Annotated in this window: 28 protein-coding genes, 9 tRNA genes, 3 pseudogenes and 1 riboswitch; of the genes and pseudogenes, 18 read left to right on the top strand and 22 right to left on the bottom strand. The window is 72.2% G+C overall.

From position 1 onward, the window contains the following. The first annotated feature begins 325 nt into the window (after positions 1-325). The 3 genes from lhgD to GV126_RS18795 all read left to right on the top strand — a co-directional run bounded on the left by lhgD (position 326) and on the right by GV126_RS18795 (position 4,144). Positions 326-1,510 (top strand): L-2-hydroxyglutarate dehydrogenase, encoded by a 1,185-nt coding sequence (gene lhgD / locus GV126_RS18805; protein ID WP_159668184.1) that lies wholly within the window; start codon positions 326-328, stop codon positions 1,508-1,510. A gap of 109 nt (positions 1,511-1,619) precedes the next feature. Further along, positions 1,620-2,465 carry a tRNA (guanosine(46)-N7)-methyltransferase TrmB gene (gene trmB, locus GV126_RS18800; protein ID WP_159668181.1) on the top strand — a complete coding sequence of 282 codons (846 nt, stop codon included), beginning with the start codon at positions 1,620-1,622 and terminating at the stop codon, positions 2,463-2,465. A 179-nt stretch (positions 2,466-2,644) separates the two neighbouring features. After that, on the top strand, positions 2,645-4,144 hold the full coding sequence (locus GV126_RS18795; protein WP_159668178.1) for a PrsW family intramembrane metalloprotease: 1,500 nt from the start codon (positions 2,645-2,647) through the stop codon (positions 4,142-4,144). Positions 4,145-4,376: 232 nt separating this feature from the next. Here GV126_RS18795 and GV126_RS18790 read toward each other — a convergent pair whose 3' ends face one another. The 9 genes from GV126_RS18790 to GV126_RS18750 all read right to left on the bottom strand — a co-directional run bounded on the left by GV126_RS18790 (position 4,377) and on the right by GV126_RS18750 (position 14,586). Beyond that, entirely contained in the window at positions 4,377-5,321 is a 945-nt protein-coding gene (locus GV126_RS18790) for an aldo/keto reductase (RefSeq protein ID WP_159668175.1), read from the bottom strand. A gap of 106 nt (positions 5,322-5,427) precedes the next feature. Continuing rightward, positions 5,428-6,486: a M23 family metallopeptidase gene (locus GV126_RS18785; protein WP_159668172.1), complete on the bottom strand. Its 1,059-nt coding sequence runs from the start codon at positions 6,484-6,486 to the stop codon at positions 5,428-5,430. Positions 6,487-6,497: 11 nt separating this feature from the next. Next, positions 6,498-6,654, bottom strand: a riboswitch (cyclic di-AMP (ydaO/yuaA leader). 418 nt (positions 6,655-7,072) lie between these two features. Further along, positions 7,073-7,146: transfer RNA gene (locus GV126_RS18780), tRNA-Met, on the bottom strand. A 121-nt stretch (positions 7,147-7,267) separates the two neighbouring features. Continuing rightward, positions 7,268-8,398 (bottom strand): dihydrofolate reductase family protein, encoded by a 1,131-nt coding sequence (locus GV126_RS18775; RefSeq protein ID WP_159668169.1) that lies wholly within the window; start codon positions 8,396-8,398, stop codon positions 7,268-7,270. Between the two features lie 561 nt (positions 8,399-8,959). Beyond that, a tRNA-Lys gene (locus GV126_RS18770) sits at positions 8,960-9,032 on the bottom strand. A 79-nt stretch (positions 9,033-9,111) separates the two neighbouring features. Beyond that, a complete protein-coding gene (locus GV126_RS18765) occupies positions 9,112-10,656 on the bottom strand; it encodes an amino acid permease (RefSeq protein WP_159668166.1) in 1,545 nt (514 codons plus the stop codon). Between the two features lie 147 nt (positions 10,657-10,803). After that, positions 10,804-13,038, bottom strand: a complete 2,235-nt coding sequence (locus tag GV126_RS18760; protein ID WP_159668163.1) for a DEAD/DEAH box helicase — start codon at positions 13,036-13,038, stop codon at positions 10,804-10,806. A gap of 606 nt (positions 13,039-13,644) precedes the next feature. Further along, positions 13,645-14,007 (bottom strand): hypothetical protein, encoded by a 363-nt coding sequence (locus GV126_RS18755; protein ID WP_159668160.1) that lies wholly within the window; start codon positions 14,005-14,007, stop codon positions 13,645-13,647. Between the two features lie 228 nt (positions 14,008-14,235). Then, complete coding sequence (locus tag GV126_RS18750; RefSeq protein WP_028421383.1) at positions 14,236-14,586, bottom strand: metallopeptidase family protein; 351 nt, start codon at positions 14,584-14,586, stop codon at positions 14,236-14,238. Positions 14,587-14,692: 106 nt separating this feature from the next. On the opposite strand from GV126_RS18750, the gene GV126_RS18745 reads away from it, so the two are divergent. The 7 genes from GV126_RS18745 to GV126_RS18715 all read left to right on the top strand — a co-directional run bounded on the left by GV126_RS18745 (position 14,693) and on the right by GV126_RS18715 (position 21,681). Further along, on the top strand, positions 14,693-16,387 hold the full coding sequence (locus tag GV126_RS18745; protein ID WP_236570047.1) for a metallophosphoesterase family protein: 1,695 nt from the start codon (positions 14,693-14,695) through the stop codon (positions 16,385-16,387). An 80-nt stretch (positions 16,388-16,467) separates the two neighbouring features. Continuing rightward, positions 16,468-16,540, top strand: a tRNA-Glu gene (locus GV126_RS18740). Positions 16,541-16,590: 50 nt separating this feature from the next. Further along, positions 16,591-16,665, top strand: a tRNA-Asp gene (locus GV126_RS18735). A gap of 24 nt (positions 16,666-16,689) precedes the next feature. After that, a tRNA-Phe gene (locus GV126_RS18730) sits at positions 16,690-16,766 on the top strand. 216 nt (positions 16,767-16,982) lie between these two features. Further along, complete coding sequence (gene hrpA, locus GV126_RS18725) at positions 16,983-20,960, top strand: ATP-dependent RNA helicase HrpA (protein WP_159668157.1); 3,978 nt, start codon at positions 16,983-16,985, stop codon at positions 20,958-20,960. A 93-nt stretch (positions 20,961-21,053) separates the two neighbouring features. Then, positions 21,054-21,128 (top strand) — tRNA-Asp (locus GV126_RS18720). A gap of 298 nt (positions 21,129-21,426) precedes the next feature. Further along, positions 21,427-21,681, top strand: a complete 255-nt coding sequence (locus tag GV126_RS18715) for a DUF6274 family protein (RefSeq protein ID WP_159668154.1) — start codon at positions 21,427-21,429, stop codon at positions 21,679-21,681. 569 nt (positions 21,682-22,250) lie between these two features. Here GV126_RS18715 and bldC read toward each other — a convergent pair. Together bldC and GV126_RS18705 are read right to left on the bottom strand one after the other, a co-directional pair. Beyond that, positions 22,251-22,457, bottom strand: coding sequence for a developmental transcriptional regulator BldC (bldC, locus tag GV126_RS18710; RefSeq protein ID WP_003949541.1), 207 nt, complete (start codon positions 22,455-22,457; stop codon positions 22,251-22,253). Between the two features lie 531 nt (positions 22,458-22,988). Then, positions 22,989-23,858 carry a DUF8083 family protein gene (locus tag GV126_RS18705; protein ID WP_159668151.1) on the bottom strand — a complete coding sequence of 290 codons (870 nt, stop codon included), beginning with the start codon at positions 23,856-23,858 and terminating at the stop codon, positions 22,989-22,991. Positions 23,859-24,088: 230 nt separating this feature from the next. Here GV126_RS18705 and GV126_RS18700 point away from each other — a divergent pair, with 230 nt between their 5' ends. Together GV126_RS18700 and GV126_RS18695 are read left to right on the top strand one after the other, a co-directional pair. Next, positions 24,089-25,177 carry a Leu/Phe/Val dehydrogenase gene (locus GV126_RS18700; RefSeq protein ID WP_159668148.1) on the top strand — a complete coding sequence of 363 codons (1,089 nt, stop codon included), beginning with the start codon at positions 24,089-24,091 and terminating at the stop codon, positions 25,175-25,177. A gap of 817 nt (positions 25,178-25,994) precedes the next feature. After that, positions 25,995-26,252 (top strand): DUF3073 domain-containing protein, encoded by a 258-nt coding sequence (locus GV126_RS18695; protein WP_028421378.1) that lies wholly within the window; start codon positions 25,995-25,997, stop codon positions 26,250-26,252. Positions 26,253-26,381: 129 nt separating this feature from the next. Here GV126_RS18695 and purM read toward each other — a convergent pair whose 3' ends face one another. The 6 genes from purM to purS all read right to left on the bottom strand — a co-directional run bounded on the left by purM (position 26,382) and on the right by purS (position 33,591). Beyond that, on the bottom strand, positions 26,382-27,470 hold the full coding sequence (gene purM / locus GV126_RS18690) for a phosphoribosylformylglycinamidine cyclo-ligase (RefSeq protein WP_159668145.1): 1,089 nt from the start codon (positions 27,468-27,470) through the stop codon (positions 26,382-26,384). A gap of 43 nt (positions 27,471-27,513) precedes the next feature. After that, complete coding sequence (gene purF, locus GV126_RS18685; RefSeq protein WP_028421376.1) at positions 27,514-29,043, bottom strand: amidophosphoribosyltransferase; 1,530 nt, start codon at positions 29,041-29,043, stop codon at positions 27,514-27,516. A 407-nt stretch (positions 29,044-29,450) separates the two neighbouring features. Beyond that, entirely contained in the window at positions 29,451-30,245 is a 795-nt protein-coding gene (locus GV126_RS18680; RefSeq protein WP_159668142.1) for a maleylpyruvate isomerase family mycothiol-dependent enzyme, read from the bottom strand. 141 nt (positions 30,246-30,386) lie between these two features. Next, on the bottom strand, positions 30,387-32,645 hold the full coding sequence (gene purL, locus GV126_RS18675) for a phosphoribosylformylglycinamidine synthase subunit PurL (RefSeq protein ID WP_159668139.1): 2,259 nt from the start codon (positions 32,643-32,645) through the stop codon (positions 30,387-30,389). Next, on the bottom strand, positions 32,642-33,322 hold the full coding sequence (gene purQ / locus GV126_RS18670; protein ID WP_159668136.1) for a phosphoribosylformylglycinamidine synthase subunit PurQ: 681 nt from the start codon (positions 33,320-33,322) through the stop codon (positions 32,642-32,644). Before purQ ends, purL begins: the two co-directional genes overlap by 4 nt. Further along, complete coding sequence (gene purS / locus GV126_RS18665) at positions 33,319-33,591, bottom strand: phosphoribosylformylglycinamidine synthase subunit PurS (protein ID WP_159668133.1); 273 nt, start codon at positions 33,589-33,591, stop codon at positions 33,319-33,321. Before purS ends, purQ begins: the two co-directional genes overlap by 4 nt. Positions 33,592-33,944: 353 nt before the next feature. Between purS and GV126_RS18660 the strand changes: the two genes are divergently transcribed. From GV126_RS18660 to GV126_RS36565, 4 genes and pseudogenes are all read left to right on the top strand, one after another. Further along, complete coding sequence (locus GV126_RS18660; protein WP_028421372.1) at positions 33,945-34,262, top strand: histone-like nucleoid-structuring protein Lsr2; 318 nt, start codon at positions 33,945-33,947, stop codon at positions 34,260-34,262. Positions 34,263-34,558: 296 nt separating this feature from the next. Next, positions 34,559-34,630, top strand: a tRNA-Gly gene (locus GV126_RS18655). An 81-nt stretch (positions 34,631-34,711) separates the two neighbouring features. Next, a tRNA-Gly gene (locus GV126_RS18650) sits at positions 34,712-34,784 on the top strand. Positions 34,785-34,939: 155 nt separating this feature from the next. Beyond that, a pseudogene (locus tag GV126_RS36565) lies at positions 34,940-35,085 on the top strand (ABC transporter ATP-binding protein); the annotation flags it as partial. A 142-nt stretch (positions 35,086-35,227) separates the two neighbouring features. Here GV126_RS36565 and GV126_RS36560 read toward each other — a convergent pair. Next, positions 35,228-35,326 (bottom strand): annotated as a pseudogene (locus tag GV126_RS36560) (ABC transporter permease); the annotation flags it as partial. Between the two features lie 114 nt (positions 35,327-35,440). Here GV126_RS36560 and GV126_RS18635 point away from each other — a divergent pair. Further along, a pseudogene (locus tag GV126_RS18635) lies at positions 35,441-35,933 on the top strand (response regulator); the annotation flags it as partial. A gap of 23 nt (positions 35,934-35,956) precedes the next feature. Beyond that, positions 35,957-36,032: transfer RNA gene (locus tag GV126_RS18630), tRNA-Gly, on the top strand. Positions 36,033-36,084: 52 nt separating this feature from the next. Here the strand turns inward: GV126_RS18630 and GV126_RS18625 are convergent. The 4 genes from GV126_RS18625 to purD all read right to left on the bottom strand — a co-directional run bounded on the left by GV126_RS18625 (position 36,085) and on the right by purD (position 42,213). Then, on the bottom strand, positions 36,085-36,984 hold the full coding sequence (locus tag GV126_RS18625) for a phosphoribosylaminoimidazolesuccinocarboxamide synthase (RefSeq protein WP_159668130.1): 900 nt from the start codon (positions 36,982-36,984) through the stop codon (positions 36,085-36,087). A gap of 102 nt (positions 36,985-37,086) precedes the next feature. Continuing rightward, on the bottom strand, positions 37,087-38,607 hold the full coding sequence (locus GV126_RS18620) for a N,N-dimethylformamidase beta subunit family domain-containing protein (RefSeq protein ID WP_159668127.1): 1,521 nt from the start codon (positions 38,605-38,607) through the stop codon (positions 37,087-37,089). A gap of 186 nt (positions 38,608-38,793) precedes the next feature. Then, positions 38,794-40,638 (bottom strand): hypothetical protein, encoded by a 1,845-nt coding sequence (locus GV126_RS18615; RefSeq protein WP_159668124.1) that lies wholly within the window; start codon positions 40,636-40,638, stop codon positions 38,794-38,796. 321 nt (positions 40,639-40,959) lie between these two features. Continuing rightward, a complete protein-coding gene (purD, locus tag GV126_RS18610; RefSeq protein ID WP_159668121.1) occupies positions 40,960-42,213 on the bottom strand; it encodes a phosphoribosylamine--glycine ligase in 1,254 nt (417 codons plus the stop codon). Positions 42,214-42,580 lie beyond the last annotated feature (367 nt).

Genomic DNA, 42,580 nt, shown 5'->3' with positions numbered 1-42,580 from the left:
GGGCTGCGCGAGCGGGCCCGCCCGCTGCGGATGACGCCGGCCTGGGCGGGGCGGGGGGGGCGGGTTCGGCGGGGGCGCTCCGCGTCCGGCAGGGCACGGCAGGGCGCTCCGCGTCCGGCACGGCACTACGCGCCCGCGGGTCCGGCAGGGCACGGCAGGGGCGCTCCGCTGCGGCGGGTCCGGGCGGCCCCCCCTTCCGTGGGCCCGTCGGGGCGTCGGGCCGCTCGCGCCGCGGGCCCCGGTTGGAGGGATTGTCAGTGGCGCAGGGCACTATCGAAACCGGGGGGGGGGGCAGGGGCGGGGCAGAAGCACTCATGACGGTGACGTGCTGGTGATCGGCGGCGGGATCGTCGGCCTGTCGACGGCCTACGCGATCACGCGCGCCGCGCCGGGCACGCGCGTGACCGTGCTGGAGAAGGAGCCCGGTCCCGCACGGCACCAGACGGGACGCAACAGCGGGGTGATCCACAGCGGGATCTACTACCGCCCCGGCTCGCTCAAGGCGCGGTACGCGGTGCGCGGCGCCGCCGAGATGATCAAGTTCTGCGCGGAGTACGGCATCCCGCACGCCGTCACCGGCAAGCTGATCGTCGCCACCGAGCGGGAGGAGCTGCCCCGCCTGCACGCGCTCGTCCAGCGCGGCCGGGAGAACGGCATCCCGGTGCGTGAGCTGGGCGCCGCCCAGATCGCGGAGTACGAGCCCGAGGTGCGCGGACTGGCCGCGATCCACGTGGGCACGACAGGGATCTGCGACTACGGGGCCGTGGCCCGGCAGCTGGCCGACGCCTCGGGCGCGCAGATCCGCTACGGGGCCCGGGTGGTCCAGGTGGACCGGCGTCCCGAGCTGGGGGTGGCGGTCCGCACGGCGGGCGGTGACGTGGTCCGCGCGCACGTGCTGGTGAACTGCGCGGGGCTGTACTGCGACGAGGTGGCCCGGCTGACCGGGGACGAGCCGGGCGTGCGGATCGTGCCGTTCCGGGGGGAGTACTACGAGCTGGCGCGCCCCGAGCTGGTGCGGGGGCTGGTGTATCCGGTGCCGGATCCGGCGTTCCCGTTCCTCGGGGTGCATCTGACCCGGGGGATCGACGGGGGCGTGCACATCGGGCCCAACGCGGTGCCGGCGCTGGCCCGGGAGGGCTACGGCTGGACGGTCGTCCGGCCCCGGGAGCTGGCGTCCACACTGAGCTGGCCCGGCGCGTGGCGGATCGCGCGGCGGCACTGGCGGTACGGGGCCGGGGAGCTGCGCCGGTCGGTGTCCAAGGCGGCGTTCACGCAGGCGGTGCGGCGACTGCTGCCCGAGGTCCGCGAGACGGACCTGGTGCCCGCGCCGGCGGGGGTGCGGGCGCAGGCGGTGCTGCGGGACGGCACGCTGGTGGACGACTTCCTGATCCGGCAGGGGCCTCGGGCGGTGCACGTGCTCAACGCGCCGTCCCCGGCGGCGACGGCCTCGCTGCCGATCGGGAGGGAGGTGGCGCGCAGGGTGCTGGAGGTGCTGGGAGACGTTAGGTGAGGTGAGAGCTGGGCCGAAAGCGGGTCCGGTGGGCCGGGAGCAGGGCCGGAGCGGGTCCGGTGGCCGTAAGAGCGGGCGGGGTCCTGTGGGCCGTAAAATCGGTCTCACTGTGTCTGAATCTCTGCATCCCCACCTTTCCGAAGCCCCCGGGGCCGACCACGCCGGTGCCGGTGCGTCCGTGCCGCGCGGCCGGGCCAAGGGGGAGCCCCGGTTTCCGGACGGGCCCAAGGCCGATCCGGCCGGGTCGCACTTCGAGCGGCGGATCCGGAGCTTCCAGCCGCGGCGCAGCCGGGTCACCGCCGGGCAGGCGGAAGCCCTGCAGCGGCTGTGGCCCACATGGGGGCTGGACATCGACGGACAGCGGGTGATCGACCTCGCCGAGCTGTTCGGGAACACCCGTCCGGTGGTGCTGGAGATCGGGTTCGGCATGGGTGAGGCCACCGCGCAGATGGCGGCCGCGGACCCGGACACCAACATCCTCGCCGTCGACGTGCACACCCCCGGCCAGGGCAACCTGCTGAACCTCGCCGACCGGGGCGGGCTGACCAACGTCCGGGTCGGCAACGGCGACGCGATCATCCTGCTGCGCGAGATGCTCACCCCCGACTCCCTCGACGGGCTGCGCGTCTACTTCCCCGACCCCTGGCCGAAGAAGCGGCACCACAAGCGGCGGCTGATCCAGCCGGAGTTCCTGACCCTGGCCGCCACCCGGCTCAGGCCGGGCGCGCTCGTGCACTGCGCGACCGACTGGGAGCCGTACGCCGAGCAGATGCTCGAGGTGCTGACGGCGCACCCCGACTTCGAGAACACCGTGCCCGACGGCGGCTTCGCGCCCCGCCCCGGCTTCCGGCCGCTGACCCGGTTCGAGGGCCAGGGACTGCAGAAGGGCCATGTGGTGCGCGACCTGCTCTTCCGTCGCGTGCCGCACGGACAGGCACGCCCCGGCCGAGGCTGATCACCACTCCCACACGCCCCCGAACGGGAACGAACACCACCCCGACACACACTCCGGCCGAGGCTGAACGCCACCCCCACACACTCCGACCGGGGCTGAGCGCCACCCCGTCACGCCCCCGCTCGGGAGCGGGCAACACCCCGTCGCGGCTGGCGCGTTCCCTCGTTAGGGTCAATGGCGTGGCCATCTGTCCCCCGTACCCGACCCAGCCCAGCGGCCCCGCCCCCTATGGCGGCCGGCCCGCACGCCCGCACTGGTGGCAGCGACGCCGGGTGCGTTACGGGGCCCTCGCCGCCCTGCTGGCCCTGTCCGGGCTGGTCATCCTCGCTCTGGTGCGCCGGCAGACCGGCACCGAGGGGTTCCTGGTGGGGCTCGGGCTGGCCGTGCTGCCCGTACCGCTGCTGACCGCCGCGTTCCGCTGGCTGGACCGGGTCGATCCCGGCCCCTGGCGGAACATGCTGTTCGCCTTCGCCTGGGGGGCCTGCGCGGCGGCGCTCATCGCGATCGTCGCCAACAGCTTCGCAACGCGCTGGATCGCGACGGCCACCGCCGACCCGTCGAGCGCGGACACCCTCGGCGCGACCGTGATAGCGCCGGTGGTGGAGGAGTCCGCGAAGGCCGCCGCCGTCCTGCTGATCTTCCTCTTCCGCAGACGCGACTTCACCGGCATCGTCGACGGAGTGGTGATCGCCGGGGTGACCGCCACGGGTTTCGCGTTCACCGAGAACATCCTGTACCTGGGGACCGCGTTCGGCACCGACCAGCTGACCGGCGACCGGGGCATCGCCTCCGTCACCCTGGCGACCTTCGTGGTCCGCGTGATCATGTCACCGTTCGCGCACCCGCTGTTCACCGTCCTGACCGGCATCGGCTTCGGCATGGCGGCCGCCCTGACCGGGGAGCGCGGCCCCTCCGGTGAGCAGCGGCGCCTGCGGCGGTACCTGCTGCCGCCGGCCGGGCTGCTGCTCGCGATGGGCATGCACGCCCTGTGGAACGGCTCGTCGACCTTCGGCCGGGTCGGGGTCTTCGCCGTCTACGCCGCCTTCATGCTGCCCGCGCTCGCGCTGCTGACCTGGCTGGTCATCTGGTCCCGGCAGCGGGAGCTGCGCACCGTGCGCGAGGAGCTGCCCGGGTACGCCGCCGCCGGGTGGCTGACCCCGGCGGAACCGTTCGCCCTGGGCTCCATGCGAGCCCGGCGGCTGGCCCGCGACTACGCCGGGCGCCACCTGGGCAAGTCCGCAGCGCGGGTCGTGGCCGAGTACGAGGCGTACGCCACGTCGCTGGCGTTCCTGCGCAGGCGGGGACGCCTGGGCCGGGCCGGGGCCGACTTCACCGTACGGGAGCGGGCCCTGCTGCACGAGCTGTGGCTGCGCCGCGAGGTCGCGCAGCCCGCCTTGGACCACGCGGCCCGCATGACCGCGCCGCCGGTGCGGGTGGTCCAGCCGCCCTGGCCGGTGTACGGGGTGTACGGGCACTCCCAGCGGTACCCGCAGAGGGCGCCGGGAGCCGGGCACGCGCGAGGGCAGGACCCACAGGGCCGGCAGGGCTTCCACCGTCCGGTGGTGCCCCACGGCCCGGTGGAGTCCTACGGGCACGTGGTGCCGTACCCGTCCCGCGGGCCGCAGGCCCCCTCCCGCGACGCGTATCCGACGTACGACCCGTACCGGACCCAGCCCTGAGGGGGTCAGGACGGACGGTGCGGCTGAGCGGTTCCGGGGGGTCCGCGACCAGCGAGAGCAGTGGGACCGACGGGGCCAGCGGGACCGGCGGGACCGCGGGGCCAGCAGGACCGTCGGATCCCATGGGACCGATGGACCGCTGGGACCGATGGACCGCTGGGACCGATGGGACCGATGGGAGCCGCGGGACCTAGGAGACCCGCGGCACAGGCTGAGCGGCCGGCCGGTCGGCTCAGGCGGAGGCCTCGGTGAGCCGCGCGAGTTCGTCGTCGGTCAGGCGCAGGTCCGCGACGGCCAGCAGCGCCGGGAGCTGCTCCACCGTCCGCGCCGAGGCGATCGGGGCCACCACGGTGGGCTGGGCGGCCAGCCAGGCGAGCGCCACCGTGGCGACCTCGGCGTCGTGCGCCCGGGCGACCTCGTCGAGGGCGGCGAGGACCTTGCGGCCGCGCTCGGTGTCCAGGTGCTTGGCGGCGCCCTCGGCCCGCGCGCTGTCGACGCTCGCGCCGGGCCGGTACTTGCCGGTCAGGAAGCCGGCGGCCAGCGCGAAGTACGGCACGGCGGCCAGGCCCGACCGCTCGGCGAGGTCCCGCAGCTCGCCTTCGTAGGTGTCGCGCGAGACGAGGTTGTAGTGCGGCTGGATCGCCACGTAGCGGGCCAGGCCCTCGCGCTCGGAGAAGTCCAGGGAGGCCGTCAGGCGCCCGGCGGAGATGTTGGAGGCGGCGATGTGCCGCACCTTGCCCGCCTTCACCAGCTCGTCGAGCGCGCCGATGATCTCCTCGACCGGCACCTCGGGCTTGTCGAAGTGGGTGTAGTACAGGTCGATGTAGTCGGTGCCCAGCCGCTTGAGGGAGGCGTCGGCCGCGGCCTTGATGTTGGCGGCGGACAGGCCCTGGTACTCCGGGTGCTGGCTGACCTTGGTGGCGATGACGACGTCGGAGCGGTTGCCGCGCTCCTTGAGCCACCTGCCGATGATCGTCTCGGACTCGCCGCCCTTGTTGCCCTCGACCCACGCCGAGTAGGAGTCGGCGGTGTCGATGAAGTTGCCGCCGGCGGCCGTGTAGGCGTCGAGGACGGCGAAGGACCGGTCCTGATCGGCGGTCCAGCCGAAGACGTTGCCGCCGAGGGCGAGCGGGAAGACCTCGAGGTCAGAGCGGCCGAGTGTGTGTCGAACAGTCATGTACGTCATCAACGGCCAGGCGGAAGCGGGCCATTCCGCGCCCCGCCGCACCGGGTCGCAAAGATCGCGCGAACGGGCTCGGCCGACCCTGGGGCCGGCGCGAGGCTCAGGGGGTGAGCCCCTTGGCCTGCAGCCACGCCATCGGGTCGATGCCGGAGGCCTGGCCGTCCGGGTGGACCTCCAGGTGCAGGTGCGGTCCGGTGACGTTGCCGGTGGCGCCCACGCGGCCGATGACGTCGCCCGTGCTCACCTTTTGACCGGCGGAGACGCTGATCGACGACTGGTGGCAGAACCACAGCTCGGTGCCGTCGTCGAGCGTGAGGATCGTGCGGTAGCCGTAGGCCCCGGCCCAGCCGGCCTCGGTGACGGTGCCGCTGTGGACGGCCTTGATCAGGGTGCCGGTGGGCGCGGCGAAGTCCAGGCCGGTGTGGTGACCGGAGGACCACATGGAGCCGGCCTGCCCGAAGGTGGAGGTGATGGTGTAGGACGAGGTCGGCAGCGTGTACTGCCGGGCCAGCTCCGCCAGCCGGGCCTCCTCGGCCTTCTTCCTGGCCTCCTCCTCCGCCTTCTGCTTCGCGGCGGCGGCCTTGGCGGCGGCCTCCTTCTGCGCCTTGGCGGCGGCCTCCTCGGCCTGCCGGGCGGCGGCGGCCTCGGCCGCCTCCTGGGCCTTGGTCTCGACCTGGGCCTGCTGCTGTTCGGCCTGGGCCATGATGCGGTTGCGCAGCGCCTCGCCCGCGTCGGTGCTGCCCGCGGCGGTGCCGCCGGCGGCGTCGGCCCGGACGGGGACCGCCCCCACGTCGCTGAGCGCGGTCGCGGAGCCCTGCTCGGCGTCGGCGTCCTGGTCGGAGTGGCCGAGCAGGGAGCCGACGGAGGGCAGATCGGGCAGGGAGACGGACACCGGCGGCTTGCCGGCGTTGGCGCTGGCCATGCCGCCCGCCCCGACGGCGGCGATGACGCCCACGCCGAGCACGGTGGAACTGCGCGCGAGTCCGCCGCCGCGCTGCTTGGTGACCCGGTGCCGGCCACGTGCCGGGCGGAGGGAGTCCTCGGTGGGGTTCCACTCCTCCCAGGGGCCCTGGTCGGGCTGCCGGCCGCCGTAGCCGAACGTCTCGGTGCGCTGGTCGGGCACGTACGGGGCTTCGGGGGCAGGCCGGTTGGACGCCACTGGGGCGCGCTCCTTTCCTTCCGTCTCGCCTACCGGGTTAGCTGACGGGTTCGGAGCGGGAAGGTCTCCTACGCGCGTCAACCGGCCGTGGGACACGGCGGATGAGGCCCGATTCACCCCTGAGTGGTGGTTCCCCGGTTCCCTCGCGGGATTCGGCGCGTGCGCACGGAGCCGCCTCTTGTGACGGCTGGGACGACCGCGCTGCGTTATCGAACGTTAATAGACGCGAGGCTTCGTTTCCAAGCCGTACGGCTTGATCGTTAAACCTTTTTGGCCAGGACATGTGTTCCATGAGCGGCCAAACCTGGGCGAGTTGATCCGACCACTCGGCCACCGGAGGATGATCTGTCAAACCTCCCGCGCCGAGATGATGTGTGATCGTGTGTCAGTTGTTATGCGGACGGGGACGACCTGATCACAGCTTGTGACGGCTCTGCCGTCCGACGGAAATCCGAGGCAGGGGCGAGCACGACAGGACAGACAGGAGTCGGCAGTGCGGAGAACCGGGCCACCGGGCGGCCGGGCGGCCGGGCGGAAAACACTCAGGGCCGGAATCCGTGATCGGATTCCGGCCCCGAGCCTTCAGTAGCGGGGACAGGATTTGAACCTGCGACCTCTGGGTTATGAGCCCAGCGAGCTACCGAGCTGCTCCACCCCGCGTCGGTATGTCACTAGTGTACGCCATGCGCGGGACTGCTTGCACACGCATCCGTGTGGCGCCCGTCTCACGCCTCCCGCCGCCCGTCTCACAGCCCGCGCGGCCCGCCTCCCGGCCCGCCGCTCAGCCCAGCAGATGCCGGTTCGGCGCCGTGGCCGCCGGCTCGAACTCCGGCAGTACGACGACGTCGGCGCCCTCGCTCCTCAGCAGCCCGGTGCCGTCGGCGGCCCGCACGAACGTGTCCGGCTCCCGCCAGGCCGTGACCACCCGCCGTACCCCCGCGTCCAGAATCAGCCGGGCGCACGGGCGCGGCCGGGAGGCGCGTCGGGTGCATGGTTCCAGGCTGCTGTAGACCGTGGCGCCCGGCAGCCGCGGGTCCGCCGGGTCGATCTTGGCCAGCGCCGCCTCCTCCGCGTGCACGACCGGGTCACCGGCCTCGCGGGAGTGGGCGCGGGCCAGCTCGGTGCCGTCGGCGGCGACCACCACGGCCCCGACGCTGAACGCGGTCCGCGACGGCGGGCACTGCGCCGCCAGCTCGCACGCGAGGCGCAGCCAGTGCCGGTCGGCGGGGACGGCGAGGGCTCCGGTGCCCGGCGCGGTCGGCTCGTAGCGCATCAGGACGACGTCCCCGACGGCACGCGTCTCCAGCAGGCGCAGCCGCCCGCCCTGGTACGCGCCCGGCCCGAACAGCCGTGGCGCGCGCGGGTCCCCGACCAGCAGGGGAGCCAGCACCAGGTGGATCTCGTCGACGAGCCGGCGCTGGAGGAGCTGGGTGTGCACGGTGCCGCCGCCCTCGACCATGAGCCGGCGCACCCCGCGCACGTCGTGCAGGTGTTCCAGCAGCAGCCGCCAGTCCGGCTCGGCACCCAGCGGCACGATGTCGGCGGCGACCCCGGCGTCGCGCAGCCGCCGGGCGCCCTTGTCGCTCGTGTAGACGACCTTCTCGCCGCCCGTGTGCCAGAAGCGTGCCCGCGGATCGAGGTCGCCGGAGGCGGTGACGGTGACCTTCAGCGGGTACTCCGGCCGCCCACCGGCGACCCGCGCGGCGCGCCGCTCGGGCGAGTTGACCAGCAGCCGCGGGTTGTCGGCGCGCAGGGTGCCCGCTCCTACCAGGATCGCGTCGACCGACGCCCGCACCTCGTCGACCCGGTCGAAGTCGGCCGGCGAGGACAGCAGGAGGCGGTCGGGGCCGGCGTCGTCCAGACAACCGTCGAGGGAGACGGCGGCGGACAGCAGGACGTGGGGCAGGGGCATCGACGCACTCTCTCTCGGGGACGGGGGCCACCCTCGTGGCGGCGGCGAGGGAGGCGGGCAGGCTGGGGCGTGCCGCGGACCGGACTCGGGGCAGGGTGCCGTGGACCGGCACGTTCCAGTGTGGCCCAGCGACGCTCACCGGCGCGGTGCACGGTGTCCGGGCGGGCGGGGTGCAGACCGCGTGGCGTGGCGCAGGACGGTCGGGTCCCGGTTACGGGTCTCGCCGGGGGGTGGCGCCAGGAGGGGCAGGACGCGTTCTTCGCAGAAGACGTCGACCGCCGACGACGCGGTGACGGAGCGTCGGGACCGGCTCCGTACGTCGGGACCTGAACCGGGCATCGGGGACCGGCTCCGTACGTCGGGACCTGAACCGTATGTCGCCCGCAGCCGTGGACGTGTTGCCGGCTCGCCCGCGCCCGGTCCCGCCCGCTCGTGCCCGGCCGCACCCGCCTGGCCCACGTGCCCCCCGCGGGGCCGGAAAACAAGCGGCGTCCGAGCCGACCTGAGCCGGCCCGGACGCTGCGCAGCAGGTCAGAGGGGATGACCCCTCCCCCGCGTCCGTAGGCCCTGTGGGACTCGAACCCACAACCAATGGATTAAAAGTCCACTGCTCTGCCAATTGAGCTAAGGGCCCGGGGCGATGGTGCCTCCCCGAGCATAGCCCGAGGAGGCCGCGTCGCAGATCGGGTATCGGCGAGCCGGGCGCGTGCGGGTCACGGATCGGCCGGTTCGGGGGAGTCCGCGCGGGCCGCCCGGCGGGCGCGGGTGCGCGCGTGGGCGGGGTCGAGGAACCAGTGGCGGGCCGAGGCGAACCACCAGCCGGCGGCGAAGCCGAGGACGACCAGGACGGCGACCGGGGCGTAGTTGAACGTCTCCCAGGTCACCGGGGAGACCTGCGGGAGCATGAAGAGGACCGTGATCACGCAGACCCAGATCACCGCCGTGATCCCGACCGGCTGCGACCAGCGGCCCAGGTGCCAGGGTCCGCGCTCGAAGGTCTCGCCCTTGCGGACTCTCAGCAGGGTCGGGACGGCGTAGGCGATGTAGAGGCCGATCACCGCGATCGACGTCACGGCGGCGTAGGCGGTCACGTTGATCAGATAGGGCAGGCCCAGGGCGAGCGCGGCGAGCGCCGCGAGCCAGACCGCCGCCACGGGGGTGCGCGTGCGCGGGCTGACCGTGTGCCACACGCGCGAGAAGGGCAGCGCCCCGTCGCGGGAAAAGGCGTAGATCATACGGCTGTTGGCGGTGACCGAGGCCATGCCGCAGAACAGCTGGGCGCCGATCACCACGAGCAGCAGCAGCTTGCCGGCGCTCGCGCCGAGTGCGTCGAGCAGGATCTGGGCGGGCGGTGCGCCGGTCGGGGAGGCCAGCTCCTTGCCGTAGTCCTGGATGGCGTAGGTGAAGCCGAGCAGCAGGACGAAACCGGCCACCCAGGACGTCCAGATGGAGCGGACGATGCCCTTCGGACCCGCCGTGGCGGCGTCGTGGGTCTCCTCGGTCATGTGGGCGGAGGCGTCGTAGCCGGTGAAGGTGTACTGCGCCATCAGCAGCCCGAGCAGGACGACGTACGGCCCGCTGTGCCAGCCCGTGTTGTTCACGAACGTGGTGAAGACGAACGACGTCGACCGGTGCCGGTCCGGTACGAAGGCCAGCGCGGCCACGATCAGCGCCACGCCGAGCACGTGCCACCACACGCTGACGCTGTTGAGGAAGGCGACGATGCGCACCCCGAACGTGTTCAGCAGGCCGTGCAGGAGCAGGATCGCCGAGAAGAGCAGGATCGTGCGGCCGGGGGTGACCCGGAAGCCGAACTGGAGGTTCAGGTAGGCGCCCAGGAAGGAGGCGGCGCCGAAGTCGATGCCGGCCGTCACCGCCACCTGGCCCAGCACGTTGAACCAGCCCGTGAACCAGGCCCAGGCCGCGGCCGACCGCGGCGGCGCCAGCCGGTGCGCCCAGAAGTACAGGCCCGCGGACGTCGGGTACGCCGAGCAGATCTCGGCCATCGACAGCCCGACGAACAGCGTCATCAGGCCGACGCCCACCCAGCCCCAGGTGATCACGGCGGGGCCGCCGGTGTTCATCCCGAAGAGGTAGAGCGTCAGACAGCCGGAGAGAACGGAGATGATCGTGAAGGAGACCGCGTAGTTGGCGAACGCCGACATGCGGCGGGCGAGAACCTGCGTGTAACCGAGCTGGGCCAGCCGCTCCTCGTCCGAGGACCGGCCCTCGCTGCGCGCTCTGGCGTCATCTGTCATGCCCGCAGCAATTCCCTGGCTGCGGGTGTGACATGCGTCACTGGGCGGCCGAAACCCGCCGGGCGGCGGCCGGTACGGCCGGACGGTACGGAAAGGGCCCGCACGACCTCGGTCGTACGGGCCCCCGGCAGGTCACCTCAAGCGGTGTCAGCCGTTGCGCTTCCAGCGCGGCTTGTCCTCGCGGCGGCCGAAGGAGCCGCCGCCGCGGTGGTCGTCACGGCGGCCGTAGGGGCGCTCGTGGCCGCCCGACCGGAAGCCGGGACGGTCGTCACGGCGGTCGCGGTTGAACGGGCGGTCGCTGCCGCGGTGCCCGCCCCGCTCGTCGCGCCGCGCCGGACGCTCGTCACGGCGGAAACCGCCGCGCTCGTCCCTGCGGTCGAAGGAGCGGGGGGCGCGGTCACGGTCGAAGCCGCGGTCCCGGTCGCGGTTGAAGCCGCCCCGGTCGTCCCGCCGATCGTCACGCCGGTCGTCCCTGCGGTCGAAGGAACGCCCGCCACGGTCACGGTCGAAGCCGCGGTCGCGGTCGCGGTCGCGGTCCCGGTCGTCGCGGCGGAAGCCGCGGTCGTTGTCCCGGCGCTCGAAGCCGCGCTCCCGGTCACGGTCACGGTCGAACGGGCGCCCGGGCCGGTCGTCCCGGCGGAAGCCGCCCCGGTCGCCGCGCTCGCCGCGCTCAGCGCGCTCACCGCGGTCGCGGTGGAAGCCGCCCCGGTCGTCCCGCCGGTCGTCCCTGCGGTCGAAGGAACGCCCGCCACGGTCACGGTCACGGTCGAAACCACGGCCGCGATCACGGTCACGGTCACGGTCGTCGCGGCGGAAGCCGCGCTCCGCACGGTCCACGTCCTGCGCCGCCGGCTGCTCCGGCACCGATGCCTCGGCCACCCGCGCGGCCTCGGCCTGCGCCTCGGCCACCGCCGTCTCGGGGTCCTCGCCGCGCTCGCGGGCGACCCTGGCGACCAGCCGGTCGGCCTCCTCGCGCAGCTCCGTCGCACGCCGCTGGGCGCGCTCCAGCTGCTTGGTCAGGTGGGCGACCTCGCGCTCGGCCTGCTGCGCGGCGTTGGCCGCGGACTCGGCCTGCACCTCGGTCATCGACCGGGCCCCGGTGATCTCGGCGACCTCCGGGTCGAAGGCCGCGCCGCCCTGGATGACGTGGCGCGTGGCGTCCACGCCCGCGTCCTCCATCAAGCGGAAGATCTGGCGCCGCTGGTGCGGCAGGGACAGGGAGACCACGGTTCCCGTGCGGCCGGCGCGGGCGGTGCGGCCGGCGCGGTGCAGGTAGTCCTTGTGGTCGCCGGCCGGGTCGACGTTCAGGACGAGGTCGATGCCGTCGACGTGGATGCCGCGCGCGGCGACGTCGGTGGCGACCAGGACGTTGACGTACCCGTCCTTGAAGTCCGCCAGGGTGCGGGTGCGGGCGCCCTGCGTCATGCCGCCGTGGAGGGCCTCGGCCTTCACGCCGGCGTCGCGCAGCTGCTCGGCGACGCGGTCGGCGCCGAGCTGGGTGCGCACGAAGATGATGGTGCGGCCCTTGCGGGAGGCGATCGCGGCCGTGACCGGCGCCTTGTCCTTGGGCTTCACGATCAGGATGTGGTGCGACATGGTCGTCACCGCGCCCTGGGCGGCGTCCACCTCGTGGCTGACCGGGTCGGTCAGGTAGCGGTCGACGAGGGTCTTGATCTCGTTCTCCATCGTCGCGGAGAACAGCATCCGCTGACCGCCCGCCGGGACCTGGTCCAGCAGCTCGGTGACCTCGGGCAGGAAGCCCAGGTCGGACATCTGGTCGGCCTCGTCGAGCACGGCGATCCGCACGTCCTCGAGCGAGCAGGCACCGCGGTTGATGATGTCGCGCAGGCGGCCGGGGGTGGCGACCAGGACGTCGACGCCCTTCTCCAGGGCGTAGATCTGGTTGCCCATGGAGGTGCCGCCGCAGACGACCTTCATCTTCAGCCCGAGCACGTCGCCGTAGGGCTGGAGCGCGTCCGCCACCTGCATGGCGAGTTCACGGGTGGGGGTGAGGATGACGGCCCGCGGCCGCTTCTTCTCGGTGCGGCCGCCGGCCAGCGTGGCCAGGGTCGGCAGACCGAAGGAGAGGGTCTTGCCGGAGCCGGTGCGGCCCCGGCCGAGGATGTCCTTGCCGGCCAGGGCGTCCGGGATGGTCGCGGCCTGGATCGGGAAGGGGGTGGTCACGCCGTTCTGCGCGAGCTTGCGCACGACGCCCTCGGGCAGGCCGAGGTCGGCGAAGGTGATCTCGGGGGCGTCGTGGCCCTCGGAGGTCGTTCCGTCGGCCTCGACGGCCTGGACGGGGTTCTCGGGGGCCTCGTGGCTCCCGGCGGCGTCCTCGATGCTCTCGGGCACGACGACGTGATCAGTACTGGCAAGGGACATGCGAATGCGAAACCTTCCGGAGTCTCGTCGGCACGCGCCCGTCAACTCCGTGTTTCGCACACGACCGCCTCGATGCGGTCCGCCACGGCAAAGGAGAGTACGCGCCACACGGCGCGCTCTGCGTGGGCGCCGGGCAAATGGGATCAAACGATCTGCCACCATACGCACCCGAAGCCCCTGAAGGCAAACCGGCAGGCAAACCGGTACGCACACCGGTAGCCGAAGCCGGGCCGCGCACCAGTACGCACACGGGCAGCCGAGCCTTGGCCGCACACGGGCAGCCGAGCCGGGGCCGCACACCGGCAACCGAATCGGGGACGCACGCCGGCAGGCAACAACCAGGCCCCACACCGGCAGGCGACAACCGGGACGGACGCACACCGACAGGCAAGCCGACGCCGTGGGCAGCCGGCCGGCCCTCGATCGAGCCCCCGTCGGTCCGGACCGGACCGGGTCGGCCTCTGCCCGGCGCCGGCTACGTGCCGGTCCCCTGCCCGTCGCGCCCCGAGGGCGTCGGATCGGCGTGCTCGACGAGGCCGACCAGATGTCCGACCTGGGCTTCCTGCCCGAGGTCACCGAGCTGCTGGACCAGGTCCCGGCGGGCGGTCAGCGGATGCTGGTGGGGGTGGGAGCGCCGGGCTCGGGGGGCGCCCCGTGCCTGCCGGGCGGCGCCGCCGACGCGCTCGCCGCGGCCGACGGGGACGCCGAGGCGGACGGCTCCTCGCCGTCCTTCTTGCCGTGCCGGCCGTCCCCGTGCCCGTGTGTGCCGCCGCTGTCGCCGCCGGCGCGTTCGGCGCTCCCGCCGGAGACCTCCGTCCCGCCGTCGGGGGCGGCTCCGACCCGCCGTGCCGCCGAGTGCGACGGCCGGGCCGCACCACCGGAGTCCTCTGCCACGCTCACGCAGCCGGTGACGGCGGTGACGGCGATCATCGTGGCGGCGAGACGGACGGATGCGTACACGGGGCGCACGGCAGCCACCTTTCGGGATGACGAAGTCTCCGTGCCCAACTCCCCGTGCCCACAGGAGGACACGCCGGAGGACGCCCCGAGGACAACCGAAGGGCACACGCGAGGAACCGCCGAAGGACCCGCCCGCGGACACCCCCGGGGGCACCCGGAGCACCGGGAGCCCCCGGACCACCGGGAGCATCCGGCAACCGGCAACCGGGGCAAGCCCCACCGCCGCCCCAGGCGCCGTCAGCCGTAACCCAGGGCGTGCAGCCGGGCGTCGTCGATGCCGAAGTGGTGGGCGATCTCGTGCACCACGGTGACCTCCGCCTCGGCGACGACCTCCTCCCTGGTCTCGCAGATCCGCAGCGTCGGCCCGCGGTAGATCGTGATCCGGTCGGGCAGCACGCCCGCGTACCACTCCCCGCGCTCGGTCAGCGGAATGCCCTCGTAGATCCCGAGCAGCTCGGGGTCGTCGGCGGGCGGCTCGTCCTCGACGAACACCGCGACGTTGTCCATCAGCCGCGTCAACTCCGGAGGGATCCGGTCGAGGGCCTCGGCGACCAGTTCCTCGAACTCCTCGCGCGTCATCTCCAGCACAGGGCCATTGTCCGGTACGCCGCCCGGCCCGCGCCCGGACGCGCGCACCCCGTCCGACGGGCCACCCGCGGGCATATCCGGCGTCGCGGACGGGCATACGCGACCAATGGCCCGCGTCGTCGTCGCAGCCCTGAACCGCATCGTGAACCGCAGCTCGAACCGCATGTCCCGCCACCACCGCACCCCCGACCGACCCGACAGCAACCGCACCCCCGACCGACCCGACAGCAGCCACACGCCCGGCCGCAACCGCGCGCCCGGCCGGACCGCTACGGACAGCCCGAAGCGAACGCGCCGCACGCGCCGCACGCGCCTGGCGGCGCGCACCCTCACCCTGACCCCGCAGCGGCACCCCTGGCTCGGTGCGCTGGGCCTGGTGGCCGTGGTGCTCGCCGGGGCCTGGCTGGGTCTGCTGATCGTGGGCACCGTCCGCACGCCGGTCGGTCCCGTGAACACGACGATGGCCCTGCGCCCCTCCCTCAGCGGCGGCACGAAGATCAACATCTCCCCCTTGGGCGCCCTGCGGCTGGACAGCCACGTGGCGCCGGTCCGCCTGGACGTCGACGTCGACCAGCTCGACCCGGAGCGTGCCCAGGCCCTGGTGGACCACCCCGAGCGGATCTCCGGCCTGCAGGACGAGGTGGTGCACGACGTCGAGCACGGCACGCTCGACCTGGCCGTGCGCTCCTGCGCGGCCGTGGTCCTCGGGGCGACCGCGCTGGGCCTGGCCGTCTACCGCCGCCCGCGCCGCGCCCTGGCGGCCGGCGGCCTGGCACTGGCCCTGCTCGGCGCGTCCGGGGCGACGGCGTACGCGACCTGGAACCCGAAGTCGGTGCTGGAGCCGAAGTTCTCCGGCCTGCTGTCCTCGGCGCCCTCGCTCGTCGGCAACGCGCGCAGCATCGTCACCGAGTTCGACGTCTACCAGAAGGAGCTGGCGCGCCTGGTGACGAACGTGACGAAGCTCTACGACGTCACCTCCACGCTGCCCGCCTACCAGCCGGACCCCACGACCATCCGGGTCCTGCACGTGTCCGACATCCACCTCAACCCGGCGAGCTGGAAGATCATCGCCTCGCTGGTGCAGCAGTACAAGGTCGACGTGATCGTCGACTCCGGCGACACGATGGACCACGGCACAGCCGCGGAGAACGGCTTCCTGGACCCGATCAAGGACCTGGGCGTCCCGTACGTCTGGGTGCGCGGCAACCACGACTCGGCGACCACCCAGCGCTACCTGGAGCACATGAAGAACGTGCACGTACTGGACGACGGCCGCGCCGAGACCGTCGCCGGCCTGCGCTTCGCCGGCATCGGCGACCCCCAGTTCACCCCCGACCGCTCGGTGGCGCCCGGCGGTGACGCGGCCGAGCGGCTGGCCGGCGACCGCCTGGCCTCCGCGCTGCGCGACCAGCGGACCAAGGGCACCCCGGTGGACATCGCCGTCGCCCATGAGCCAGCGGCGGCCCGGGAGACGGACGGCACGGTGCCGCTGGTGCTGTGCGGCCACCTGCACCACGAGGGCACGGAGATCCTGAAGTACGGCACCCGGTTGCGCATGGAGGGCTCGACGGGCGGCAGCGGGCTGCGCGCGGTCGAACACGAATATCCCGCTCCGGTGGAGGCCTCGATCCTGTACGTGGCCCGCGACAGCCACCGCCTGCAGGCCTGGGACGAGATCAAGCTGGGTGGCCTGGGCCGGACGACGGCCGAGGTCAGCCGCCACCTCCCGGAGGAGAACCAGCCGGGCGCCTCCCCGGCCCCGACGTCCTCTTCCCCCACGGCTTCCCCCGCGGCGCGGTAAACGGTTTTGGCGATCCCCCCCGCCATCCCATATGCTTCTCACGTCCCCGACGCGCTGAGAAGCGCCCAGGCGGGCCGATAGCCCTCATCGTCTAGCGGCCTAGGACGCCGCCCTTTCAAGGCGGTAGCACGGGTTCGAATCCCGTTGGGGGCACGCAGTACGGTGTGCGACACTTAGCTTGATCGGTCAGCACACAACCACATGGTCCTGTGGAGCAGTTTGGAGTGCTCGCCACCCTGTCAAGGTGGAGGCCGCGGGTTCAAATCCCGTCAGGACCGCTGAGGTTTCACGTGAAACCTCGTGGCTGGGTAGCTCAGTTGGTACGAGCGTCCGCCTGAAAAGCGGAAGGTCGCCGGTTCGACCCCGGCCCCAGCCACCACTCGAAGGCCCCGTCCCCAGGACGGGGCCTTCGGCGTGTCGCTCCTTCCTCCGGCCTCTCCCTCGCCGCGCCCTCCGGTCTTCCCTCTCTCCCCGGCCTCCCTCGCCTCCTCGCCGCCTCCTCCGCTCTCTGCCGGCTCCCGCGCCGCACCGGCTCGCCCGCCCTCCGGCAGATGGTTCGCGCGCAATTTCTCCGAGGTGAGATCCTGGATCGCGTATGTCTACGCACCCTGCCCCCGCCCTGGGCGCCCTCGCCTCCCGTCTGGCCGAGCTGTCGCTGCGCGATGCGCACCGGCTCGGGCGGCGGCTCGAAGGCGCGCGCAAGATCCGCAAGCCGGAGGCCCGCGCCACCGTCCTCGCCGAGATCGAGGGGGAGATCGAGAAGGCCGAGCAGCGCATCGCCGCCCGGCGCTCGCGTGTGCCCGCCGTCACCTACCCCGAGCAGCTGCCGGTCAGCCAGAAGAAGGACGCGATCGCGGAGGCCATCCGCGACCACCAGGTCGTCATCGTCGCCGGTGAGACCGGGTCCGGGAAGACCACGCAGATCCCGAAGATCTGCATGGAGCTGGGCCGCGGGGTGCGCGGGATGATCGGGCACACCCAGCCGCGCCGTATCGCCGCCCGTACGGTGGCCGAGCGGGTGGCCGAGGAGCTGGACACGCCGCTGGGCGAGGCCGTCGGCTGGAAGGTGCGGTTCACCGACCAGGTGGACCCGGACGCCACCTTCGTCAAGCTGATGACGGACGGCATCCTGCTCGCCGAGATCCAGACCGACCGCGAGCTGCGCGCCTACGACACGATCATCATCGACGAGGCCCACGAGCGGTCCCTGAACATCGACTTCCTGCTGGGCTACCTCGCCCAGCTGCTGCCGAAGCGGCCGGATCTGAAGGTCGTCATCACCTCGGCGACCATCGACCCCGAGCGGTTCTCCCGGCACTTCGACGACGCGCCGATCATCGAGGTCAGCGGGCGCACGTATCCGGTGGAGGTGCGCTACCGGCCGCTGCTGGAGGAGGACTCCGAGGACGCCGACCGGGACCAGATCACCGCGATCACCGACGCCGTCGAGGAGCTGATGGCGGAAGGCCCCGGCGACATCCTCGTCTTCCTCTCCGGTGAGCGCGAGATCCGGGACACCGCCGACGCGCTCAACAAGAAGCAGTACCGGTTCACGGAAGTGCTGCCGCTGTACGCGCGGCTGTCGCACGCCGAGCAGCACCGCGTCTTCCAGCCGCACACCGGCCGCCGGATCGTGCTGGCCACCAACGTCGCCGAGACGTCGCTGACGGTCCCCGGCATCAAGTACGTCATCGACCCCGGCTTCGCCCGGATCTCCCGCTACAGCCACCGCACGAAGGTGCAGCGGCTGCCCATCGAGCCGATCTCGCAGGCCAGCGCCAACCAGCGCAAGGGCCGCTGCGGACGTACCTCCGACGGCATCTGCATCCGGCTGTACTCCGAGGAGGACTTCCTCTCCCGGCCGGAGTTCACCGACGCGGAGATCCTGCGCACCAACCTCGCTTCCGTCATCCTGCAGATGACCGCGGCCGGCCTCGGCGACATCGAGAAGTTCCCGTTCATCGATCCGCCGGACCACCGCAACATCCGCGACGGCGTGCAGCTGCTGCAGGAGCTGGGCGCGCTCGACCCGGCGCAGAAGGACCCGCGCAAGCGGCTCACCCCGATCGGCCGCAAGCTCGCCCAGCTGCCCGTCGACCCGCGGCTGGCCCGGATGGTCCTGGAGGCCGACAAGAACGGCTGCGCCCGCGAGGTCATGGTCATCGCCGCCGCGCTGTCCATCCAGGACCCGCGCGAGCGCCCCGCCGACAAGCAGACCCAGGCCGACCAGCAGCACGCCCGCTTCCGCGACGAGACGAGCGACTTCCTCGCCTTCCTCAACCTGTGGCGGTACCTGCGCGAGCAGCAGAAGGAACGGGGCTCCAGCTCCTTCCGTCGGATGTGCAAGCAGGAGTACCTGAACTTCCTGCGCATCCGCGAATGGCAGGACATCTACAGCCAGCTGCGCACGGTCGCCAAGCAGATGGGCATCCACCTCAACGAGGAGGACGCCCCCGCCGACCGCATCCACATCTCGCTGCTGGCCGGCCTGCTCTCCCACATCGGCATGAAGGACGTGAAGGAGTCCAAGGACTCCGGTCCCGGTGCGCGCCGGGACGGCGGGCGGGGCGAGTACCTGGGTGCCCGCAACGCCAAGTTCGCGATCTTCCCGGGTTCGGCGCTGTTCAAGAAGCAGCCGAAGTTCGTGATGTCGGCCGAACTGGTGGAGACCTCGCGGCTGTGGGCCCGCGTCAACGCGAAGATCGAGCCGGAGTGGGTCGAGCCGCTGGCCGGTCACCTGGTGAAGCGCACGTACAGCGAGCCGCACTGGGAGAAGGACCAGGCGGCGGTGATGGCGTACGAGAAGGTCACGCTGTACGGCGTGCCGATCGTCGCCCAGCGGAAGGTGAACTACGGCCGGATCGACCCCGAGGTCAGCCGGGAGCTGTTCATCCGCAACGCCCTGGTGGAGGGCGACTGGCGCACCCACCACAAGTTCTTCGCCGACAACCGCAAGCTGCTCAGCGAGGTCGAGGAGCTGGAGCACCGCGCCCGGCGCCGGGACATCGTCGTCGACGACGAGACGCTGTTCGACTTCTACGACCAGCGGGTGCCCGACCACGTGGTCTCCGGCGCCCACTTCGACTCCTGGTGGAAGCGCAAGCGGCAGGAGCAGCCCGACTTCCTGGACTTCGAGCGGGAGATGCTCGTCCGGGAGTCCGCGCAGGAGGTCACCAAGGCCGACTACCCGGACACCTGGCGGCAGGGGAACCTGAAGTTCCGGGTGACGTACCAGTTCGAGCCGGGCGCGGACGCGGACGGCGTGACCGTGCACATCCCGCTCCAGGTGCTCAACCAGGTCACCGACGAGGGGTTCGACTGGCAGATCCCGGGCCTGCGCGAGGAACTGGTCACCGAGCTGATCCGCTCGCTGCCCAAGCCGATCCGCCGCAACTACGTGCCCGCGCCCAACTACGCGAAGGCGTTCCTGGAAAAGGCGGCGCCGTCGGCGGAGCCGCTGACGGCCGCCATGGCCCGGGAGCTGAAGCGCATGGTCGGCGTCCCCTTCGAGGCCGAGGACTTCGACTGGTCGAAGGTTCCCGACCACCTGAAGATCACCTTCCGGGTGGTCGACGAGCGGCGCCGCAAGCTGGCCGAGGACAAGGACCTTCAGGCCCTGAAACTGCAGCTGAAGCCGAAGGCGCGCAAGGCCCTGTCCCAGGCCGCCGCGGCCAGCGCCGAACGCGCGGGCGGCCCGTCGCTGGAGCGCCAGGGCCTGACCGACTGGACGATCGGCACGCTCACCCGGGTCTTCGAGACCCGCCGGGCCGGCCAGCCGGTGAAGGCGTACCCGGCGCTGGTCGACGACGGCGACACGGTGTCCGTGCGGCTCTTCGACACCGAGGCCGAGCAGGCCGAGGCCATGTGGCGGGGCACCCGCCGGCTGATTCTGCGCAACATCCCGGTCAATCCGGCCAAGTTCGCCAGCGACCGCCTGACGAACCAGCAGAAGCTGGGCCTGTCGGCCAATCCGCACGGCTCCGTCCAGGCGCTGTTCGACGACTGCGCGACGGCGGCGGCGGACCGGCTCATCGCGGACTTCGGCGGCCCGCCCTGGGACGAGGAGTCGTACCGGAAGCTGTACGACAAGGTGCGCGCCGACATCGTGGACCTGACCGTGCGGACGGTCGGCCAGGTGCAGCAGGTGCTGTCCGCCTGGCAGTCCTGCGAGCGGCGCCTGAAGAGCGTGCGCAGCCCCGCGCTGCTGCCCAACCTGGCCGATGTACGGCAGCAGTTGGACGGGCTGGTGAAGCCCGGCTTCGTCACGGAGGCAGGGATACGGCGGCTGCCGGACCTGATGCGCTATCTGGTGGCCGCGGACCGCCGCCTGCAGCAGATGCCGACGAACGTCCAGCGGGACACCACGCGCATGCAGAAGGTCCACGAGATGCAGGACGAGTACGCGTGGCTGCTGGAGCAGCTGCCGCAGGGGCGCCCCGTCCCGCAGCAGGTGCGGGACATCCGCTGGATGATCGAGGAGCTGCGGGTCAGCTACTTCGCCCACGCGCTGGGCACGGCGTACCCGGTGTCGGACAAGCGGATCGTGAAGGCGATCGACGCCGTGCTGGCGTGAGCTCACGGGCACGCTGGGTGAGTTCGACCAGGCGGCTCGGCTCCTGTAGAGTCTCTTCTCGCAGCGCACCGCACAGGTGAGGCTGCGAAACCTGGTCCTGTGGAGCAGTTTGGAGTGCTCGCCACCCTGTCAAGGTGGAGGCCGCGGGTTCAAATCCCGTCAGGACCGCATCGAGGAAGGCCCGCCCCGGAAACGGTGGCGGGCCTTCCTGCTGTCATCGCCCGGGCAACACCGCCGCAAGCGCCGTCGCGCCCGACCGGGCACCGGCAACCCCGCACCCGGACCGGTCCCGGGCTCCGGCCGGTCCCGTGTCCTGACGGGCACCCGCCCGGACCGACCCCGCGCCCGGACGGGGTCCCGTGCCCGGATCGGTTCCGTGCCGGCTCTCGGCGCCTTGACGGCGTCACATTCCCTCGGTACCCCAGAGAACAGAGGCCGTTCCCGTACGGCCCGCTGGAGGTGGCGCATGACGGCATCGGCCAGGCACGCGACGCGGGCGTTGCTCCGCGCCCACCTCGCGGCCGCCTCGACGTACGGTCATCTCACCGCTCACTGCCCCGTCTGCCGCCATCTGCTGCGGCTGGCCATGGACGGTGCACCTACGACGGCTGCGGACGCCCCCGAAGGCCCCGACGGCCCGGAAGCCCGTGAGCGCCGCCTGGAGGCGCTTCAGGCGCTTCAGGACGAGCAGCCCGCGGACGACGTGGGCGCGGCCACGTGACGGCCTTTCAGCGTCGTCTGAGCCCCCGTCACGTACGGACTTCCGACACCGCATTCCGTCCGGCCTCGGCCACCCCCGCACACCGCTGCCCGAGCGGCCCGCCGCAAGGCCGTCGGCGGTGAACTCCCGTATCTGCGTGGGGGGATGGAACCGGAAGCTCCATTAGCGCACCGGACCCGCCGACAACAAGCACCCGTTCGTGTGACGGGTGTCACCGCATGAGTTTGAGAAAGCCTGGTACTTACGCACGCCCTACACAGGCTCAATTTAATATGTGCAATTGCACTGCTCTCCGAGGCGCCTCACAGGAGATCGGACAGCCCTCCCCAGGCTCCGACAAGGCCGCTCACAGGCGCACCGCGCGGACCCCGCGGAAGCGCACAAAAAAGATCGCGCTGGACCCGGCGGAGTCCAGCGCGATCGACGACGCACCCGTGTCACATGCCCGACTGCTCGGACGGCGTGGGCGTGGACCCTGTTGGGGCAGGGCCCGCGTCGCTTGGAGCTGTGGGTTCCGGACGCCCCGGCCGGTTGGGGGACCTAGCCGCTACGTCCGGTTCTGCGGCGGTTCAGGCCTCGCTGCGCTGTTGCGGGATGCCCGCCAGCAGAGCGCGGACCTCGGCCTCGCGGTAGCGGCGGTGCCCGCCGAGCGTGCGGATCGACGTGAGCTTGCCGGCCTTCGCCCAGCGCGTGACCGTCTTGGGGTCGACGCGGAACATGGTGGCGACCTCAGCCGGGGTCAGCAGCGGCTCGGCATCAGGGGTGCGAGCGGTCATGAGCGGCCTCCTCGGGAGAACCGAACCTTCTCGGTTCTTTCCTCTAAATTCTGCACCTTGACCCGCGTTGCCCGAAATGGCGGACGCGAGTCGAGTCGGTTATAGGACGAACGGCTTGTCCTCGGCACTACAACTACACCATCTGTCCAGCCGCGTCGGCCAAACCGATGGAATTGCCCTCCCAGGTGTCCATCAGCGACGGAAGCCGATGGACCATGCCATAGCGGACAGTCACACCACTGTGACGATCAGTCACAGGGCGATCAGGAAGTCACCGGACCCCCCAAAGCGTGCAATGCTGAGATTCCGCCCACGATGGAGCACGACGGGACGGAAGGAGCCCTCCCCGGACTCCTTGTCCTATTTTGGCACGAGGAGGGGCAACCAGGGCAAGGGTCTTGTAAGTGCAGTCCATCACCCTTGAGACAAACGCCCGGATCGGGCCCTACGTCCCCTCAGGCGCCAAAGACCCTTGACCGTACGCCGTTCGACGCCGTTCGAGCCGTGATCCAGGTCACTCCTGATGACGGATCAGTTCGCCGAGCGCAGGTCGCGCACCGCCCGCCACCGCTCCACGAGCCGCGCGTACGCCTCGCCCGCTCCTGCGCCGTCGCCGCGGCGCAGCGCCTCGATCCCCTCGGCCACGTCCGCCGCCGAGTGATCGTCCTGGAGGTCGTCGGCCGGCAGCACGTGCACCAGCCCGCCGTAGTCCAGCTCCACCAGGGAGCGCGGGTGGAACTCCTCCAGCCAGCGGCCGACGTCCACCAGCCCGTCGATCAGCGGGCCCTCGTCGATGGTCTCGCGCAGCGTCCGCAGCGCCCGCGCCACCCGCCGCCGGGCCTGCACCATCGGCGTGCGGTAGCGCAGCAGCGGCGCCTCGTCCCCGAAGCCGCCCGCGCCGCCCGGCTCCCCGGTGCCCTTGACGTACTCCCGCTCCTCGTCGGAGACCAGCACGAACCAGTTCAGCGGGACCTGCCAGGTCGCCGTGCGGATCCACGGCCGGGCATCGGGGTTGTGGGCGAGCCAGCGCTCGTAGTCCTGGGCCGCCTGGCGCCGGACGACCGGGGGCAGCACCGCGTCCAGGACCACCGCCGGCAGCTCCTCGGCGAGATCGTCCAGGGCCTGCCAGCCGCGCAGCCGGGTGCGCCACGGGCACACGCACACCACCCCGTCCACGTCCAGCACGAAGGCGTCCCGGCTCTCGTGCACCGGCACCGCCACCGGCGGCGTGGGCACCAGGTCGGCCAGCGAGCGGCGCAGCTCGTCCTGGTAGGACGGGCGGTCGGGGCGGCGGGCGTAGCGCGCCCACTGGCTGCGCTCCGGCTCCGGGAAGGCGGCCAGCGGCTCGTAGACGCGCAAGTAGGTCGCGTACGGGACGACCACCGAGGACACCTTGGGCACGCCTGCTCCCTCCCCACCGGACCGGGGGCGAAACCCGCCCGGCCCGCGCCCGGACGGACGGAAAACCACTGCAAATCGTCCCACGCCCGAGTGGGAACTTACTCCGGGGGAGGGTGATCCCGACCACTCCTCCCATGACGGGGCGGGTCAGGGTCTAATCTCCTGGCACGGCCCCCGCCACCCTTACGGGGACCCGTCCCACTCGCCGCTACTTCCTGGGAGTCACCACCGTGACCGACGTAACCGGCGCGCAGGCTGACGTACTGCAGACCCTCTTCCGCTCGGAACAGGGCGGCCACGAACAGGTCGTGCTCTGTCAGGACCGCGCCAGCGGCCTCAAGGCCGTCATCGCCATCCACAACACCGCCCTGGGCCCCGCGCTCGGCGGCACCCGCTTCTACCCCTACGCCAGCGAGCAGGAGGCGGTCGCCGACGCGCTGAACCTCTCGCGCGGCATGTCCTACAAGAACGCCATGGCCGGCCTCGACCACGGCGGCGGCAAGGCCGTGATCATCGGCGACCCGGAGCTGATCAAGACCGAGGAGCTGCTGCTCGCCTACGGCCGGTTCGTCGCCTCGCTCGGCGGCCGGTACGTCACCGCCTGCGACGTCGGCACCTACGTGGCCGACATGGACGTCGTGGCGCGCGAGTGCCGCTGGACCACCGGCCGCTCCCCGGAGAACGGCGGCGCGGGCGACTCCTCGGTGCTCACCGCGTTCGGCGTCTACCAGGGCATGCGGGCGTCCGCCCAGCACCTGTGGGGCGACCCCACACTGCGCGGCCGCACGGTGGGCATCGCGGGCGTGGGCAAGGTCGGGCACCACCTCGTGCGGCACCTGCTGGACGAGGGCGCCGAGGTCGTGATCACGGACGTACGGCCGCAGGCCGTGCAGCGGGTCGTCGAGGCGCACCCGCAGGTGACCCAGGTCGCCGACACCGACGCCCTGATCCGCACCGAGGGGCTCGACATCTACGCCCCCTGCGCCCTCGGCGGCGCCCTGAACGACGACTCCGTGCCGGTGCTGACCGCGAAGGTGGTGTGCGGCGCGGCCAACAACCAGCTCGCCCACCCGGGCGTGGAGAAGGACCTCGCCGACCGCGGGATCCTCTACGCGCCGGACTACGTGGTCAACGCCGGCGGCGTCATCCAGGTCGCCGACGAGCTGCACGGCTTCGACTTCGACCGGTGCAAGGCGAAGGCCGCGAAGATCTTCGACACCACGCTCGAAATCTTCGCACGTGCGAAGGCCGACGGGATTCCGCCGGCCGCGGCGGCCGACCGGATCGCCGAGCAGCGGATGGCCGACGCGCGGAAGTGACGACCGCGGCGCGCGGGCGCCGGCGGCATGCGCACGGCGCGCGGCGCCTGTGGCGTGTCCGCGGCAGCGCCCGCGCGCGTGCGGGGCGACCCCTGCCCGCGTGTGCTGGGGTCGCGCGGCGTGCGCCCGCGCGCGCGAGCGGCTCGCGGCGTCCTACGGCCGTGAAGCGGCACATGCCGTGATGCGCGTGGCGCCCGGCGCACCGCGGGCGACCGCGGACACCACCACGCGTGCGCCGGCGCGCCGCTCCGGCGGCGCGCCCACCCGTCCGATCCCGCCCGCGCCCGGTCATCTCCACACGCATGTCCGCGCGCGCGGGCGGGCGCGGTCACGGTTGATCCGGCCGGGTGACCACCACGAAGAGGGCCGGTAAGGCGTTGCGTGTGCGACGACTCCTAGCGGGGCCGGGCGGAGATCCCGGCCGGTCCCGTGATCATCGCCGCCCGACCGGCGGCCGTGCACGCGCGTGCGGAGACGGCGCGAATCGGACCTTGTTCGTGCGGACCGTGACCGGCCGTGCGCACACGGATGGCGTACCTTTGACCGGTACCTGCCCGAGGCGTGTTGGAGACAACTCTCACGTCGACCGGCGGGTCGTCCGCCCAGAAGTGGTTAAAATCGCCACTGACCAGCAAGGACGGGGTTCCTGGACGGTCCTGCGCACACGCGCGTCCTGCGGGCGACGTACCGTATGGCCGCGGGCTCAGGTACCGTGGAAGCCCTACGGACCGGTCTCTCCGCGGAGAGCCCGTTCCAGAACATGAACGCGTGTCAAGACTCTGGGGCCGTCGAGCCCCGTCGTTGAGGGGGTCGAGCCATGGGGCGCGGCCGGGCCAAGGCCAAGCAGACGAAGGTCGCCCGCCAGCTGAAGTACAACAGCGGTGGGACGGACCTCTCACGCCTGGCCGAGGAGCTGGGCGCATCGACGTCGAACCAGTCGCCGAACGGCGACCGCTTCGCGGACGATGAGCACGACGACGACCTGTACGCACGGTACGCCGACCTCTACGAGGACGACGACGAGGAAGAGGACGAGGACCCCTCGACTTCGCACCAGCGTCGCCGCGGCGCTTGACCTTGCATCGACCACTGCCCGGTCCGTGGGCTCACCACGGACCGGGTTCTGTGCTGTCCGCGGGTGCTCTGCGGCCGTACGGCCCGGCGACCGGTTTCCCGGCCACCGGTCCACAGGCCGGACGGCAGGTCAGACGGCGTAGTCACCCACGAGAGCCGCACCCGTGGCGTGCTCGCCACGTTCCGTGATCTCGCCCGCCACCCACGCCTCGACGCCTCGGTCGGCCAGGGTCGTCAGGGCCGCCTCGGTGGACTCGGCGGGCACGATCGCGATCATGCCCACGCCCATGTTGAGGGTCTTCTCCAGCTCCAGTCGTTCGACCTCGCCCGTCCGGCCGACCAGGTCGAAGACCGGGGCGGGGGTCCAGGTGGCGCGGTCGACCACGGCGTGCAGTCCGTCCGGGATCACCCGGGCGAGGTTGGCGGCGAGTCCGCCCCCGGTGACATGGCTGAAGGCGTGCACCTCGGTGGTGCGGGTGAGCGCCAGGCAGTCCAGCGAGTAGATCTTGGTCGGCTCCAGCAGCTCCTCGCCGAGGGTGCGGCCGAACTCCTCGATGTGCGCGTCCAGCGACAGGCCCGCCCGGTTCAGCAGCACGTGCCGCACCAGCGAGTACCCGTTGGAGTGAAGTCCGGAGGACGCCATGGCGATCACCGCGTCGCCCCGGCGGATCCGGTCCGCGCCGAGCAGCCGGTCGGCCTCCACGACGCCCGTACCGGCGCCGGCGACGTCGAAGTCGTCCTCGCCGAGCAGCCCGGGGTGTTCGGCCGTCTCACCGCCCACCAGGGCGCAGCCGGCCAGCACACAGCCTTCGGCGATGCCCTTGACGATGGCCGCGACCCGCTCGGGGTGGACCTTGCCGACGCAGATGTAGTCGGTCATGAACAGCGGCTCGGCGCCGCACACCACGATGTCGTCCATGACCATGGCGACCAGGTCGTGGCCGATGGTGTCGTACACGCCCAGCTGCCGGGCGATGTCGACCTTCGTGCCGACGCCGTCCGTGGCGGAGGCGAGCAGCGGGCGCTCGTAGCGCTTGAGGGCGGAGGCGTCGAAGAGACCGGCGAAACCGCCGAGGCCGCCGAGGACCTCGGGCCGCCGCGTCTTCTTCACCCACTCCTTCATCAGCTCCACCGCGCGGTCGCCCGCCTCGATGTCGACGCCGGCAGCCGCGTAGGAAGCACCGGACGCACCGGTCGCACCGGTGGTTGTCTCAGACATTGCCTGGGATCTTTCGGGTTGGGATTACGGGGCTGACGGGCGCCTACGGGCGCCGGATCGCGTCGGCCGCGGCCGTGGCGGCGGGGCCTGCGGCCAGCTCGGTCTCCAGCAGCTGCTTGCCCAGCAGCTCCGGGTCGGGCAGCTCCATCGGGTACTCACCGTCGAAGCAGGCGCGGCACAGGTTCGGCTTGGCGATGGTGGTCGCCTCGATCATGCCGTCGAGGGAGATGTACGCCAGCGAGTCGGCGCCCAGCGAGGTGCCGATCTCCTCGATGGTCATGCCGTTGGCGATCAGCTCGGCGCGGGTGGCGAAGTCGATGCCGAAGAAGCACGGCCACTTCACGGGCGGCGAGGAGATCCGGATGTGGACCTCGGCGGCGCCCGCTTCGCGCAGCATGCGGACCAGGGCGCGCTGGGTGTTGCCGCGCACGATCGAGTCGTCCACGACGACCAGGCGCTTGCCCTTGATGACTTCCTTCAGCGGGTTCAGCTTCAGGCGGATGCCCAGCTGGCGGATGGTCTGCGAGGGCTGGATGAAGGTCCGGCCGACGTAGGCGTTCTTCACCAGGCCGGCGCCGAAGGGGATGCCGGAGGCCTCCGCGTAGCCGATGGCGGCGGGGGTGCCGGACTCCGGCGTCGCTATCACCAGGTCGGCCTCGACCGGGGACTCCTGGGCGAGCCGGCGGCCCATCTCCACGCGGGAGAGGTACACGTTCCGGCCGGCGATGTCGGTGTCGGGGCGGGCCAGGTAGACGTACTCGAAGACACAGCCCTTGGGCTTCGCTTCCGCGAATCGGGAGGCGCGCAGGCCGTTCTCGTCGATGGCGACGAACTCGCCCGGCTCGATCTCCCGGACGAAGCTGGCGCCGGTGATGTCCAGCGCGGCCGTCTCGGAGGCGACGACCCAGCCGCGCTCCAGGCGGCCGAGGACCAGCGGGCGGATGCCCTGCGGGTCGCGGGCGGCGTACAGGGTGTGCTCGTCCATGAAGACGAGGGAGAAGGCGCCCTTGACCTGCGGGAGGACCTGGTGGGCGGCCTGCTCGATGGTCAGCGGCTTGCCGTCGTCGTCGACCTGGGCGGCCAGCAGGGCCGTGAGCAGGTCGGTGTCGTTGGTGGCGGCGACCCGGGTGGAGCGGCTGTTGTTGTCGTTCGGCAGGGCGGCGACCATCTCGGCGAGCTGCGCCGTGTTGACCAGGTTGCCGTTGTGGCCGAGAGCGATGGAGCCGTGCGCGGTGGCGCGGAAGGTGGGCTGGGCGTTCTCCCACACGGAGGCGCCGGTGGTCGAGTAGCGCGCGTGACCGACCGCGATGTGGCCCTGCAGGGAACCGAGCGAGGTCTCGTCGAAGACCTGGGAGACCAGGCCCATGTCCTTGAAGACGAGGATCTGGGAGCCGTTGCTGACCGCGATTCCCGCGGATTCCTGACCCCGATGCTGGAGGGCGTAGAGCCCGAAGTACGTGAGCTTGGCGACCTCTTCACCCGGAGCCCAGACACCGAAGACGCCGCAGGCGTCCTGAGGGCCCTTCTCACCGGGGAGCAGGTCGTGGTTGAGTCGTCCGTCACCACGTGGCACGCCACCGAGTGTAGGCGAGGTCGACCACTGGTCCGAATTGGGGATGGCCGGCGCCCGGCGATCACGGGTCCGCCACCGAGGCCGTTTCTTCGGTGTTCGCCCAGGTCAGAACGGTGTGGCGGAGGGGAGCGGCGGCGCGTGCCCCGAGGCGGCGCGAGGGCCTCTGTGCGGGCGGCCGCGCGTGAGGTGACGCACATTGTCCGGGCCGTACGGGTCCCTTCCGGCCCGGCTCGGGTGCGGCCGGCTCAGGTCCGGCAGGCTGAGGTCCGGCCCGGTCCAGGTCCGGCAGGCTGAGGTCCAGCCCGGTCCAGGTCCGGCAGGCTGAGGTCCGGCCCGGTCCAAGTTCGCCGGGCTCGGGTCCGGCCGGGTCCGTGTTCGGCTGGCTCAGGACCGGCCCGGCTCAGGCCTCAGGCCATCAGGGGCAGCAGCGCGTCGAGGTCGGCGCGCTCCCCGCTCGCGCTCACCTTCGCGTCCGCGACGGCCTCCCGCCACGCGATCCGCCCGGCGGCCAGCCGGATCCAGGTCAGCGGGTCGGTCTCGACGACGTTGGGCGGGGTGCCGCGGGTGTGCCGGGGGCCCTCCACGCACTGCACGACGGCGTACGGCGGGATCCGCACCTCGGTGGATCCGCCGGGTGCCTTGGCGGCCAGCGCGTCGGCCAGGAGCCGGGTGGCGGCCGCGAGGGCCTGCTTGTCCTGGGGGACGTCCAGGCCCGGCACGGCGGCGTTCAGGTCGTCGGTGTGGACGACCAGCTCCACGGTGCGGGTGACCAGGTAGTCCGCGAGCGGCAGGGCGCCGACGTTGGTGGCGAGCAGCCGGGTGCCGGGGTGGGCGTCGAGCTGCTCGGCCAGGCCCCGCTCCACCTCGGCGAGGTAGGCGTCGAGGTCGGGCTGCTCCGCGGCGAGCCGCCGGGTGAAGTCGTCGATGGCCGCGGAGTTGGCGGAGGTCGCGAAGGGCCAGTCGAGCAGCACGGCGTCCTGCCGGGCCGGCTCGGGAAGGGCCAGGGACCGCCCGACGGCCGTGGCCGCCATGCCGATGTGCGCGACCAGCTCCCGCACCGTCCAGCCCTCCAGACGCGTGGGCAGGGCCAGCTGCTCGGCGCTCAGCCCGCGCACGGCCGTACGGACGTGGCCGAGTTGAGCGAGGACGGCAGCACGGGTCCTGGCGGGATCGTAGGTCCGGGTGCGCTTCTTGGCCGGCATGGCGGTGAGCCTATGCCCTCCCGACGCGCCCGCTCAGCCCCTTTTCGATCAGGCGGCGTGAGCCGGGCATGCCGAGGACCCCGGCCGTCGCAGCGGCCGGGGTCCCGCGCCGTGCAGACCGCACGGCGCCGTGTGCCGGACCTACGCCAGCAGCGCCGGGATCGTGCCCTCGTGCGCCTCGCGCAGCTCGTCCAGGGACAGCTCGAACGCGCCCTGGACCTCGATCGTGTCGCCGTCGACGACGCCGATGCGGGTGGCGGGCAGGCCGCGGGCGCCGCACATGTCGGTGAAGCGCAGCTCCTCCGAGCGCGGCACGGCCACGATCGCGCGGCCGGCGGACTCCGAGAGCAGGAAGGTGAACGCGTCCAGGCCGTCGGGGACGACCAGGCGCGCGCCCTTGCCGCCCAGCAGCGCGGACTCCACCACGGCCTGGATCAGGCCGCCGTCGGACAGGTCGTGCGCGGAGTCGATCATGCCGTCGCGGGAGGCGGAGATCAGGATCTCGGCCAGCAGGCGCTCGCGCTCCAGGTCGACCTTCGGGGGCAGACCGCCCAGGTGGTCGTGGACCACCTGCGACCAGGCGGAGCCGCCGAACTCCTCGCGGGTGTCACCGAGGAGGTACAGCAGCTGGCCCTCCTCCTGGAAGGCGACCGGGGTGCGGCGGGCCACGTCGTCGATCACGCCGAGGACGGCGACCACCGGCGTCGGGTGGATGGCGGCCTCGCCGGTCTGGTTGTACAGCGAGACGTTGCCGCCGGTCACCGGCGTGCCCAGCTGCTGACAGCCGTCCGCGAGTCCGCGCACGGCCTCGGCGAACTGCCACATCACCGCCGGGTCCTCGGGCGAGCCGAAGTTCAGGCAGTCGGAGACCGCGAGCGGCTTGGCGCCCGTGGCGGCGACGTTGCGGTACGCCTCCGCCAGCGCCAGCTGCGCGCCCGTGTACGGGTCGAGCTTGGCGTAACGGCCGTTGCCGTCGGTGGCGATCGCCACGCCGAGGCCGGTCTCCTCGTCGATGCGGATCATGCCGGAGTCCTCCGGCATGGCCAGCACGGTGTTGCCCTGCACGAAGTGGTCGTACTGCTGGGTGATCCACTTCTTGGACGCCTGGTTCGGGGACGCCACCAGCTGCAGGACCTGCGCCTTCAGCTCCTCGGCGGTCCGCGGCCGGGGCAGCTTGTTCGCGTCGTCGGCCTGCAGGGCGTCCTGCCAGTCCGGGCGGGCGTAGGGGCGCTCGTAGACCGGGCCCTCGTGCGCGACCGTGCGCGGGTCCACGTCGACGATCTTCTCGCCGTGCCAGAAGATCTCCAGGCGGTCGCCGTCGGTCACCTCACCGATGACGGTGGCGATGACGTCCCACTTCGCGCAGATCTCCAGGAAGCGGTCCACCTTGTCCGGCTCGACGACCGCGCACATGCGTTCCTGCGACTCGCTCATGAGGATCTCCTCGGGCGAGAGCGTGGAGTCGCGCAGCGGAACGTCGTCCAGGGTGACGCGCATGCCGCCGGAGCCGTTGGAGGCCAGCTCGCTCGTCGCGCAGGACAGGCCCGCCGCGCCGAGGTCCTGGATGCCGACGACCAGCTTCTCCTTGAACGCCTCCAGGGTGCACTCGATGAGCAGCTTCTCCTGGAAGGGGTCGCCGACCTGGACGGCCGGGCGCTTGGAGGGCTTGGCGTCGTCGAAGGTCTCGGAGGCGAGGATGGAGGCGCCGCCGATGCCGTCGCCGCCGGTCCGGGCGCCGTACAGGATGACCTTGTTGCCCGCGCCGGACGCCTTGGCGAGGTGGATGTCCTCGTGCCGCATCACGCCGATGCAGCCGGCGTTGACCAGCGGGTTGCCCTGGTAGCAGGGGTCGAAGACGACCTCGCCGCCGATGTTGGGCAGGCCCAGGCAGTTGCCGTAGCCGCCGATGCCCGCGACCACGCCGGGCAGCACCCGCTTGGTGTCCGGGTGGTCCGCCGCGCCGAAGCGCAGGGGGTCCACCACGGCGACCGGGCGGGCGCCCATCGCGATGATGTCGCGCACGATGCCGCCGACGCCCGTGGCCGCGCCCTGGTAGGGCTCGACGTAGGACGGGTGGTTGTGCGACTCGACCTTGAAGGTGACGGCGTAGCCCTGGCCGACGTCCACGACACCGGCGTTCTCACCGATGCCGACGAGCAGCGCGTCGTTCTCCGGGGCCTTCTCACCGAACTGGCGCAGGTGGACCTTGGAGGACTTGTACGAGCAGTGCTCGGACCACATCACCGAGTACATGGCGAGCTCGGCGCCGGTGGGGCGGCGGCCCAGGATCTCGACGATCCGCTCGTACTCGTCCTTCTTCAGGCCGAGTTCGGCCCAGGGCAGCTCGACGTCGGGGGTCGCGGCCGCGTGTTCGACCGTGTCCAGAGGCGTCCTGCTCATGCGGTGACCAGCTTCTTGAGGATCGAGGTGAAGAAGGGGAGGCCGTCGGTGCGGCCGGTGCCGATCAGCGGCTCCACGGCGTGCTCCGGGTGCGGCATCAGGCCCACGACGTTGCCGGCCTCGTTGGTGATGCCGGCGATGTCGTTGAGCGAACCGTTCGGGTTGAGGTCCACGTAGCGGAACGCGACCCGGCCCTCGGCCTCCAGCTTGTCGAGGGTGTACCGGTCGGCCACGTAGCGGCCGTCCATGTTCTTCAGCGGGATGTGGATCTCCTGGCCGGCGGTGTAGTCGCCCGTCCAGGCCGTCTCCGCGTTCTCCACCCGCAGCTTCTGGTCGCGGCAGATGAAGTGGAGGTGGTCGTTGCCGAGCATGGCGCCGGGCAGCAGGTGGGCCTCGGTCAGGATCTGGAAGCCGTTGCAGATGCCGAGGACCGGCAGACCGGCCTTCGCCTGCTCGATGAGGGGCTCCATCACCGGCGAGAAGCGGGCGATGGCACCGGCCCGCAGGTAGTCGCCGTACGAGAAACCGCCGCACAGGACGACCGCGTCGACCTGGTGGAGGTCCTTGTCCTTGTGCCACAAGGCCACCGGTTCGCCGCCGGCGAGGCGGATCGCGCGCTGGGTGTCCCGGTCGTCGAGGCTGCCGGGGAAAGTGACGACGCCGATACGAGCGGTCACTTCGCCGCCTCCGCGGCTACGTCACCGGACTCGACCTTCACGGTGAAGTCCTCGATCACGGTGTTGGCGAGGAAGGATTCGGCAAGATCGTGAATGCGGGCGAGCGCGGCCTCGTCGACGGGCCCGTCCACTTCCAGTTCGAATCGCTTTCCCTGACGTACGTCGGAGATGCCGTCGAAACCCAGCCGCGGCAGTGCGCGCTGCACCGCCTGGCCCTGGGGGTCGAGGATCTCCGGCTTGAGCATGACGTCGACTACGACGCGTGCCACTGGCACTCCCGGTGTGTGGTGCTGAGCAGGTCCCTTCAGACTACCCGCACAAAATTTCTACGCGAGTAGACTGGTAGGAACGTACGTGACGCCGGTCACGATCCGGTACCGGCCGCGGGTCTTTGTGAAAAGTTCTGGGAAAGTCCGGCGTTCCGCACTGGACACCCGTTATTGCGGGGGGACACGCGGAGAGATTTAGCCGGGGCTTCACTTCGCATTGCCCGGCACTGTACAAATGAATTGGCGAGAGCCGATACTTTTCCCGATAACAGGCGAACAGCCGACATCTCCGCATGCTCCCCAGCTCATGGGCCGAGCACAGGCAGAGGTGTCGCACGAAGGGACCGATATTCGTGGCGCAGCGTGTCGTGGTCACTCTCTTTGACGACATCGACGGCTCGGAAGCGGCGGAGACGATCGCCTTCGGACTCGACGGCAAGTTCTACGAGATCGACCTGAACCAAGCCAATGCGAAGAAACTGCGTAAGGCGCTCGCGCCCTACGTGGAGGCGGGCCGCAAGCGCTCGCGCTCGGGCAAGGCCTACCGGCAGACGGAGGTCGCACCCGACCCCGCCGCCGTCCGGGCCTGGGCCCAGGCGAACAAGATGGACGTGCCGGCGCGCGGACGCATCCCGAAGAAGGTCTACGAGGCGTTCAGCGCGGCCCAGTGAGCGGCCCGGCGACCGGCCGGCCTCCGGGTGCGTGGCCGGGCCGCCCCGAGGGGTCCGCGACCGGACCTTCCCGAGCCCGGTGACCGGCTCCCGTCACCCCAGCGACCGGCTCCTCCGAGCCCGATGACCGTCTCCCCCGCCCCCGGCGAGCGTCTCGTGACCGGTCCCGCAGGTGTCCCCCAGGGGCCGTCAGCGGCCCCTGGGCACAACCGACTTGCGCTACCCCCCTGCTGATCAGCTAATGTCTGGAGCACGCCGAGGGGCGAGGCCGAAAGGCCGAGACCCACGGAGTACATGCGGGTGTAGTTCAGTAGTAGAACATCCCCCTTCCAGGGGGAAGGCGCAGTGTGCGATTCCTGTCACCCGCTCTGCACCGCCGGTCCCGACCACTGCTGTGGATCAGGTAGGCTGGTGCTCGCACCGATCGGTGGGAGCCGGTCGGAGGCAATGCGGACGTAGCTCAGTTGGTAGAGCGCAACCTTGCCAAGGTTGAGGTCGCGAGTTCGAGCCTCGTCGTCCGCTCGGAAGAAAAGGCCCCGGTCCTCTGGATCGGGGCCTTTCTCGTGTGCGCGTGTGCGGTGATCTCAAGTGGTCTCTCCGTGCGCGCCTCTTCCAAGTGAAGACACCGCGCACTGCTGCCGGTTCCGCGCGGACGGGACGCTGAGTCCATGGAACCCATGGAATCGGCAGAACACGCGCACGTGATAGAGGTCACTGACCTGCGCCGCGTGTATGGGGGCGATTCGAGGCCGTCCGCAGCCCGTTTCACGTGAAACGCGGCGAGATCTCCGCACTGCTGGGTACCAACGGCGCGGACTGGACGCCCGGTCGGCGTCGCTGGAGGAGGCGTTCCTCGGCGTCGCCCGCGAGACGTCCGCAGTGGGACGGGGTCGTCGCCGGTCTGGCCCTGCTGCCCGCGGCGATCAGCTTCCCGCTGCTGCTCGTCGTGTACGTCCCGCGCGACGGGGCAGCAAGGCGCCCGCGAGGATCTCCGCATCGCGCGGTTCACCGGTGCGCAGGCGTTCGGGGACGAGTTGCTCGCGGCGGGTGACGAACACCCCCACGAATCACGGCCGTCGTGCAGTCGCTGATCCTGGTGGCCGCCTGCACGGCGTTGCTCCATGCGCCCGGTGCAGTGGGGGCGGTGGGAGCGGCCCGAGGCCGTGGAGCAGATGATCGACGTCGCGGCGCTGGACCTGCACATGCCGGGCGCGGACAGTGTGAAGGTCGCCACATGCCTGCGGGCCGAGCTGCCCGGCTGCAAGGTGCTGATCGTGACCGTCACGGGCGGCCCGGCCACCTGAAACGCGCGCTCGCGGCGGGCGTGCGCGGGTTCGTCCCGGCAACCGTCAGCGCCCAGCGGCTCGCCGAGATCATCCGCACGGCGCACGCCGGAAACCTCCCCCACGCCTCAAAGGCGCGGGGAGATCCCCATCGTCGACCCGGAGTTGGCCGCCGACGCGATCTCCGCCGGGGACTCGCCGCTGACCGCTCGGGAGACCGAGGTGCTGGAACCGGCCGGCGACAGGGCGCCGGTCGCGGAGATCGCCGAGCGGGCGGCGCTGCCCCCCGGGGACGGTGCGGAACTACCTGTCGTCGGCGGTGACCAAGCCGACGGCGGAGAACCGGCATGCGGCGGTGCGTCTCGCACGCCGGCAAGGTTGGGTATAGTTGCTCTCGCGCCAGCGCGCCACGCGGACGTAGCTCAGTTGGTAGAGCGCAACCTTGCCAAGGTTGAGGTCGCGAGTTCGAGCCTCGTCGTCCGCTCCAGCACGAAGCCTCCGGTCCTTTCGGCCGGGGGCTTCGTCGTGCTCGGTGGCGGCTACGCCCAGCTGGTGCCGGTGAGCCGCTCGTACGCCTCGACGTACTTGGCGCGGGTCGCCTCCACCACCTGCTCCGGCAGCGGCGGCGGGGGCTGCTCGCCGGTCCGGTCCCAGCCGGACTCGGCGGAGGTCAGCCAGTCGCGGACGTACTGCTTGTCGTACGAGGGCTGCGGGCGGCCCGGCTGCCAGGTGTCGGCCGGCCAGAAGCGGGAGGAGTCCGGGGTGAGCACCTCGTCGGCCAGCACCAGGCGGTCCCCGTCGAAGCCGAACTCGAACTTGGTGTCGGCGAGGATGATCCCGCGCTCGCGGGCGATGTCCCGGGCCCGGCCGTAGACGGCGAGGGTGAGCTGGCGCAGCTGGGCCGCCGTCTCGGCGCCGACCTGCCGGGCCACCTCCTCGTAGGAGACGTTCTCGTCGTGCTCGCCGACCTCGGCCTTGGTGGCCGGGGTGAAGATCGGGCCGGGCAGTTCGGAGCCGTCGACCAGGCCCTCGGGCAGGGCCAGACCACAGACCGTGCGGGAGGCGTTGTACTCGGCCAGGCCGGAGCCGGTGAGGTAGCCGCGCGCCACGCACTCCACGGGGACCATGCGCAGCGACTTGCACACCAGGGTGCGGCCGGCCCAGTGGGCCGGGGCGCCCTCGGGCACCTCGGTGCTGATGACGTGGTTGGGGACCAGGTCGGCCAGGCGGTCGAACCACCACAGGGACAGCTGCGTGAGGATCCGCCCCTTGTCGGGGATCTCCGTGGGCAGCACCCAGTCGTAGGCGGACATACGGTCGCTGGCGACCATCACGAGGTCGCCCGCCTCGTTCTGGTACAGCTCGCGCACCTTGCCGGTGTGGAGGTGCACCAGGCCCGGAACCTGGATCGGTTCGGGCTTTTCGACGAATCCGGACACGGTTCCTCCCCGTGGTTCTGTCCAATGGTTCGATTCTCCCGTATCGGACCAAGGCGGCGGACAGCGGGTGGCCGGGGAACCCGGACGGTGGCCGGCCGGGGGTCAGTCCCGCTTGCAGATGCGGTCCAGGAGGTTGGCCGTGGCCCGCTGGATACGGGGGTCCACATGGCCGGGGCGGTCCAGCGCCGGAGACCAGGCGAACGTCCCCGAGGCGAACACCAGGGCGCCGGACGGGGCCCGGTACAGGGACGTCTCCTGGTGGCGCAGCACCCCGTCCACGTCGGTGTACGGGGAGTGGGCGAGCAGGATGCGGTCCTGGTGGTCGGGCAGCGGGGTGCGCGGGAAGTAGCGGTCGGCCTCGCCGGCGACCAGACCCTCGATGCCGTCGCCGTCCTCGGCGCCGGTCGCCTCCCACAGCCAGTGGTCGGCGTTGCGGACGATCAGCGGGTGCGGCTCGGGCACCCGGCCCGCGTACTGGATGCCGATCAGCTGCTGCTCGGGGCGGTCGATCTCCCGCCACAGCACGGGCCTTCCCGGGCCCTTGCGCTTGCGGCAGGTCAGCAGCCGGTCGGGGACACCGGAGGGAGAGGGGCCCAGTTCCACCTGCCAGTACATGGTGTTGGCGGACAGGAAGACCAGGGACGTGCCGTGCTCGCGGGCCAGCTCGACCGTACGGCGCATGGGGATCGACCAGTACTCGTCGTGGCCGGGGAAGACCAGGCCCCGGTAGCGGGTGGGGTCGACGCGGCCGGCGTGCAGGTCGCGGGCGTCGGCGTAGGCGAGGTCGTAGCCGTAGCGCTCGGCCCAGCGGATGAAGTCGTAGGCGTGGCCGACGTGCAGCGGCAGACCGGCGCCCGCGTACGGGCGGTCGAAGGAGACCGTGGTCGCCGCGTCGGCCTCGCCGAGCAGGCGGCCGTCCTCGTCCCAGGCGTGGTAGAGGCTGGCGCCGGTGCGGCCGTCCTCCGGGAAGAGGTTGTACGCCTGCCAGGTGACGTCGGGCAGGAGCAGGAGGAGGTCCGCCGGGCGGCTGTCGCGGACGGTGAACGGGATGTGGGAGCGGTAGCCGTCGGCGGTGGTCAGGACGGCCACGTAGGCGCCGACGCTCCAGTACGAGGGGATCGGCAGCCGCCAGGACAGCCACCAGTGGTGGCAGGAGACCGTGCGGTCGGCGGTCAGCGGGGCGGGCTGGACGATGCCGGACAGCCGCGGGCTGGAGGTCATCTTGGCGGCGCCGACGCCGTTGTAGTGCCCGATGCGGTACACGTCCACGCTGAACTGCTGCGGCGGGTCCACGGTGATGTGGAAGTCGATGGCCTCGCCGGGGGCGACACCGCCGGTGGAGGCGAAGCCCTTGATCTGGCAGTGCACGTCGTCGGCCGAGCGTGGGCCGCCGTCGGAGGCGCGCGGGGCCGGGACGCGGGGTGCCGTCGCGGTCGCCGTCGCCGCGGTGGCCGCGGCGCCGGCCGCGGGCTGCGGGTCGACGTACCAGGGCACGACGTGCCCGGTGTCGTCGAAGTACGTCTCGCTGCCGCGCAGCCAGGGCAGCGGTCCCTGGCCGAAGGGGTCCGTCACCGCGTGCGCGAGGGCGCCTGACTCCCAGCGGCGGATGCGCTCCGATCCCATGGCCGTTCCCCTCCCTCGTTCCCCCCGTGGCCGATGCTGTGGCGTATGTCGCGTGCCCTTGCCAGATGCGCGGTCGATCCCAGCACATCACATAACGCGCGCATGCTGTCACTGGTCGTTGTGAATTGACCGAAAGTGGAAGCCGACAGTCCGCTCCGCCGGTCGTGGGCGCCGCGTACGCCCAGGTCAGACCAGCCGCACCGGCTTTTCCGGACGTATGCCCGAATCGACCAGCCAGGTCCGCAGCGGGACCGGATCGCCGTCCTCGACCAGGGCGCGGACCCTGGGGGCGAGGTCCGCGGCTCTCTCGCCGTTGATCAGCAGGGCCGGGCCGTCGAGCCAGTCCAGGGCCGGAGCGGCTCCTATGGTGTCCATCGCGGCGCAGCACACCATCGCGGTGACGTGCTCGGCCAGGAGGTCCCGGCCGGTGCGCGGTGGCTGGATCGGGAGCAGCGGCAGCGCGCCCTCGTCCCAGGGGAGCGCACCGGGGGCCTGGCCGGGACCGGCCGCGGGCGGGGTCCGGGCGGGCGGCGCGGCCGCCTCCTCGCGGGCCAGCTCGGCACTGAGTCCCGCCGCGAGAGCGGCGCACCGCTCGTTCCCGAGACCGGCGAGATCGTCGTCGTCGCCGTCCTCCTGCGGGGGGAGGTCCCCGGGCTCCGTGCCACTGCGCTCCGGGGATGGGCCCTGGGGCAGGTTCCGGGGCAGGTCCTGGGGCGAGGGGGGCCGCTCGGGTGGGGGCGGAGGAGCGGACAGGTGGTCCAGAACGCGGGCCAGTGTCGGGCCGTGCGGGTCCGGGGCCGCTCGCCCCGGGGAACGGCGGACGCCGAGGGTGTCCAGGACGCGGTGGAGGCGGGCGGCGGCGGGGCGCCACTTGCGGTCGACGACCTCCTCCGGGTACTCCTGCCAGTCCACCGGGGACCAGTGCGGGCCCTGCCCCGCCGGGCCGCCGTGGAAGAGCCGCGCGGCCAGCAGCGAGGTGGCCTCGTCCACCGCGCCGGGCTCCTCCAGCAGATCGCAGGCGGGACGCTCGCCGAGCCGGGAGGTGAAGCCCTCGGCCAGCCGGTCACGGCGGGAGAGTTCGGTGAGGGCCGCGACGACGCCCGCGTCCAGCCGGGAGGGCCAGCGGCCCATGCGCCAGGCGGGCAGCGCCACCCGGGTCAGCAGCCGGTCCCAGCCGGCGTACGCCAGGCCCACCTGCTCCTGGGCGACGATCCTCAGGCCGTAGTCCACAGCCTGTGCGCGCTCCGCCGCCGCGGCCGCCACCGCCCGCTCCATCGCCGCCGCGTCGGCGCAGCAGCCGCGCAGCAGCAGCCGGGCCACCCAGGCGACGGCCGCGCAGACCGCGCCGGTCAGGGGGCGGCGGGGTGCCGAGGCGACGGCCACCGCCGCGTCCAGCCCCCGCACGAAGCGGCGGGCCGCGGCTATGTCCGGGTGCGCCGAGGGTGCCGTACCGGCGACGACCGGGGCGAGGACGGCGCGCAGTTCACCGACGCGCATCCACCACAGGAACGGGGAGCCTATGACCAGGACGGGCGCCACCGGCGCACGGCGTGAGCGCGCCGGGGACCGGCCGCGCAGCCCGTCGGGCTCGTCCCGGTCCTCCCGCGGGGGCGGCCCGTGGGCCGGATGGGTGCGGTCCTCCAGCCAGCTGTCGCAGTCCGGGGTGAGCGCTATGGCGGACGGGGCCGGCACGTCGAGGCGGTCGGCCAGGTCGCGCACCAGGCGGTACAGGTCCGGCGCGGACTCCTCGGCGATCGGGACCGTGGGGGTCACGGCCGGGCGGGCACGGGCGACCACCAGCCCCACGCCGGCGGCGGCGAGCAGGACGACGACCGCCACGGCGCCCACCGCCCAGCGGGCGACGTCCCAGCCCGGGCCGAGGAGGTGGCCGGTGGGGAGCCCGGCGAGCAGGATCACGGCGAAGGCGGCGGGCAGCAGCGCCACGGCCAGCGCCCGGCTGCGCACGCGCAGCACGGCCAGGGCGCGGGAACGCGCGGCCTGGACACCGATCTCCACCCCGATCCCGGTCACGACCGGACGTCACCCCCTCCCGACTGTCCTGACTGCCCTGTGATGCTCATTCCCCCACTGTGGCACCCGTCACTGACATCGCAATGCCAGTGGGCCAAGTGCCGGAACGCCTGCGCCGCACCCTAGTTGGGGCCTCGGCCCGCGTCATCCGTATGGGCCGTTGGTCACTCGATGGAATGGCTTTGGTCAGAGGTGGGTGACAGACCGCAACGGTCAGGCCCTGGCTCGCGCACAGGGCCTGACCGTCGGAAAGTGCAGGGGAAAAGCAGGTCGGAGGGGGAGCGTGGGGGCCTGGGGCCGAAGGGACGGTACCGGCCGTCGTCAGGCGCCCGCCGCGGCCTTCGCCGCGATGTCCGTACGGTGCTGGGAGCCCTCGAGACGGATCCGCCCCACGGCGGTGTAGGCGCGTTCGCGGGCCTCGGTCAGGTCCTTGCCGGTCGCGGTGACCGACAGCACACGGCCGCCCGCGCTCACCACGCTGTCGCCCTCGCGCCGGGTGCCCGCGTGCAGCACGTAGGCGTGCGGGGCGTCCTGGGCGGCCACCTCGTCCAGGCCGGTGATCGGGTCGCCGGTGCGCGGGGTGCCGGGGTAGTTGTGCGAGGCGACGACCACGGTGACGGCCGCCTCGTCGCTCCAGCGCAGGGGCTCCAGATCGGCGAGGTGGCCCGTCGCCGCGGCCATCAGGACTCCGGCCAGCGGGGTCTGCAGACGGGCCAGGACCACCTGGGTCTCGGGGTCGCCGAAACGGGCGTTGAACTCGATCACGCGCACGCCGCGGCCGGTGATCGCCAGACCGGCGTAGAGCAGCCCGGAGAACGGGGTGCCCCGGCGGCGCATCTCGTCGACCGTCGGCTGCAGCACGGTCCGCAGCACCTCGTCCACCAGTTGGGGGTCGGCCCAGGGCAGCGGCGAGTAGGCGCCCATGCCGCCGGTGTTGGGGCCCGCGTCGCCGTCCAGGGCCCGCTTGAAGTCCTGGGCGGGCGTCAGCGGCAGCACCGTCTCGCCGTCGGTGACGGCGAACAGGGACACCTCGGGGCCGTCCAGGTACTCCTCGATCACGACCCGCTCGCAGGCCGCCGCGTGCGCCTTCGCCACCTCGACGTCGTCGGTGACCACGACGCCCTTTCCGGCGGCGAGACCGTCGTCCTTGACCACGTAGGGGGCACCGAAGGCGGCGAGGGCCTCGGCGACCTCCTCGGCGCCCGTGCAGACGTAGGACCGGGCGGTGGGCACGCCGGCGCGCGCCATCACGTCCTTGGCGAAGGCCTTCGACCCTTCGATCCGCGCGGCCTCCTTGGAGGGCCCGAAGACCGGGATGCCCGCCTCGCGCACGGCGTCGGCGACCCCGGCGACCAGCGGGGCCTCCGGGCCGACGACCACGAGGTCGGCGCCGAGCTTCGTGGCCAGCGCGGAGACGGCCGCACCGTCGACGGCGTCGACCTGGTGCAGCTCGGCGACCTCGGCGATGCCGGCGTTGCCGGGCGCGCAGTGCAGCGCGGTGACGTCGGGGTCGAGGGACAGGGAACGGCACAGGGCGTGCTCGCGGGCGCCGCTACCGATGACGAGGACCTTCACGGGGCCAGCCTAACGGCAGCGGGGACGGCGCTTTGTACGGGCCGCCGAAGGAGCGGAGCGGGTGGTCTTCGTACGTTCCTCCGAAGCCGGACCGCTCGCCGCCGCGTCACCGCTGTCGCCGTACGGGCGTCGCCGCGGTGCTTCCTTCGCCGCCGCTGCTTCCTGTTGCTTCCTTCGCCGCCGCTGCTTCCTCGCCGCCGTTACTGCCCTTGCCTCCGTGCTGGTTGCCTGGTTGCCGGTGCTGCCGCTACTCCGTGGTGTACTCCTCCACCACGGTCGCCCCCAGCTCCCGCACGATCAGTTCCTGGCCGGACAGGGCCGATTCGTCGAGGTCGGGATCGTCGTCCTCCGGGATGTCGTCCTCGGG

It is taken from the genome of Streptomyces mexicanus (assembly GCF_902506575.1).
In the GTDB taxonomy this organism is placed as follows: Bacteria; Actinomycetota; Actinomycetes; order Streptomycetales; family Streptomycetaceae; genus Streptomyces; species Streptomyces mexicanus.
This window is presented reverse-complemented; position numbering and strand designations above follow the sequence as displayed.

Bases quoted from the DNA above. Each gene is read 5' to 3' on its own strand.
- GV126_RS18680 (WP_159668142.1), bottom strand. From the start codon at position 30,245: ATGCCGGCCAAGAAGCGCACCCGGACCTACGATCCCGCCAGGACCCGT.
- GV126_RS18620 (WP_159668127.1), bottom strand. From the start codon at position 38,607: ATGGGATCGGAGCGCATCCGCCGCTGGGAGTCAGGCGCCCTCGCGCAC.
- purM (WP_159668145.1), bottom strand. From the start codon at position 27,470: ATGTCTGAGACAACCACCGGTGCGACCGGTGCGTCCGGTGCTTCCTAC.
- GV126_RS18775 (WP_159668169.1), bottom strand. From the start codon at position 8,398: ATGCCCCTGCCCCACGTCCTGCTGTCCGCCGCCGTCTCCCTCGACGGT.
- purL (WP_159668139.1), bottom strand. From the start codon at position 32,645: ATGAGCAGGACGCCTCTGGACACGGTCGAACACGCGGCCGCGACCCCC.
- GV126_RS18760 (WP_159668163.1), bottom strand. From the start codon at position 13,038: ATGTCCCTTGCCAGTACTGATCACGTCGTCGTGCCCGAGAGCATCGAG.
- GV126_RS18715 (WP_159668154.1), top strand. From the start codon at position 21,427: ATGACGGCATCGGCCAGGCACGCGACGCGGGCGTTGCTCCGCGCCCAC.
- GV126_RS18765 (WP_159668166.1), bottom strand. From the start codon at position 10,656: ATGACAGATGACGCCAGAGCGCGCAGCGAGGGCCGGTCCTCGGACGAG.
- hrpA (WP_159668157.1), top strand. From the start codon at position 16,983: ATGTCTACGCACCCTGCCCCCGCCCTGGGCGCCCTCGCCTCCCGTCTG.
- bldC (WP_003949541.1), bottom strand. From the start codon at position 22,457: ATGACCGCTCGCACCCCTGATGCCGAGCCGCTGCTGACCCCGGCTGAG.
- GV126_RS18695 (WP_028421378.1), top strand. From the start codon at position 25,995: ATGGGGCGCGGCCGGGCCAAGGCCAAGCAGACGAAGGTCGCCCGCCAG.
- GV126_RS18790 (WP_159668175.1), bottom strand. From the start codon at position 5,321: ATGACTGTTCGACACACACTCGGCCGCTCTGACCTCGAGGTCTTCCCG.
- GV126_RS18745 (WP_236570047.1), top strand. From the start codon at position 14,693: ATGGCCCGCGTCGTCGTCGCAGCCCTGAACCGCATCGTGAACCGCAGC.